The organism is Phenylobacterium sp. (assembly GCF_025934275.1).
Lineage (GTDB): Bacteria > Pseudomonadota > Alphaproteobacteria > Caulobacterales > Caulobacteraceae > Phenylobacterium.
This window is the reverse complement of sequence record NZ_JAICYI010000026.1, coordinates 1-43,954: the sequence shown is the minus strand read 5'-3', so window position 1 is coordinate 43,954 and position 43,954 is coordinate 1. Positions and strand designations below refer to the sequence as shown.

The 43,954-nt window shown below is 69.9% G+C and carries 40 protein-coding genes and 1 tRNA gene; 16 read left to right on the top strand and 25 right to left on the bottom strand.

The window, feature by feature from the left end:
* The coding region (locus Q0W60_RS08735) for a glutathione S-transferase N-terminal domain-containing protein (protein ID WP_297694606.1) at positions 1 to 293 on the bottom strand (293 nt) is incomplete at its 3' end.
* Positions 294 to 483: 190 nt separating this feature from the next.
* On the opposite strand from Q0W60_RS08735, the gene Q0W60_RS08730 reads away from it, so the two are divergent.
* A complete protein-coding gene (locus Q0W60_RS08730) occupies positions 484 to 957 on the top strand; it encodes a 3D domain-containing protein (protein ID WP_297694604.1) in 474 nt (157 codons plus the stop codon).
* A 147-nt stretch (positions 958 to 1,104) separates the two neighbouring features.
* Positions 1,105 to 1,683 (top strand): AAA family ATPase, encoded by a 579-nt coding sequence (locus Q0W60_RS08725; protein ID WP_297694602.1) that lies wholly within the window; start codon positions 1,105 to 1,107, stop codon positions 1,681 to 1,683.
* On the opposite strand, the gene Q0W60_RS08720 is transcribed toward Q0W60_RS08725, so the two are convergent.
* Genes Q0W60_RS08720 through cobA form a run of 6 tightly spaced genes read right to left on the bottom strand, consistent with a single transcriptional unit; the run spans position 1,617 to position 6,543 of the window.
* Entirely contained in the window at positions 1,617 to 2,432 is an 816-nt protein-coding gene (locus Q0W60_RS08720) for a ferredoxin--NADP reductase (RefSeq protein WP_297694600.1), read from the bottom strand. The two genes, Q0W60_RS08725 and Q0W60_RS08720, sit on opposite strands and share 67 nt — an antisense overlap.
* Positions 2,433 to 2,464: 32 nt before the next feature.
* Positions 2,465 to 3,208 carry a phosphoadenylyl-sulfate reductase gene (locus Q0W60_RS08715; RefSeq protein WP_297694609.1) on the bottom strand — a complete coding sequence of 248 codons (744 nt, stop codon included), beginning with the start codon at positions 3,206 to 3,208 and terminating at the stop codon, positions 2,465 to 2,467.
* A 2-nt stretch (positions 3,209 to 3,210) separates the two neighbouring features.
* Positions 3,211 to 3,711 carry a DUF934 domain-containing protein gene (locus tag Q0W60_RS08710; protein ID WP_297694598.1) on the bottom strand — a complete coding sequence of 167 codons (501 nt, stop codon included), beginning with the start codon at positions 3,709 to 3,711 and terminating at the stop codon, positions 3,211 to 3,213.
* On the bottom strand, positions 3,695 to 5,350 hold the full coding sequence (locus Q0W60_RS08705; protein ID WP_297694596.1) for a nitrite/sulfite reductase: 1,656 nt from the start codon (positions 5,348 to 5,350) through the stop codon (positions 3,695 to 3,697). The genes Q0W60_RS08710 and Q0W60_RS08705 overlap by 17 nt, the downstream gene beginning before the upstream one ends.
* Positions 5,351 to 5,356: 6 nt before the next feature.
* Positions 5,357 to 5,716 (bottom strand): DUF2849 domain-containing protein, encoded by a 360-nt coding sequence (locus Q0W60_RS08700; RefSeq protein WP_297694594.1) that lies wholly within the window; start codon positions 5,714 to 5,716, stop codon positions 5,357 to 5,359.
* The gene (gene cobA, locus Q0W60_RS08695; protein ID WP_366075366.1) at positions 5,713 to 6,543 is read right to left on the bottom strand and encodes a uroporphyrinogen-III C-methyltransferase; all 831 of its coding nucleotides are present in this window, start codon (positions 6,541 to 6,543) and stop codon (positions 5,713 to 5,715) included. The genes Q0W60_RS08700 and cobA overlap by 4 nt, the downstream gene beginning before the upstream one ends.
* 193 nt (positions 6,544 to 6,736) lie before the next feature.
* On the opposite strand from cobA, the gene gcvA reads away from it, so the two are divergent.
* A complete protein-coding gene (gcvA, locus tag Q0W60_RS08690) occupies positions 6,737 to 7,693 on the top strand; it encodes a transcriptional regulator GcvA (RefSeq protein ID WP_297694592.1) in 957 nt (318 codons plus the stop codon).
* A gap of 10 nt (positions 7,694 to 7,703) precedes the next feature.
* Here gcvA and Q0W60_RS08685 read toward each other — a convergent pair whose 3' ends face one another.
* On the bottom strand, positions 7,704 to 8,018 hold the full coding sequence (locus Q0W60_RS08685; RefSeq protein WP_297694590.1) for an Hpt domain-containing protein: 315 nt from the start codon (positions 8,016 to 8,018) through the stop codon (positions 7,704 to 7,706).
* A gap of 100 nt (positions 8,019 to 8,118) precedes the next feature.
* Here Q0W60_RS08685 and Q0W60_RS08680 point away from each other — a divergent pair.
* Positions 8,119 to 8,194, top strand: a tRNA-Lys gene (locus Q0W60_RS08680).
* A gap of 39 nt (positions 8,195 to 8,233) precedes the next feature.
* Here Q0W60_RS08680 and Q0W60_RS08675 read toward each other — a convergent pair.
* Positions 8,234 to 9,682, bottom strand: a complete 1,449-nt coding sequence (locus Q0W60_RS08675; RefSeq protein WP_297694588.1) for a family 16 glycosylhydrolase — start codon at positions 9,680 to 9,682, stop codon at positions 8,234 to 8,236.
* Positions 9,683 to 9,932: 250 nt separating this feature from the next.
* On the opposite strand from Q0W60_RS08675, the gene Q0W60_RS08670 reads away from it, so the two are divergent.
* Genes Q0W60_RS08670 through Q0W60_RS08650 form a run of 5 tightly spaced genes read left to right on the top strand, consistent with a single transcriptional unit; the run spans position 9,933 to position 15,132 of the window.
* A complete protein-coding gene (locus Q0W60_RS08670) occupies positions 9,933 to 10,241 on the top strand; it encodes a hypothetical protein (RefSeq protein WP_297694586.1) in 309 nt (102 codons plus the stop codon).
* A 6-nt stretch (positions 10,242 to 10,247) separates the two neighbouring features.
* Positions 10,248 to 11,756, top strand: a complete 1,509-nt coding sequence (locus Q0W60_RS08665) for a class I adenylate-forming enzyme family protein (RefSeq protein ID WP_297694584.1) — start codon at positions 10,248 to 10,250, stop codon at positions 11,754 to 11,756.
* Between the two features lie 6 nt (positions 11,757 to 11,762).
* Positions 11,763 to 12,752 carry an enoyl-CoA hydratase/isomerase family protein gene (locus Q0W60_RS08660; RefSeq protein WP_297694582.1) on the top strand — a complete coding sequence of 330 codons (990 nt, stop codon included), beginning with the start codon at positions 11,763 to 11,765 and terminating at the stop codon, positions 12,750 to 12,752.
* On the top strand, positions 12,749 to 13,768 hold the full coding sequence (locus Q0W60_RS08655; RefSeq protein ID WP_297694581.1) for a CoA transferase: 1,020 nt from the start codon (positions 12,749 to 12,751) through the stop codon (positions 13,766 to 13,768). The genes Q0W60_RS08660 and Q0W60_RS08655 overlap by 4 nt, the downstream gene beginning before the upstream one ends.
* Positions 13,765 to 15,132 carry an amidohydrolase family protein gene (locus Q0W60_RS08650; protein WP_297694580.1) on the top strand — a complete coding sequence of 456 codons (1,368 nt, stop codon included), beginning with the start codon at positions 13,765 to 13,767 and terminating at the stop codon, positions 15,130 to 15,132. The genes Q0W60_RS08655 and Q0W60_RS08650 overlap by 4 nt, the downstream gene beginning before the upstream one ends.
* On the opposite strand, the gene Q0W60_RS08645 is transcribed toward Q0W60_RS08650, so the two are convergent.
* The 6 genes from Q0W60_RS08645 to Q0W60_RS08620 all read right to left on the bottom strand — a co-directional run bounded on the left by Q0W60_RS08645 (position 15,129) and on the right by Q0W60_RS08620 (position 21,185).
* The gene (locus Q0W60_RS08645; protein WP_297694578.1) at positions 15,129 to 15,869 is read right to left on the bottom strand and encodes an SDR family oxidoreductase; all 741 of its coding nucleotides are present in this window, start codon (positions 15,867 to 15,869) and stop codon (positions 15,129 to 15,131) included. The genes Q0W60_RS08650 and Q0W60_RS08645 overlap by 4 nt on opposite strands.
* 267 nt (positions 15,870 to 16,136) lie before the next feature.
* Entirely contained in the window at positions 16,137 to 17,828 is a 1,692-nt protein-coding gene (locus tag Q0W60_RS08640; protein ID WP_297694576.1) for an AMP-binding protein, read from the bottom strand.
* Positions 17,829 to 17,884: 56 nt separating this feature from the next.
* Positions 17,885 to 19,246: a hypothetical protein gene (locus Q0W60_RS08635; protein ID WP_297694574.1), complete on the bottom strand. Its 1,362-nt coding sequence runs from the start codon at positions 19,244 to 19,246 to the stop codon at positions 17,885 to 17,887.
* 94 nt (positions 19,247 to 19,340) lie between these two features.
* Entirely contained in the window at positions 19,341 to 20,201 is an 861-nt protein-coding gene (locus tag Q0W60_RS08630) for a fumarylacetoacetate hydrolase family protein (protein WP_297694572.1), read from the bottom strand.
* Positions 20,202 to 20,322: 121 nt separating this feature from the next.
* On the bottom strand, positions 20,323 to 20,583 hold the full coding sequence (locus Q0W60_RS08625; RefSeq protein ID WP_297694571.1) for an SWIB/MDM2 domain-containing protein: 261 nt from the start codon (positions 20,581 to 20,583) through the stop codon (positions 20,323 to 20,325).
* 143 nt (positions 20,584 to 20,726) lie between these two features.
* A complete protein-coding gene (locus Q0W60_RS08620) occupies positions 20,727 to 21,185 on the bottom strand; it encodes a hypothetical protein (protein ID WP_297694569.1) in 459 nt (152 codons plus the stop codon).
* Between the two features lie 156 nt (positions 21,186 to 21,341).
* On the opposite strand from Q0W60_RS08620, the gene Q0W60_RS08615 reads away from it, so the two are divergent.
* Positions 21,342 to 22,976: an acyl-CoA synthetase gene (locus Q0W60_RS08615; RefSeq protein WP_297694567.1), complete on the top strand. Its 1,635-nt coding sequence runs from the start codon at positions 21,342 to 21,344 to the stop codon at positions 22,974 to 22,976.
* Here Q0W60_RS08615 and Q0W60_RS08610 read toward each other — a convergent pair.
* From Q0W60_RS08610 to galE, 3 genes are all read right to left on the bottom strand, one after another.
* Positions 22,951 to 23,427, bottom strand: coding sequence for a helix-turn-helix domain-containing protein (locus Q0W60_RS08610; RefSeq protein ID WP_297694565.1), 477 nt, complete (start codon positions 23,425 to 23,427; stop codon positions 22,951 to 22,953). The two genes, Q0W60_RS08615 and Q0W60_RS08610, sit on opposite strands and share 26 nt — an antisense overlap.
* A gap of 70 nt (positions 23,428 to 23,497) precedes the next feature.
* Positions 23,498 to 25,756: a UDP-galactopyranose mutase gene (glf, locus tag Q0W60_RS08605; RefSeq protein WP_297694563.1), complete on the bottom strand. Its 2,259-nt coding sequence runs from the start codon at positions 25,754 to 25,756 to the stop codon at positions 23,498 to 23,500.
* 298 nt (positions 25,757 to 26,054) lie between these two features.
* Positions 26,055 to 27,113: a UDP-glucose 4-epimerase GalE gene (galE, locus tag Q0W60_RS08600; RefSeq protein ID WP_366075359.1), complete on the bottom strand. Its 1,059-nt coding sequence runs from the start codon at positions 27,111 to 27,113 to the stop codon at positions 26,055 to 26,057.
* A 107-nt stretch (positions 27,114 to 27,220) separates the two neighbouring features.
* On the opposite strand from galE, the gene Q0W60_RS08595 reads away from it, so the two are divergent.
* Entirely contained in the window at positions 27,221 to 29,473 is a 2,253-nt protein-coding gene (locus tag Q0W60_RS08595) for a family 1 glycosylhydrolase (protein ID WP_297694561.1), read from the top strand.
* A gap of 13 nt (positions 29,474 to 29,486) precedes the next feature.
* Here Q0W60_RS08595 and Q0W60_RS08590 read toward each other — a convergent pair whose 3' ends face one another.
* From Q0W60_RS08590 to Q0W60_RS08575, 4 genes are read right to left on the bottom strand one after another with little or no spacing between them, the layout of a single operon-like run.
* Positions 29,487 to 30,110 (bottom strand): 2-dehydro-3-deoxy-6-phosphogalactonate aldolase, encoded by a 624-nt coding sequence (locus Q0W60_RS08590; RefSeq protein WP_297694559.1) that lies wholly within the window; start codon positions 30,108 to 30,110, stop codon positions 29,487 to 29,489.
* The gene (locus Q0W60_RS08585; protein ID WP_297694557.1) at positions 30,107 to 31,024 is read right to left on the bottom strand and encodes a 2-dehydro-3-deoxygalactonokinase; all 918 of its coding nucleotides are present in this window, start codon (positions 31,022 to 31,024) and stop codon (positions 30,107 to 30,109) included. The genes Q0W60_RS08590 and Q0W60_RS08585 overlap by 4 nt, the downstream gene beginning before the upstream one ends.
* Complete coding sequence (locus tag Q0W60_RS08580) at positions 31,025 to 31,780, bottom strand: SDR family oxidoreductase (RefSeq protein ID WP_297694555.1); 756 nt, start codon at positions 31,778 to 31,780, stop codon at positions 31,025 to 31,027.
* On the bottom strand, positions 31,780 to 33,504 hold the full coding sequence (locus tag Q0W60_RS08575; RefSeq protein ID WP_297694554.1) for an IlvD/Edd family dehydratase: 1,725 nt from the start codon (positions 33,502 to 33,504) through the stop codon (positions 31,780 to 31,782). The genes Q0W60_RS08580 and Q0W60_RS08575 overlap by 1 nt, the downstream gene beginning before the upstream one ends.
* 198 nt (positions 33,505 to 33,702) lie before the next feature.
* Between Q0W60_RS08575 and Q0W60_RS08570 the strand changes: the two genes are divergently transcribed.
* Both Q0W60_RS08570 and Q0W60_RS08565 read left to right on the top strand, forming a co-directional pair.
* The gene (locus tag Q0W60_RS08570; protein ID WP_297694552.1) at positions 33,703 to 34,410 is read left to right on the top strand and encodes a ParA family protein; all 708 of its coding nucleotides are present in this window, start codon (positions 33,703 to 33,705) and stop codon (positions 34,408 to 34,410) included.
* A gap of 9 nt (positions 34,411 to 34,419) precedes the next feature.
* Positions 34,420 to 34,857 carry a lysozyme inhibitor LprI family protein gene (locus tag Q0W60_RS08565; RefSeq protein WP_297694549.1) on the top strand — a complete coding sequence of 146 codons (438 nt, stop codon included), beginning with the start codon at positions 34,420 to 34,422 and terminating at the stop codon, positions 34,855 to 34,857.
* 27 nt (positions 34,858 to 34,884) lie between these two features.
* Here the strand turns inward: Q0W60_RS08565 and Q0W60_RS08560 are convergent, their stop codons facing one another.
* Positions 34,885 to 35,742 (bottom strand): SMP-30/gluconolactonase/LRE family protein, encoded by an 858-nt coding sequence (locus Q0W60_RS08560; protein ID WP_297694547.1) that lies wholly within the window; start codon positions 35,740 to 35,742, stop codon positions 34,885 to 34,887.
* A gap of 152 nt (positions 35,743 to 35,894) precedes the next feature.
* Between Q0W60_RS08560 and Q0W60_RS08555 the strand changes: the two genes are divergently transcribed.
* From Q0W60_RS08555 to Q0W60_RS08545, 3 genes are all read left to right on the top strand, one after another.
* Positions 35,895 to 36,125, top strand: a complete 231-nt coding sequence (locus tag Q0W60_RS08555; RefSeq protein WP_297694545.1) for a hypothetical protein — start codon at positions 35,895 to 35,897, stop codon at positions 36,123 to 36,125.
* A 118-nt stretch (positions 36,126 to 36,243) separates the two neighbouring features.
* Positions 36,244 to 37,548 carry a family 1 glycosylhydrolase gene (locus tag Q0W60_RS08550; protein ID WP_297694543.1) on the top strand — a complete coding sequence of 435 codons (1,305 nt, stop codon included), beginning with the start codon at positions 36,244 to 36,246 and terminating at the stop codon, positions 37,546 to 37,548.
* A complete protein-coding gene (locus Q0W60_RS08545; RefSeq protein ID WP_297694541.1) occupies positions 37,545 to 38,624 on the top strand; it encodes an aldose 1-epimerase in 1,080 nt (359 codons plus the stop codon). The genes Q0W60_RS08550 and Q0W60_RS08545 overlap by 4 nt, the downstream gene beginning before the upstream one ends.
* A 20-nt stretch (positions 38,625 to 38,644) precedes the next feature.
* Here the strand turns inward: Q0W60_RS08545 and Q0W60_RS08540 are convergent, their stop codons facing one another.
* Together Q0W60_RS08540 and Q0W60_RS08535 are read right to left on the bottom strand one after the other, a co-directional pair.
* Positions 38,645 to 40,756: a response regulator gene (locus tag Q0W60_RS08540; protein WP_297694539.1), complete on the bottom strand. Its 2,112-nt coding sequence runs from the start codon at positions 40,754 to 40,756 to the stop codon at positions 38,645 to 38,647.
* A gap of 1 nt (position 40,757) precedes the next feature.
* A partial coding sequence (locus tag Q0W60_RS08535) for a response regulator (RefSeq protein ID WP_297694537.1) occupies positions 40,758 to 43,954 on the bottom strand: 3,197 nt, incomplete at its 5' end.

Below are 43,954 nucleotides of genomic sequence, written 5' to 3'. Positions count from 1 at the left end.
TGCTCCCAGAACAGCCACTCGAGCATCCTGGCCCGTTCATAGGCGTCCTGCGGGATCAGCTCGGAGCCTTCGGCGAGGTGCAGGATGATGGCGTTGGACTGGGCCAATGGCCGCCCGTCGTCGAGGATGACCGTGGGAACCTGACCGGCCGGATTCATCGCCAGGAACGCCGGAGTCCGCGTCTCGGCCTTCTGGACGTCGGTCTCGATCCACTCGTACGGCAGCCTCAAATGATCGGCCGTCCACTTCACCTTCAGGCAGTTTCCGGAGATGGAGTCCCCATAAATTCTCAAAGCCCGACTCCTCTACGGCCGAGCTAGGAATTCTGCTCAACCGCTCGGAAACGCAAGCGATCCTGTCTAACCGGATCTGTTAGGAAAACTGACAGACCAGCCTGCCGCATCGGGACGGGGTTGCCCTTAACCATTTTTGCGGGGTACGAGTTTCGGGCACACCAGCTCAACGACGAAGGAGACGCCGTCAATGCGACGCCGCCTCGCCGCCCTGGCCGCTCTTCCCCTTCTCGCCTTGGGTTCGAACGCGCATGCCGCGTCCTCCGATCCCGTCGGCGACCTGATTATGTCCGTGGTCACCGGCACGTTGCCGACCGGCCCGGTGTTCAATCTCAAGGCGACGCTCTATCACGCGGGCGCCAAGGGCGTGGGGGCGCTGGATTCCCTGGGCTGCAAGGTCGTCGCCATGCGCACCGTGGCCGTCGACAAGAACCTGATCCCGAAGCGGTCGATCCTGTTCATCAAGGAGACCGTCGGCATGAAGCTGCCCGACGGCTCGATCCACGACGGCTACTGGTACGCCTCCGACACCGGCGGCGCGATCAAGGGCAAGCGGATCGACCTCTACACCGGCTCGCGCGCCTCGCGCGCCGCCCAGGCGCTCAACCTGGCGCGGCTGACGGCGATCAAGGTCGGGGACTTCAAGGGCTGCCCGCCGGGCTGACCGCCTTCCGCTGGTCCCCCCGAGGCGGGAAGCGAAGCGGAACTTCAACGTCCCGGACTCGCAAGATCGAGCCGCCGGCGAACGGGCGCGGCTCGACGTCTGATTCAGCTGGGTATCCCGGCTTTCGCGGGGATGAGCGGAGTGTGAATGGCCATCACTGAAAAGCCGAACTTCTTCGTTCTCAGCGGCGGGCCCGGCGCAGGCAAGACCACGCTCCTGCGCCGCCTGGAGTCCATGGGGGAGCTGGTGGTCGAAGAGAGCGCCCGCGCGGTGATCCGCGAAGCCCCGGCGGCGCGCGGCGGAGAGGCCTTCTTCCGCCGGATCGCGCAACGCGACATCGCCGACTTCGATCGTCTGGCCGCGGAAACCCGCCGCGTCTTCTTCGACCGCGGGCTGATGGACTGTTATGGCGCCGACGGCGTGCCGCCGTGGCCGGAGCTGGAAGCCGCCATCCGCACCCGTCGGTACGGCGAGACGGTCTTCGTGTTCCCGCCCTGGCGGGAGATCTACAGCACCGACGCCGAGCGCATCCAGGACTTCGCTCACGCCGAGCGCGTGTTCGGGATCGTCATGGGCCTGCTGCCAAGGCTCGGGTACCGACCGCTGGTGGTCCCGATCGGCACGGTCGAGGAACGCGCCCGTTTCGTGCTCTCGAGGGCTCAGGTCTCGACGAAGGCGCGCTCCAGCACGAAATCGCCGGGCTCCGCGATCGAGCCCTCGACGTAGCCGCGATCGAGCAGCTGGCGCTTCAGGCCGGCGAGAACCGAGGGGCCGCCGCAGAGCATCACCCGATCCACCGCCGGATCGAACGGCGGATTGCCGAGGTCGCGGAACAGCTGGCCGCTCTCGATCAGGTCGGTGATCCGGCCCTGTGTCTTGAACGGCTCGCGGGTGACGGTCGGATAGTATTTGAGCTTCGGGACGATCAGGTCGCCAAGGTATTCGTCGTTGGGCAGGTCATGCTCGAAGAGCTGGCGGTAGTTGAGGTCTGCGACGTTGCGCACCGTATGGGTGACGATCACCTCCTCGAAGCGCTCGTAGACCTCCGGATCGCGGGCGAGCGACAGCCAGGGCGCAAGCCCGGTGCCGGTCCCCAGCATGTAGAGCCGCTTGCCGGGCTTCAGCCCGTCGAGCACCAGCGTGCCGGTGGGCTTGCGGCCGACCAGCACCTCATCGCCCACCTGGATGTTCTGCAGCCGGGAGGTGAGCGGACCGTCCGCCACCTTGATCGAATAGAACTCGAGGTGGTCCTCCCAGGCGGGCGAGGCCACCGAGTAGGCGCGCACCAGCGGCTTGCCGTTGGGCAAGGTGAGGCCGACCATCACGAACTGGCCGCTCGTGAAGCGGAAACCTGGATCGCGCGTCGTGCGGAAGGAGAACAGGCTCTCCGTCCAATGCTGGACCCAGGTCACGGTCTCGACGAGGAAGGCGCTGGAGACCTTCGGGGCCGGCTGGGCCACGATCACATCCGTCATTGAACTCTCTGGTTTGTTTAAGCCCGGCGGTCCTAGATGTCGCCGCCCACGTTTGGCGCAGTCCCCGGCGCACGCGCCAGATGGATGCCGCACTCGGTCTTGTCGGACCCTTTCCAGCGTCCGGCGCGGAGACTCTCGCCGTCCTCGACGGGTGCGGTGCAGGGCCAGCAGCCGATCGACGGGAAACCCTGCTCGACCAGCGGGTGGGCGGGCAGGTCGTGCTCGGCCATGTAGGCGTCGAGCTCGGCCTTCGCCCAGTTGGCCAGCGGATTGAACTTCACCTTGCCGTCCGTCTGCTCGACCACCGGCAGAGACAGCCGCGCGCCGCCGTGGAAGCGCTTGCGCCCGGTGATCCAGGCGTCGAACTCAGCCAGTCCGCGATCCAGCGGCAGCACCTTGCGGATGTGGCAGCAGGTGTCGGTGTCGGTCTCCCACAGCTTCGCCTGCGGATCCGTGGTCGCCAGGTCGTGGTAATGCGGGCGCAGGTCGCGGACGTCCTTCAGGCCGAGGCGCGCCGCCAGCATCCGGCGGTAGTCCAGCGTCTGGCCGAACAGCATGCCGGTGTCGAGGAACAGCACCGGAATGTCGCGGCTCACCTGGGCCGCCAGATGCAGCAGCACCGCCGATTCCGCGCCGAACGACGAGACCAGAGCCAGCTTCTCGCCGAAGGTCTCGTGGGCCGCCTCCAGCACCGTCAGCGGATGGGCATGGCGCAGCTCCGCATCCAGGCGTTGGACGCGCGGCGGCTGCGGGCGGCGGATGTCGTCGAGGGCCAAACTCACGAACTGCGCTCCACGAAAGCGGGGACGCGCGCGTCGACCCCGCGTTGGTACACATGGCGGTAGCGGCGGGTGGCCCTTTCCCACTGCTCCGGGGTGGATCCGTCGGCGGGCTCGAAGGCGTCGAAGCCGCAACGGAGCATGAAGCCCGCCTGCTCGCGCAGCACGTCGCCGCAGGCGCGCAGCTCGCGAGGGAACTTGAACCGGTCCCTGAGGATGCGGGCGTTGGAGTAGTGCCGCCCGTCGAGGAACTTCGGGAACTTGAGCGCGACGACCGCGATCCTCGGCAGGTCGTAGGCCAGCGCCTCCACTTCCTCGTCGGTGGTCAGGCGCACGCCAACCGAGCGGCCGTCGGAGAGCAGCCCCTCGCCTTCGGTCTGGAAGCGGGCGAGCGACAGGATCACATCGCCCGGCGGCAGCGCCTCCTCGTCATCCACATGGGTGAACGGGTCGTTGGCCAGCACCATGCAGCCGCCCTGCGACTTAATGAGCGTCGGCATAGACGGCCTCCTTGAAGGGGGCGACGCCGGTGCGCCGGAAGGTGTCCAGGAAGCGCTCGCCCGCCGTCCGCTCGCGCAAATAGACCTCGACCATCTGCTCGACGGCCTCGGCGACCTTGTTGGCCGGCAGCGCGGGCCCCAGGATCGAGCCCAGCGCCGCATCTTCGGCGCCGGACCCGCCAAGGGTGACCTGGTAGAACTCCTCGCCCTTCTTATCGACGCCCAGGATGCCGATGTGGCCCACGTGGTGGTGGCCGCAGGCGTTGATACAGCCGGAGATGCGGATCTTCAGCTCGCCGATCAGTTCGGCGCGCTCAGCGTCGTCGAAGCGGCGGGCGATGTCCTGGGCGATCGGGATCGCTCGGGCGTTGGCGAGCGAGCAGTAGTCCAGGCCCGGGCAGGCCACGATGTCCGTGACCAGGTCCATGTTGGGCGTCGCCAGCCCCGCCGCCTTGAGCGCCGCGTGCACCGCCGGCAGATCGTCCAGCCTCACGTGGGGCAGCAGCAGGTTCTGCTGATAGTTCACGCGGATGTCGTCGAGCGAGTAGCGCTCGCCGAGCTCGGCCACGACCTCCATCTGCTCGGACGTGATATCGCCGGGCGTCTGGCCCGGCGTCTTCAGCGAGACGTCGGCGATCGCGTAGCCCGGCTGCTTGTGCGGATGGACGTTGTGGCGCGTCCAGCGGGCGAACTCGGGATCGGCCGCCTTGGCCTGTTCGAAGGCCTCGGAGGCGGGCGCCAGCGTTGCGAATTTCGGCGTGAACCAGCCGCGGATGCGGGCAAGCTCGGTGTCGGGCAGGTCGACCGGCTCTTGCTCGGACTTCTCCCACTCGGCCTCGACTTGCTTGGCGAACTCCTCGGCGCCGAGCGAGGCGACCAGCACCTTGATGCGCGCCTTCCAGATGTTGTCGCGCCGGCCGTAGCGGTTGTAGACGCGCAGGATCGCCTGCAGATACGACAGCAGGTGACGGGTCGGCAGGAACTCGCGGATCGTCGGGCCCAGATAGGGCGTCCGGCCGAGGCCGCCGCCCACCATCACCTCGAACCCCAGCTCGCCGCTCCGCCCGCGCCGCAGCGCCAGGCCGATGTCGTAGACCCGGAGCGCCGCCCGGTCCTTGGCGGCCGCCGTGACCGCGATCTTGAACTTCCGCGGCAGGAACGTGAACTCGGGGTGCAGCGTCGACCACTGGCGGATCGCCTCGGCCCAGACCCTCGGGTCGTCCAGCTCGTCGGCGGTCGCGCCGGCGTAGGGGTCCGCGGTGATGTTGCGGATCACGTTGCCGGAGGTCTGCATGGCGTGCATCTCGACCTCGGCGAGATGCTCCAGGATCTCCGGCGCGTCCTTCAGCTTGATCCAGTGGAGCTGCAGGTTGGTCCGCGTCGTGAAGTGGCCGTAGCCCTTGTCGTACGTCTTGGCGATGTAGGCGAGCTTGCGCAGCTTCCTGGCGCTGAGCGTCCCATAGGGGATCGCGATCCGCAGCATGTAGGCGTGCAGCTGCAGATAGAGCCCGTTCATCAGGCGGATGCGCTTGAACTGGTCCTCGGTGAGCTCGCCGGCCAGCCGGCGGTTCACCTGTTCGCGGAACTCCGCGGCCCGATCGGCCACGAACTCCTTGTCGATGCCGTCATAGCGGTACATGCCGGCTCACTTCCGCTTGATCAGGTTGACCCGGCCGGTGGAGCGGGCCGCGCCGTGGGCGTGGCGGAGCGCCTCCACGTCCTCGCCGCCGACGGCCTGCTTGCCGTGCTGGGGATGATTGGTGGGGCCCAGGCACCGCACCCGTTCCCGGAAGCTCAGCGGCGCCCACAGGCCCTCGGAGTCGATCAGGTCGATCAGGTAGGGATCCACCACGACCGTGCCCTGCGCCTTGGCCTTGCCTTCGGCGTCCAGCGCCGCGGCCTCGTCGCCGAAGATCTGCGCCTCGGCGAACCGCTCGACCCAGCGGCCGTCCTTCCAGAACACCGCCTCGCCGTCAGCCAGCCGATTGCCGGTGAGCGCCTTCATGACCGCTCATTCCCGCGCAGGCGCGAATCCATGCTGAGATCGGGCCAAACGCCAGCGGGCATCAGGTCCTGCGCCATCGCCATGGCCTCGCCGACGATCAGCAGCGCTGGGCCGCTCAGCGCGGCGGCCGCTTCGGCGAGCCCGGCCAGCGTGGTGACCACGCGCCGCTCGTCGGCGCGCGAGGCGTTCTCGACGATCAGCGCCGGCGTCGAACTCGCCCCGCCGGCCGCCATCAGCCGCGCGGCGATCGGCGCCGCCATCGAGAGGCCCATGTAGATCACCACCGTCTGGTTCGGCCTGGCGAGCGCCGCCCAGTCGAGATCCGGCTCGCCGCCTTTCGCGGCATGGCCAGTCACGAAGGTCACCGCCTGCGCCGATCCGCGGTGGGTGAGCGGCGCGCCGGCGCTGGCGCCCGCCGCCAAGGCCGCGGTCACGCCGGGGATCACACGGCATTCAACGCCGGCCGCGCGGCAGGCTTCCAGCTCCTCGCCGCCGCGGCCGAAGATGAACGGGTCGCCGCCCTTCAGCCGCACCACCGTCAGCCCCTCGCGGGCGAAGGCTGTCAGCATGCGGTTGATCTCGTCCTGGCTGTAGGAGTGGCGCGACTTGCGCTTGGCGACCGAGATGCGGCGCGCGGCCGGCGGCGCGAGGTCGAGGATCGCGGCCGTGACCAGCCCGTCATGCACCACGACGTCGGCGCTCTGCAGCGCCTTCAGCGCCTTGAGGGTCAAGAGCTCGGGATCTCCGGGACCTGCGCCGACCAGCCACACCACGCCCGCGCGCGCGGGCGGACGTCCGCCCAGCACCACCAGGCGCTTGGGTCGCATTGCGCTGTCGCGTCGCTGCGGCATTAGCTTCTCTATAAGCTCCAAGCTCCAAATCGAGACGGGACGGAGTTTCCCCCGCCCCGCTCGCACCCGCCGGTGAAAAGGGCCGATACACCGGTGGACGCTTGCAATTAGGGCGGTCCGGCCCCACTTCGCAAGCCAAGGACTTCTGCCCGGGCTGTCAGGAATTCTCATGGAACGTACGCAGGAGCGCCGCCGTTTGCCGCCGCTCAACGCGCTCCGCGCCTTCGAGGCGGCCGCCCGCCACCTGAACTTCAGCCGGGCCGCCGACGAGCTCTCGGTCACCCCTGGCGCGGTCAGCCAGCAGATCCAGAACCTCGAGGACTATGTCGGCGCGGCGCTGTTCAAGCGTACGCCCAAGGGCCTCTTGCTCACCGACGCGGCGCAGACCGCGCTGCCGGCGCTGCGCGAAGCCTTCGACCGGCTGGCCGAGGCCGCCTCCCTGCTCACCGCCGCAGTCGATGGCCGGCGCCTGACGCTGACCGCCCCGCCCTCGCTCGCCGCCAAGTGGCTGGTGCCCAGGCTGGGCGCCTTCGAGCAGGCGCACCCCCAGGTCGATGTCTGGCTGCAGGCCGGCATGGAGATCGTCGACCTCACCGCGGGCGAGGTCGATCTGGCCATCCGCTACGGCTCGGGCCGCTATCCGGGCCTGGAGATCAAGCGACTGATGGGCGAGAGCGTCGTGCCGGTGATCAGCCCCGAACTGCACGACCAGAGCCCGCTCGCCTCGCCGAGCGACCTGGCCCGCCACGTGCTGCTGCACGACGGCTCGCCGGATCTCGACGACTCCTGCCCCGACTGGCCGATGTGGCTGGCGGCGCGCGGCGTGAAGGGGATCGACGGCGCCCGCGGCCCGCGCTTCAACCAGTCGAGCCTGGTGATCGAGGCGGCGGTCAACGGGCGCGGCGTGGCGCTCGCCAAGCGCACGCTCGCCCAGGCCGACCTGGAGGCCGGTCGGCTGATCGCTCCGCTGCAGATCGCGACCCAGGTCGACTTCGCCTACTACCTGGTGCACCCCAAGGCCAAAGGCCGGCTGCCGCAGGTCCGCGCCTTCGCCAGCTGGATCGAGGCCGAGGCGCGGGCGCACGAGGAGGCGCTGCGCACGATCGACAACGGCGCGGGCATCTAGCGAGCTGCCCTCAGGCGCGGGGATAGGCGGCGATCTCGGCGAGGGCCGCATCCAGCGCCCGCACCACCTCGGCCAGGCCGCCGGGGCCCTCCGCTTCGGCCTGGGCGCAGGCCTCGCCCAGCGCATGGGCGCCGATCCCGCGCGCCGAGCCTTTCACCGTGTGGGTCACGTCGCGCCAGCCCGGGTCCTGCGGATCCAGATGCGGCCGCCAGATGGCGGCCTGCTCGGCGAAGATGTCCAGGACCTCGCCGACGAGCCCCAAGTCGCCGGCCGCGAAGCGCTCCAGATAGGCGAAGTCCACCGCCTGCTGCGCCGCCTTCGGCATGCCTCGAACCTCCCCGCGCGCGCCTTGCCAACGTCGTGTTTTCGCGTATTTTCCGCGCCCTCGCCGCCGGCCCCCCTCTCGCACCGGGCCGGAGCGGGACGGGTGTATAGCTCAGTTGGTAGAGCAGCTGACTCTTAATCAGCGGGTCGTAGGTTCGAATCCTACTACACCCACCATTCTTTCAAAGACTTACCTGACGCCTAGCGCCGCGGGGCCTAAGCGGAGAGGATCCAGCCCGGCGGCAGGCTCGCCAGGTCGACACCCTGCAGGATCAGCTGCGCGCCGCCGGTGATGTCAATCACCACATCAGCCCCGGACTGGGCGACGGAGTAAGTCGCGCCCGCGGCGATCAGCACATGGTCGCCTTCGGCGGCGTGGAAGTCCGTGACCAGGTCGATCCCGGCGTCGCCGAAGCTGAAGAAGGTGTCGGCCCCCGTACCGCCGGTGATCGTGTCGTCGCCTCGGTCGCCGGACAGCCAGTCGTCGCCGGTTCCCCCGGTCAGCACGTCATCGCCCTGGCCGCCGCGAACCACGTCGTTGCCGTCGCCGCCATCGACGGTGTCGGCGCCGAGGTTGCCGTTCATCGTGTCGTCGCCGAGATCGCCGAAGAGCGTGTCGTCGTTCTTGCCGCCGAGCACGACGTCCGAGCCCGCGTCGCCATGCACCATGTCGTTGCCGACGTTGCCGTTCAGGCTATCGGGCCCGTCGCCGCCATGCATGGTGTCCTGGCCATCGCCGCCGCTGAGCACATCCGCCCCCGCGCCGCCCTGGACGAGGTCGTCGCCGCCGCCGCCGGTCAGGCTCGCGCCGGCATCGGGCGCACTCAGGGTTTCCGCCGCCGCCGGCGCCGCCACGCTGGCGTCCGAGCCGGAGACGTAGGGGTTGGAATCCCACGCCTTGATGTAGTCGATCTGCAGCGCATCGGACCCCCCCGTGGGGGACAGGTCGATGGGGCCGGCCCACGAGCCGCCCAGCGCCAGGTCGGCGAAGATCACATAGGCCTGGTGCATGTCCGCGGGCGTCGCTTCGGTGCGGGTCGCCACGCCGTCCACGTACCAGGTCAGCGTCGTGGCGGTCCAATCGAGCGCGAAGGTGTGGAACTGGCCGTCGTCCACGTTCACGCCGGATGCGTAGGACCCGCTCTCCGTCGCGCCGTGGGTGGCCTGCCACACCGCGCCGTGTTCCTTGCCGACGCTCTCCATGATGTCGACTTCGCCGGGGTTCCAGCCCGAGCTCGTCCCGCCGGCCGGCAGCATCCAGAACGCGTTCCAGGCGCCAGGATCGGTGGCGATCTTGGCCCGCATCTCGAAGAAGCCGTACTCCTGCGAGAACTGGGCCGTCGGGCCGCCGGTGAGCCAGGGCGCCAAGCCCCGCGTGGTGATCATGCCCGAAGTGAAGTCGTACCCCATCGCCAGCACTTCCGGGTTGGTCGTCTGGTGGGCGACCAGAGAGAGCACGCCGTTGCTGACCTGGTAGTTGCCGTCGTTGAAGTCGCCAGGGTGGCCGTTGAAGTAGGGGCCGGTGTAGAGTTCCTGCTCCCCCGGCAAAGTGTAGTCGTTTATCCCGCCGTAACCATAGTTGTCGCGCCAAACGCCGTTGGGGTTATACTGCGCATTCCAAACGCTTAGCGAATTGAAATCGTCACTGAACGTGAGGGTGGCCATACTATCCCCGACTGGTCCGCCGCTTGCCGCCGTTGGACCAGCAGTCTTAGTGACGGGGGGCTAATAAACCTTAAGCGCGTGAGGGCCCGGCCAGCGCCGAGGCCACCGGCCGGCGGCATTGGTCTGGCGGCGCGCAGGCCGCTATGTATAAGGAGCGGCGAATTGCAGCCGGAGACGCCGGGAGCCTGCGCGCGCCGATCGCGTTCGCACGCAGGGAAGCCGGCGCGGCCGGAGGGGAAGGAGTGAGCCCATGGAGTTGAAGCCCGGATCCCGCTGGAAGAGTGCTGTCTGCGACACCGAGGTCGTGGTCGTGCGGCCGCCCAAGACCGAGGCCGACCTGCGCTGCGGCGGCTACCCCATGGTCCCCAACGCCGAATCCAAGCCGGAGGGCAAGACCCTCTCGCCCGACTTCGCCGAGGGCAGCCAGATGGGCAAGCGCTACGCCGACGACGAGACCGGCCTCGAGGTGCTCTGTGTCAAAGCCGGGGCCGGGACGCTCTCCGTGGGCGGCCGCCCGATCGGCGCGAAGGAAGCCAAGAAGCTGCCCGCGTCGGACTGACCGCCGATGCACACGGCCCTCCTCCTCGACATGATGGCCGACGCGGCGCCGGATCGCCTGGCGCTCGGCCGCCGACGTGACGGCCTGACCTTCCACGAGGTCCGCCGCCGCGCGCACCACGCGGCCGAATGGCTGCAGGGCAAGGGCGCGGGCACAGTGGTGTTCCTGGGCCTCAACGGGACGGCGCTGCCGATCGCGCTGTTCGCCGCCGGCATGCTGGCCAAGCCGTTCGCGCCGCTGAACTACCGGCTGCCGGACGCCGACCTGCAGAAGCTGCTCGCCCGCACCGCACCTTCGGTCGCCATCGTCGACGACGACATGGCCGGCCGGATCGGCAAGCCCGCGGGCGTCGCCGTCGTGACCCGCTCCGAATTCGAGATCGCCTGCAACGCGTCGGGCCACTCGGACGCCCAGTTCGACGAGGACCACGACATCGGCGTGCTGCTGTTCACCAGCGGCACCACCGGCGAGCCGAAGGCCGCCATCCTCAGGCACCGCAATCTCACCTCCTATGTCATCTCGACGGTGGAGTTCCTGGCGTCGGAAGAGGATGAGGCCGCGCTGGTCAGCGTGCCGCCCTATCACATCGCCGGAGTGTCCGCGATCCTGACCGGGGTCTACTCGGGTCGCCGCATCGTCCACCTCGACACCTTCACCCCCGAGACCTGGGTCGCCACCGCGGCCGAGGAGGCGATCACCCATGCAATGGTGGTTCCCACCATGCTGGGCCGGATCCTCGACGTGCTCGAGAAGACGGGCGAAAGCCTGCCCAAGCTGAAAGCGATCTCCTACGGCGGCGGGCGCATGCCGCTGCCGGTCATCGAGCGCGCCATGAGGCTGCTGCCGCACGTTGGCTTCGCCAACGCCTACGGGCTGACCGAGACCTCCTCGACGATTTCGATCCTGGGCCCCGAAGATCATTGGGAAGCGGTCCGCTCCTCCGATCCGGAGGTCCGCCGCCGGCTGGGCTCGGTCGGCAAGCCCCTGCCCTTCCTGGACGTCGAGATCCGGGGGCCTCACGGCGAGGTGCTGCCGCCCGGCCAGTCCGGCGAGGTGTATGTGCGAGGCGACCAGGTCTCCGGCGAATACGCCGGCAAGACCCTCGTCGACGGCGAAGGCTGGTTCGCCACCAACGATGGCGGCTGGATGGACGCCGACGGCTATCTCTTCCTGGAAGGCCGGCTGGACGACGTGATCGTGCGCGGCGGGGAGAACATCTCCCCGGGCGAGATCGAGGACGTTCTGCGCGCCCACCCGGCGGTCGCCGACGTCGCGGTGTTCGGGACGCCGGACAAGGAGTGGGGCGAGACGGTCGCCGCGGTGGTCGTGCCGAAGGACGCCAGGCCGTCCACGGACGATCTCGCCGGGTGGGTCCGGGCCCGCCTGCGTTCCACCAAGACACCGGAGGTCTGGGCCTTCCGCGACGCCCTTCCCTACAACGACACGGGCAAGCTGCTCCGCCGGCAGCTGAAGGCGGAGTTCTCCGGGCCGGCCAAGCAGCCCGCGTCGGCCTGACCGCCCGTGGCCGCCGCCGGCGCGCTCTCCGATCTCATCGCGCTGGGCGGCGCCGGAATGAGCGTCAGCGATCTCTCCGACGGCCCGGTCGCGCCGCACCCGCCAGGACCTGGCGTCGTGCGGATCGGCGTGCATCGCCACGGCGTGCGCCCGACCGGCGGGCTCGAGCCGTTCGATATCCTGCTCTCAGCGGAAGCGTCGGCCCCGATGCCGTGGGTGGGTTGCGGGCCGGAGGCGCTCGAGACGGCGCTCGAGAGCCTATCCGCGGTCGTCGAGCGGCAGCCGCTCGCCACAGCCGTGGCCGCGCAGGTGTTCCGCGCCACCCTGGCGCTCGCGTTCGACCACGCGCTCGCCCTGGAATCCTTCGCCTACTCCATGCTGCTGGCCTCGCGCGAGTTCCGCGCCTGGCGGGCCGCCAACCCGCCGCGGCGGCGCGACGAACCGGCCGCCCCTCGCGTCCGCATCGAACCGGACGGCCAGGCGATCCTGATCCGGCTCGCCCGCCCGGCGGCGCGCAACGCCTTCGACGCGGCCATGCGCGACGAGCTCTGTGAGGCGCTGACCTTCGCCCGCGACCATCCCGACGCGCCGCCGGTCATCCTGCGCGGCGACGGGCCAGCGTTCAGCGCGGGGGGTGATCTCGCTGAGTTCGGCTCGGCCGAGGACCCCGGCCAAGCCCACCTGATCCGCTCCCTGCGCTCGCCCGCCCGTCTGGTCCATGATCTCGGAAGCCGAATGACCTCGCGCCTGCACGGCGCCTGCATCGGCGCCGGCATCGAGGTGCCGGCGGCCGCGGCGCGCGTCATCGCGGCCGAGGACGCCGTCTTCCGGCTGCCCGAGGTCTCGATGGGCTTGATTCCCGGCGCCGGCGGCACGGCGACCATCCCGCGTCGCATCGGCCGTCACCGCGCCTGCTACCTGGCGATCTCCGGCGCGGAGTTGCGCCTCGAAACAGCGTTGGCCTGGAAGCTGGTCGACGATCGGATCGCGCCGTGAACCCGATCGGCCCGGCGCTGGCGCAGCTGGGCGCCGAGATCGGCCGCCTGACGGCCGCCTTCGGCCGAAGGGTCGATGTCGGCGCGATGCGGATCAGCGATCGGGCCGGCGTGTTGCCGCTCGCTGAGCCCGGACGCGTCTCGCCGAACGGGGCGGCCCGGCTGATCGAGGCCGCCGACGGCTGGATCGCGGCGAACCTGGCGCGCGAGGAGGACCAGGAGCTGGTTCCCGCCTGGCTCGGGGGCGACGTGGGCGCGGAGCCCTGGCCGGCGATCGCCGAGGCCGCCCGCACCCGCCCCTGGCGCGGGATGATCGCCGATGCGGCGCTTCTCGGCATTCCCGCGGCTGGCGTGGGCGAGGTGGTCTGTGAGAGGCTTCACGCGCCGCTGATCCGCCTCGGGCCCGCCGCCGCCCGACCCGCAACGCCGAGGGTGGTCGATCTCTCCGCCCTGTGGGCCGGGCCGATGTGCGGCGCGATCCTGGCGGCGGCCGGCTGCGCGGTGACCAAGATCGAGAGTCCGCGACGTCCCGACCCGACCCGCCAGTCGACGCCGGAGTTCTTCCAGCGGCTGAACGGACGCAAGGCCGAGCTCGCCTTCGACTTCACGACGCGGGAAGGCCGGGGGCGGTTGCGCGAGACGATCCTCGCCGCCGACGTGGTGATCACGGGCGCCCGTCCGCGCGGCCTCGCCTCGCTCGGCCTCGCCGTCGAAACGCTGATGGCGGAGAAGCCGGGCCTCGTCTGGGTCGCCATCACCGGCTACGGCTGGACGGGGCCGGGCGCCAATCGCGTGGCCTTCGGCGACGACGCCGCGGCGGCCGGCGGCCTGGTCGGCTGGGAGGGCGGCGCGCCTCGGTTCCTGGGCGACGCCCTGGCCGATCCGGTCACCGGCCTCGCCGCGGCCGCGGGCGCCTTGCAGGCGCTCGAAGCCGGCGGCGGCCTCCTGGTCGACGCAGCCCTCGCCCGCTCGGCCGCCGCGGCGGGCGCGCTCTGCGGGCTCAGGGCGAGCGCATGATCCTGCGCAACGTGGAGGTGGACGCCCAGACCGGCCTCGACGTGCGTCTGGAAGGAGGCCGGATCGCCGCGATCGGGCCAGGGTTCCCGCGCGACAGCGAGGAGATCGACGGGGGCGGCGGGGCGCTGATTCCTGGCCTTGCCGACCACCACATCCACCTGTACGGCCTCGCCGCCCAGGCGGGCTCCGTCGACCTGAACGACGCCCGCAAGGCCAGCGACGTGGCCGCCCGAATTGCGGCCGCGGCCGCGCAGCGGCCGCCCGGCGCCTGGATCCGCGCCGTCGGCTACCACGAGCGGATGGCGGGCGATCTGACCCGCGAGCAGCTCGATGCGCTCGCGCCGGATCACCGGCTGCGCGTGCAGCACCAGACCGGCGCGCTGTGGGTGCTGAACAGCGCTGCGCTCGCCGCTGTGCGGGAGGGCGCCCCCCTCCCCGCGTTCGTCGAACCGAGCGGCCGCGTCTGGCGCGGCGACGCCTGGCTGCGCGAACGGATCGGGGCCGAGCCGCCGCCGCTCGGGGCTGTGGGGCGCCGCCTCGCCGGCTACGGGATCACCCACCTGACCGACGCGACCGTCAGCACCGACGCTGCCGCCGCTGCGCGCCTGGCTGACGCCCATCGCGCGGCCGAACTGCCCCAGCACCTGACCCTGATGAGCGCCGGTCCCCTGACGGCGCCGGAGGACCGCGCCTTCGCCGTCGGACCGAAGAAGGTGCTGCTGGACGAGCATGACCTGCCGCCGGTCGAAGCGTTCGCCGGCTGGATCGCCGAGGCTCGCCAGATTGGCCGCGCCACCGCCGTCCATTGCGTCACCGCCGCGGAGCTCGCCCTGACGCTGGCGGCCTTCGAGGCGGCAGGCGCCCGCCACGGCGACCGCATCGAGCACGGCGGGATGATCCCGGCCGCCGCCATCGGCGAGATCCAAAGGCTCCGCCTGGCCGTCGTCACCCAGTCGATCTTCATCCGCGACCGCGGCGATCGCTACGCCGCCGAGGTCTCGTCGGACGAGCAGCCGGACCTCTACCGCTGCGCCACGCTGCTGGCCGCCGGCGTGCCGGTGGCCGGCAGCTCCGACGCCCCCTATGGCGCGTCCGATCCCTGGGCCGCCATGGCGACCGCTGTCTCGCGCCGCACGAGAGGCGGGCGCGTGATCGGCCCCGCCGAGCAGGTCGGACCGGTGTCGGCGCTCGGCCTCTATCTCGGCGAGCCCGCCGATCCCGGCGGCCCGGCCCGCCGCATCGCGGTGGGCGCCGCCGCCGACCTCTGCCTGCTGAAGGTTCCGCTCGCCCAGGCGCTCGCCAGCCCCTCGGCCGAGCTGGTCGCGGCCACGATCGTGGACGGCCGTCGCGTCTGGCCGGCTTAGGCTCCGCCGTCGACGCGGATCACCGCTCCGGTGGTGAAGGACGACGCCGGGCTCGCCAGATAGAGCGCGGTCGTCACCACCTCCTCGGGCTTCCCGGGCCGCCCCAGGGCGTTGCTCGACCGCTCGCGCGCCTCGGGCGGCCAGGCCTTGGCGATGTCGGTGAGGAAGGGTCCGGCGCAGATCGCGTTCACCCGCACCTTGGGCGCGTACTCGCGGGCCAGCGAAACGGTCATGGCGTTCAGCGCCGCCTTCGCCCCCGAATAGGGCACGACGCCCGGGCTCGGCGTCAGCGCCGCGATCGAGGAGACGTTGATGATCACGCCGCCGTCGCCTTGCGCCATCCGCCGGCCGACCTGGGCGGCGAGCCGGAACGGGCCCTTGAAGTTCAGGCCGACGACACTGTCGAACAGCTGCTCGGTCACCTCGTGCGAGGCCATGGCCGGCGACATGCCGGCGTTGTTGACCAGGATGTCAATGCGCCCGAACTCCGCGTAGGCGGCCGCCATCAGGAGGTCGATCTCGCCCCACTTGGCGGCATGCGCGGCATGCGCCAGCGCGCGCCGCCCCATCGCCCGCACCTCTTCGGCCGCCGCCTCGCAGGCCTCGATCTTGCGGCTGGTGACGACGACGTCGGCGCCCCGCTGCGCAAAGGCGCGGACCATCTGCAGCCCCAGGCCGCGGCTGCCGCCCGTGACCAGGGCGATCTTGCCGGAAAGGTCGAACAGGGGATCGCTCATCGCCCGCCTCCGCGTCTCGTGCGGCCCAGTGGTGGCGCCTCACCGCCGCGTCAGTCGAGCGATTCCGTCAGGCCTGACAGACGACGGAGAGGGGTCGCGGAATGATCCAGGCGCGCAGCGGCCGCTGGGGGGCCTTCCGCCACGAAGGCGAATTCGTTGACCGGGCCGCGTCGAGGACGACCGCGGCGAGCCCGCCCGCCCTGCGCCGCGCCCTGGCGAGCGCGCGGGCCTGCTCGAGCGCGAGCGCCTTGAGCGAGGTCAAGGCTTTCAGGCCGTCGCCATCTCCTTGAGCCCGAGCTCCGCAATCATCGCCTGGCGGATCTCGAACTTCTGAATCTTCCCGGTGACCGTCATCGGGAACGCCTCGACGAAGCGGACGTAGCGCGGGACCTTGTAATGGGCGATCTGGCGCTTGCAGAAGCCGACGATCTCCTCCGCCTCGCAAGCCTCGCCGGCGCGCAGCTTCACCCAGGCGCAGATCTCTTCCCCGTACTTCTCGTCCGGCACCCCCACGACCTGCACGTCCTCAACCTTCGGATGGCGGAACAGGAACTCCTCGATCTCGCGCGGATAGACGTTCTCGCCGCCGCGGATGATCATGTCCTTGATGCGCCCGACGATGTTGCCGTAGCCCTGGGCGTCGAGCGTGGCGAGGTCGCCGGTGTGCATCCAGCCCTCCGCGTCGACCGCCTCGGCGGTCTTCTCCGGATCGTCCCAGTAGCCCAGCATCACCGAGTAGCCACGCGTGCAGAACTCGCCCGGCGTCCCCGCCGGCGCGATCTCGCCGTCGGCGTCGACGACCTTCACCTCCAGGTGCGGCTGCACCCGTCCGATCGTGGAGACGCGCCGCTCGATGCGATCGTCGATCGACGTCTGCATGCTCACCGGAGACGTCTCGGTCATGCCGTAGGCGATGCCCACGTCCTTCATGTGCATGCGCTCGATGACCTTCTTCATCACCTCGATGGGACAGGGCGAGCCGGCCATGGTGCCGGTGCGCAGCGACCTCAGGTCGAAGTGCTCGAACTCCGGATGCTCCAGTTCGGCGATGAACATCGTGGGCACGCCGTAGAGGGCGGTGCAGCGCTCGGCCTCGACCGTCGCCAGCGTCGCCAGCGGATCGAAGCCGGCTTCCGGATAGACCATGGTCGCGCCATGGACACAGCACGCCAGGTTGCCCATCACCATGCCGAAGCAGTGGTAGAGCGGCACCGGGATGCACAGCCGGTCGCCCTCATGCAGACCCATCGCCAATCCGGTGAAATAGCCGTTGTTCAGGATGTTCCGGTGGGACAGCGTCGCGCCCTTCGGCAGGCCCGTGGTGCCGCTCGTGAACTGGATGTTGATCGGCTGATTGCGGTCGAGGCCGCGTGCGATCTCCGCCGCCCGGACCCGTTCCGCCGCGCCGCCCCGCTGCGCAACTTCCTCGAAGCCGAACCAGCCGGGGCGAGGCGCCTCGCCGATCACGATGGCGCTGCGCAACTGCGGCGCGCGCGCGGCCTCGAGCGAGCCGGGGGCGGCGCGGGCGATCTCCGGCGCCAGCGCCTCGACCATGGCCACGTAGTCGCTGGTCTTGAACCGTTCGGCGCAGACCAGCGCCTTCACGCCCACCTTGTTCAGCGTGTATTCGAGCTCGGAGGCTCGGTAGGCGGGATTGATGTTGACCTGGATCAGGCCGACCCGGGCGGTGGCGAACTGGGTGAGCGTCCACTCGGCGCAGTTGGGCGCCCAGACCCCGACACGGTCGCCGGGCTCCAGGCCGAGGGCGAGCAGTCCCGCGGCGAGGTCATCGGCCTTCTGCAGCAGCTCCGCCCAGGTCCAGCGCACGTCCTGATGCCGCGAAACCAGCGCCTCGGCCTGCGGCCAGCGCGCCGCAGCCATGGCGAGCGCCTCGCCGATGGTGTGCTCCAGGATCGGGGGCTGATCCGCGCCCTTGGCGTAGCTGAGCTGGCGCGACATGGCGGAACCTCCTCTGGCCAGGCCCGGCGAACCTAGCACGAAGTGATCCCGCGCCTTTAGCCCGCCTCCTGCCGCGCGATGCTCACGTGGGTGGCGCCCAGGAGCGCGAGCTCGCCGGCCCGCCGCTCGGAGGGCGCCTGGTAGACCATCACCGAGCGGGCGACGCGCTTGGCCGCATGGATGGCCGGACCGGCCCAGGGTGCGAACTCCGCCTCGCTCAGGTCCGGCGGACAGTCGAACGAGAGCCCGCGCAGCCCGGTGCCCTTCAGGGGCGCCAGCACCGCCGGGGTCGGCGCCAGCAAGCGCCCCACCACGAGCAGCGTGAATGGCTGGATCAGTGAAACCGCCGACAGCAGCGCGCTCGAGGGCACGCCTTCGATGTCGCAGATCTCGCAGATCACCCCGCAGCTCACCAGGCGGCCCGCCTCGCGCAGGGGCTGGACGAGTTCGGCGCGGCCGCGCTGGCTGGCGAGGCTCGCATAGGACAGTGGAATGATGAGGCTGAGCTGGGCCTCGCCGGCGCCGTCGTGCTGCAGGCGGTCGATGCCGCGGGCGATGGTCGCGAGGTCCACCCGCAGCAGGTCTGCAGCCGAGAGGTTGGAGACCGCGACCCGGCTCAGCTCCTCCTGGCTGCGCGTGACCACCACGCGGCGGTTCATGCGGAAACCGATGCGGGTGAAGCCCTTCAGCTCGAACACCGGCTCCAGGCTGGCCGAGACGCGCAGCTGACGGCCGTCATTGGCGATGAACGGCGACCAGCGGTCCACGACCTGGCCCTCGCTCCTTGGCGCGGGTCCGCCCGCTCCGCGCGCCGAGGCGGGCCCCGGCCAGGCGGCCGCAGCGGCCGGGGGCGTCGCGGCGCCGGACGGGCCGGGCTCGGGCGTCGCGCCGTTCAGGACCCCCTCCTCGCGGTCGGCCATCTCGCTGGCCCGAACGTCCATCGGCCGCGCTTCGAGGTTGGCGCCGGCGATGCGGGTCACCTGCAGCACGCCGTCTCCCGCCAGGTGCGCATCGCCCAGGAAGTGGTGCAGGATCTCGCGCAGATAGCGCAGGCACGCCGCCTGGGCGGCCAGGCGGCTGAGCTCGGGCTGCACCACCAGGAAGTCGCTCCCCGAGACGCGGACGCTCAGGCCGCGTGCGCCCAGGCCGCGCTCGATGACCCGCGAGGCGAAGTCGTAGACCTGATCCTGGCGAAGCGACCATCGCGGCCCGAGCCGAGTCTGCACGGCCTCGAGCGAGATGAGGTTGACCTTGCCGGCGGCCAGCAGCGTGCGGTCGCTGAAGCGCTCCAGAGAGGCCTCGAGTCCGGCCGAAACGACGCGCGGGATCGCCTCGCGCCCCGTCGCCGGCCCCGCGGGCGAGTCCGCGCGTCCGGCCTCGGCGGATGGTGCGCTTTGGACCTGCTGGGCGGACGGCATGCGATGGCCTTCACTGACGTCATGGTGGCGGATCTCTGGATGGTCGCGGATAAGTTTTAACGCTCCATTCACGCCGATCGGCGCGGACCGCCGGTCACGCGGCGGCGATCGGGTTGCGCAGGATGCCGATGCGCTCGATCTCCACCTCGCAGACGTCGCCGGGCTTCATCCAGACCGGCGGGCGGCGGACGAATCCCACGCCGGCCGGAGTGCCCATCACCAGCACGTCGCCGGGAACCAGCGTCGTCACCTGGCTGACATAGGCGATGGTCTCGGCCACGCCGAAGATCATCTCGGCGGTGTCCGCCGACTGCATTACCTGGCCGTTCAGCCGCGTCTCGAGCCGCAGCCCCGCCGCGCCCGCCGGCAGCTCGTCGGCCGTGACCAGCTCCGGCCCGAAGCCGCCGGTGGCGTCGAAGTTCTTGCCCAGCGTCCATTGGGAGGCGCGCATCTGGAAGTCGCGCAGCGAGCCGTCGTTGAACACCGAGTAACCGGCTACGGCCTCCAGCGCCTCGTCCTGGGTCGCGGCCCGGCAGGTGCGGCCGATCACCGCGGCGAGCTCGCCCTCAAAGTCGAGCGCGCTCGAGGCCCTAGGCTTGATGATCGGCGCGCCGTGCGCGGTAAGCGACTGGGCGGTGCGCAGGAAGACATTGGGGGCCGAGGGCTTCTCCATGGCGCTTTCGGCGGCGTGGTCCGGGTAGTTCAGCCCCAGGCAGATGATCTTGCCGGGATTTGGGATCGGCGGCTGCAGGGTCACATCCGCCAGCCGCAGCCGAGCCTCGGGTCCAGCGCGGGCGGCCGCGGCCTCCGCGCGCGCCAAGCCGTCGGCCAGGACGAGGAGACCGGCCAGGCTCGTCGGAAGCTCGGGCGCGGCGACAGCCAAGTCGACCAGCGTATCGCCGATACGCACGCCGACGTGCGCGGCCTCGCCGGATCGGAATGTCGCCAGCCGCATGGATCGCCTCCCGGATCCTGCGGCTAAAGGCACGAAGAAACCTCGCTCGGCAAGCGGCCGGCGAGGTCCTTCGCTCTCCATGGGCGCGTCCGCGGCGTCCCCACGCCGCGGCGGCCGGACGCTACTTCAGGTGCTGCGCCAGGTGCTTGTTCATCTCGAACATGCTCACCCGGTCCTTGCCGCCGAACACCGGCTTCAGCTTGGCGTCCGCCACGATCTCGCGCTTGTTCTGCGGATTCTGCAGGTTGTTGCGCTTGATGTAGTCCCAGATCTTCGAGACGCACTCGCCACGGGACAGTTGGCCAGAGCCCACCACGGCCGCGAGCTGCGGCGACGGGGTCATGGGCTTCTGCAGCGCGTTGTTCTTCTTGGTGTCGGCCATTGGGCTCCCCCAGCTAAGAGTCAGGCGCCCCGCACGCGAAGCGCGTGACTGAGTCGCTTCGCGGTATGCTACGTGGCGCGCGCCCTGAGCGCCACTCGAATGCAACGCTTGGGCTGCCGGGCGCCGATATAGCTCGGCGGCGGTCAGGCCGGGCGGTGGGCGTCGCCCTCGTCGCGCCTGCGGCCGCCCGGCGCGCCATGGGGCGGGATGCCGCGCTCGAGCTCGTCGTAAATCTGCGCCGTCGCGGCCTCGGTCGTCGGATCCAGCCGCTTGTCGCGGGTCGCCCAGCGGGCTGCGCCATAGGCGATGGCGACGCCCAGCACGAAGAAGCCGAAGACGCCGATCAGGAAGTACAGGGAGCCGCTGGAATCCAGCCCGCCCGCCAGGGTGTTGTGACCGCCCTGCGCCAGCGCCCGCACGATCCCTGCGTCGATCGTCATCGAGAACACCCAGAAGGCGAAGGCGACCGCCCAGGCGAGCCAGAGGAAGATCTGCGCGCCGACGTCGCGGTAGCTGCTGCGGCCCTCCGAATAGGTCTCGTCACGATACGTCCCGCCGTACGCGCTGGGGGTGCTTGCATCGGAATAGGTGTCGATCGGCATTGTCGGACTCTTCGGTGCTCGGGTTCGCCGGCCGCGCCGGCCTCAGGGTCCAAACCCCAAGCGCGGCTCGGCCGTTCCCTCCGCAGGGGCGTTGACTTCCCCTCCGTCCGGCCCGCCAATCGGAGCTGAAAACCACAACAGTTCGGGAGGATGGCGATGACGTCTTGGACCTTCGCCGACGTTTGGGAAGCCATCGCCGCGGCGCAGCCGGACCGCCCCGCCCATATCCAAGGCGAGCGGGTGGTCACCTGGCGGCAGTTCGACGCGCGCGCCGACGCGCTCGCCGCCCACCTCGTCGCCGCCGGTCTTGGCCATCAGGCGAAGGTCGCCGCCTACCTCTACAACGGACCCGAGTACCTCGAGACCTATTACGCCGCCTTCAAGGGCGGATTCGCGCCGGTCAACACCAACTACCGCTACGGTCCCGAGGAGCTGATCTACCTGTTCGACAACGCCGATGCCGAGGCGATCGTCTTCCACGCCGGCTTCGAGGAGACCATCGAGATCATCCGCGCGCGGTTGCCGAAGGTGAAGGCCTGGATCGCCGTCGCCGAGCCGGGCCATGACGCGCCGACCTGGGCTGGCGACTATGAGACCATCGTCGCCGACACCAACGCCAGACGGCCGGTGAAGGCGCCCTGGGGCCGCTCGCCGGACGATCTCCTGCTGCTTTACACGGGCGGCACCACCGGCATGCCGAAGGGCGTCATGTGGCGGCAGGATGACCTGTTCAACGTGATCGGCGCGGGCGGCAACGTCGTCGCCGGGATCCCGCCGGCGACCGATATCCCGGAGCTCCTCGGCCGCATCGGCACCGAGCTGCTGCCGCAGCCCACCAGCCTGGTCGCCTGTCCCCTGATGCACGGCACCGGCCAGTTCTCCTCGTTCATCTCGCTCAATGTCGGCGGAACCGTCGCCACCCTCCCCTCGCGCAAGTTCAATCCCATCGAGCTGTGGAACGAGGCCGAGCGGCTGAAGGCCACCAACATCGTCATCGTCGGCCTCGCCTTCTCCACGCCGATGCTCGAGGCGCTGGAGGCCAATCCCGGCCGCTGGGACCTCTCCAACGTTCGGGTGATGAGCTCTTCCGGCTCGATGTGGAGCCAGGAGAACAAGCGCGGCCTGCTCAGCCACTGCAAGAACGCCATCATCATGGATTCGTTTGGATCCTCCGAAGCCGTCGGCATGGGGATCTCGGCCTCGGCGCCCGGCCAGGAAGTCCAGACCGCGGCCTTCGCGCTGGGGCCCAACTGCGGGGTGTTCGCCGAGGACGGGCGGCGCATCGAGCCGGGCTCCGGCGAGCGCGGCATGGTGGCGGTGTCCGGCTTCCTGCCGCTCGGCTACTACAAGGATGCCGAAAAGACCGATAAGACGTTCAAGACCCTGGAGGGCAAGCGCTGGAGCGTGCCCGGCGACTGGGCCGAGGTGAACGCCGACGGCACCCTGAAGCTGCTCGGCCGCGGCTCGGTGTGCATCAACACCGGCGGTGAGAAGGTCTTCCCGGAAGAGGTGGAGGAGGCGCTGAAGACCCATCACGCGGTGCGCGACGCGGTCGTCGTGGGCGTCCCCGACGCCCGCTTCGGCGAGCGGATCTGCGCCGTCGTCGAGCCGGAGGGCGGCGCCGAGCCGACGCTCGCCGAGCTGTCGGACCACGTGCGCAACCATCTCGCCGGCTACAAGGCGCCGCGCGAGCTGGTGGTGGTGGAGACGATCGGCCGGGCGCCGAACGGCAAGGTCGACTACAAGGCCGTCAAGGAGCGCGCACTCAAGGCGTTGAACGAGCCCGCGTGAGCTCCGGATCGCCGCTCGTCGCCGCGGCCCAGTCGCGGCGCTCCGCGGCGAGGCTGCGGATAAAGTCCACCAGCGCCGCCCGCGACTGACCGCGCGGCAGCTCGGCGAAGGCGTGCAGCAACTCGAGCGCGCCGGGTTGCGCGAGCAGCACGGCCACCTGGTCGATCGCGCCGCTGGCCGGCGAGACTTCTCCGAACAGCTCCGAGACCGGCGTGTTCAAGGTCGCCGCGATGCGCGCCAGCATGGACGCCGACACGCGGTTCGCGCCGCGCTCGTATTTCTGGATCTGCTGGAAGGTGACGCCGGCCGCGTCGGCCAGCGCCTGCTGCGAGAGTCCGCGCAGCTTGCGCAGCAGCCGGATGCGGGCGCCCACCGCCACGTCCACGGGATCGGCGAAGCTCTCCGGCTCTCGCCCCGCGGGGCGGCTCGTCTCACGATCAATCCGGCTCATCTTCCCTCACCGCGCGCAACCTTCAGCATTGCGCCCCGGATTGCAAGACCGGCGGCCAAATCCCGCCCGTTCAGTTCGCGGCCACCGCGCGCGCCGCCGCCTGGGCGGCGATCACCGCCCGGCCCTCGCGCTCGGCGATCCGCCGGAAGGTCGCCAACGCCTGCCCCACGACCTGGTCCATGTTGTAGTAGCGGTAGGTGGCCAACCGCCCGACGAACTGCACATTCGGCGTATCGAGCGCCAGCGCTTCGTAGCGCTTGTAGAGCGCCTGGTTCTCCGGCCGCGGCACCGGATAGTAGGGCTCGCCCTCGGCCCGCGGGAACTCGTAGGTGATCGTGGTCTTCCGGCAGGTCTGGCCGGTCATATGCTTGTATTCGCTGATCCGAGTGAAGGGCACCGATTCAGCCGGATAGTTCACCGTGCCGACCGGCTGGAACCACTCCTGATCCAGGATCTCGTGGCGGAACTCGAGGCTCCGGTACGGCAGGGCGCCGTAGCGATAGTCGAAGTACTCGTCGATCGGGCCGGTGAAGATCAGCCGGTCGTAGTCGGCCTCCTCGCGGACATCCTCGAACTCGGCGCCGAGCTCGAGCGTGACGCCGGCCTGGTCCAGCATGTTCTCGAACATTCGGGTGTAGCCCTCGGCGGGCATGTTCTGGAACTTGTCGGTGAAGTAGCGGTCGTCGGTGTTGGTCCGGGTCGGCACCCGAGCGGTGACGCTCTTGTCGAGCTCGGACGGATCCATGCCCCATTGCTTGCGCGTATAGCCGCGGAAGAAGGTCTCGTAGAGCTCGCGGCCGACCTTGGAGATCACGACGTCCTCCGAGGTGCGGATCCGCTCGACCGGCTCGGCGCGGCTCTCCAGATAGGCTTCGGCCTCCTGATCCGTCTGCAGGTCTAGGCCGTAGAGGAGGTTGAGCGTCGTGCGATTGATCGGGATCGGGACGTGCAGCCCGCCCTTCACGCAGGCCAGCACCCGGTGCTCGTAAGGCCGCCATTTCGTGAACTGCGACAGGTAATTGGCCACCTCTTCTGAATTCGTATGGAAGAGGTGCGGGCCATATCTGTGCATCAGGACGCCGGCTGCGTTCTTCTCGTCGTAGGCGTTGCCGCCGATGTGCGGCCGCCGGTCGATCAGCAGCACGCGCTTGCCGAGCTGGCTGGTCAGCCGCTCCGCGAGCACCGAGCCAGCGTAGCCCGCGCCCACGATCAGATAGTCGAAGGGCTTCTTGCGCGAGGCTGGCCGGATCGCCGGCGAGGCGGGTTCTTCGACCAGCATCGCCGGGCTGCGCAGCGCCGCCGCCCGGGTGATCTCCAGGTTCATCCGCGTGAACGTCTCGTCCCAGGAGTTGGCCGCAAGCGCCGCGTCCACGGCCTTCAGCCACGGCCCCTTGATCCGCGAGAGCGCGAGCGCCTGGTCGCAGGCGGCGATGAACGCCGCGGCGTCGCCGGCGATCTTCACGGCCTCCAGCTCGCCATAGTGCCGCGCGACGTCGACAATCGGCGTCGAGACCACCGGGCGGCCGCCGGCCAGATATTCCGGCGTCTTGGTGGGCGAGATGAAGCGGGTGGACTCATTGATGGCGAACGGCATCAGCGCGACGTCCCAGCCAGCCAGGTACTTCGGCAAGTCGTCGTAGGCCTTGCCGCCGAGGTAGTGCAGGTTCGGCCGCCGCGGCAGGTCGTCCGGGCTGATCTTCACCACCGGGCCCACGATCACCAGGCTCCACTCGGGCCGCGCGTCGGCCAGGGCGGCGAGCAGGCCGAGATCCATGCGCTCGTCCACGACGCCGTAGAAGCCGAGCCGCGGCCAGGGGAGCTTGGCCTGGTCGGCCGGCTCCGCGCGAAGGCTCCGGGCCTTGGCGAAGTGCGCCCGATCCACGCTGGAGGGGAACGGGTGGATGTTGCGATGCCGGTCCCGCTTGGCCTCCCACAGCGAGTAGCCGCCGGTGAAGACGACGTCGGCCGTGGCCATCAACTCGCGTTCGAGCAGGGTGAGTTCGGGCGGGGCGAACTTGAAGTTGGCCAACTCGTCCATGCAGTCATAGGCGGTGCACACCGCCTCCAGATGCCGGGAGAACGGCAGCATCATCGGCGTGTAGTACCAGCGGATGAGGTCGCCTTCGATCGCGGCCAGGGCCCCGTCGAGCAGCCCCTTCAGCACCTGGTCGCGGCCGCCCGCATCCAGGCCCGGCGGCAGGATCGGCGTCAGCACGATGACCCCGCTTTCCGGGCAGACCTCGCTCTTGAGCGTAGGGGTCGACGCCGCCGCGTCCTCGAGCGGCTCCTCCCAGAAGATCACCCTGCGGGTCCTGGCGAACCGGGTCATCAGGTGTTGCGGACGCTGGACGACGAAATTCCAGCGGAGGTGGGAAAAGCAAATGACTGTCTGACGCCCTCGCGAACGCGGCCCGATCGGAATTGAATAAGCGCCATCGGCGCTCGGGAACTGCTGCGAGTTCAAGGGCGCATTCCTTTTGAAATGTGACACACGAAGCCCATCGGAATAATACCCGGGACCCACGATGGTTCCTGGGGCCGTCGCCGCGGTTGCTGAAATAGTCAAGTAATCGGCAGACGAGGGTTGGGAAACCAGCCGCAGCGGCCAAGTTTTGTCGGGCAGCCGACTATTGGGGCTGGGTGCGGGCGGTCGGGCCCGCCGCCCGCCCCCCGGTCGAATAGGCCGGCTGCGCCTCCCACCTGAGCGCGTCTGCGACGATCCGGTCAAGGTCCGAGCACTGGGCGCTCCAGCCCAGCAGCTCGCGGACGTAGCCGGGATCGGCCACCAGGCTCGCCGGATCGCCGGCACGGCGGGCGCCGATGGCGTGCGGTACGGGTCGCCCCACGGCGCGGGCCACAGCCTCCACCACCTGGAGCACCGAGCGGCCCTGGCCGACGCCCACGTTGGCCGCTTCGAAGCGGCCGGCCGGAAGCTCGACATTCAGCGCCGCCACATGGGCGGCAGCCAGATCGTTCACGTGGATATAGTCGCGCAGGCAGGTCCCGTCGGGCGTATCGTAGTCCGTGCCGAACACCGTGAGCGCCGGGCCGCGCCCGATGGCGGCCGCGATGGCCAGCGGGATCAGGTGCGTCTCCGGCTCGTGGGCCTCGCCGATCTGGCCCGACGGATCAGCGCCCGCGGCGTTGAAATAGCGCAGCGCCACCGCCGAGAGGCCGTAAGCCCGGCACTCCGCGGCGATCATCCATTCGCAGGCGAGCTTGGTGTCGCCGTAAGGGCTGGCCGGAGCCTTGGGGGCGGCTTCGGGAATGGTCTCCAGCGGCCCTCGCCCGCCCTGGCCGTAGACCGCCGCGCTGGAGGAGAAGACCAGCCGATCGACGCCCCGCTCGCGTATCGCCGAGAGCAGCGACATCGTCCCGCCGACGTTGATGTCCCAGAAAAGGTCCGGCCGCACCACCGAGCGGCCCACCTCGATCAGGCCGGCGAAGTGGATGACCGCCTTGATCGCGTGCGCCTCGATCGTTTCGCCGAGCGCGCGCGCGTCACGGATGTCGCCGTGGACGAATTCGCCCCAGCGCACCGCCTCGCGAAAGCCCGACGAGAGATCGTCATAGACGACCGGAAAAAAGCCCTGCTCGTGCAGGGCCTTGGCCGTGTGTGCGCCGATGTAGCCGGCTCCGCCCGTGACCAGCACGGCGGGCTTCGATCCCCGATCCATGTCGCCCATAATTCCCTCGCACGGATTGAAGTTCCAGCTCAAAGGCCCGGATTTCTGGAACAATCTTCAGTTGTAAGGGCTTAACATTCGGGATGCGACGGGAGAGGCAGGGTCAGATGCAACCGCTTGAGCTGTGGGGCGGTCACGAGTGCAGCGTGAACCGCGTGGGCGGCGTCTTCCACGACCAGACCATCCGCTCGGGCCACCAGCACAGGATCGAGGATCTGGAGCGCTTCGCCGCGCTCGGCATCCAGGCGCTGCGTTATCCGCTGCTCTGGGAACGTGTCGCGCCGCAGCGTCCGGACAAGCAGGACTGGGCCTGGACCGACCGCCGGCTCGGCCGCATCCGCGAGCTCGGCCTGCGGCCGATCGCGGGCCTCCTGCATCACGGCAGCGGGCCCAAGCACACCAACCTGCTGGACGAAGGCTTCGCCGAAGGCCTCGGCCGGTTCGCTCGCGCGGCCGCGGAACGCTACCCCTGGATCTCCGAATGGACACCGATCAACGAGCCGCTCACCACCGCCCGGTTCTCCGCGCTCTACGGCCACTGGTATCCGCATCTGACGGACGAGCCGATGTTCTGGGCGGCGCTGCTCAACCAGATCGACGCCACCCGCTTCGCGATGCGCGAGATCCGCGAGGTGCGCCCCGACGCGCGGCTGATCCAGACCGAGGATCTCGGCCGCACCTACGCGACACGGCCGGTCGCCGACCAAGCGAACTTCGACAACACCCGGCGCTGGATGACCTGGGACCTGCTGGCGGGGCTCGTCACGCCGGAGCATCCGTTCTGGGCGAGGCTGGAGGGCTTCGGCCTCGGCGATCGGCTGCGGGCCATCGCCGACGACCCCTGCCCGCCGGACGTAATCGGCGTGAACCACTACCTGACCAGCGATCGCTTCCTCGACGATCGCTGCGACGCCTACCCGCCCGAGCGGATCGGCGGCAACGGCGCCATGGCCTTCGCCGACGTGGAGGCCGTGCGGGTCGCCCTGCCCGGCCCCGGCGGCGTCGAAGGCGCGCTGGAGGAGGCCTGGGCTCGCTACCGGACTCCGCTGGCGGTCACCGAGTCTCATAACGGCTGCACCCGCGAGGAGCAGGTGCGCTGGCTGCGCGAGGCCTGGGAGACCGCGCTCGCGCTGCGCGGCCGCGGCGTCGAGGTGCAGGCGGTCACCGCCTGGGCGCTCCTGGGGACGTTCGACTGGAACAGCCTGCTCACCCGCCATTCCGGCCACTACGAGGTGGGCGCCTTCGACGTGCGCAGCGAGCCCCCCCGGCCGACCGCGCTCGCCGCCGAGATCGCGCGACTGGCGAGCGGCGGGGAGCCGCATCCCGCCTCGCAGGGGCCGGGCTGGTGGCGGCGCGACCTGCGCCTGCAATTCCGTCCGGTGTTCCGCACCGTGGAGACTCCCGAACCGAGACGCGCCTGGAGCCTGCCGGCTCCGGCCGCCCGTCCGCTGCTGATCACCGGCGCCACCGGCACGCTCGGCAAGGCCCTGGCGCGGGCCTGCGAATGGCGCGGCATCGCCTACCGCCTGACGAGCCGCGCCGAGCTCGCGCTCGACGATGCGGCCTCGATCGCCCGCGTGCTGGACGAGACGCAGCCTTGGGGCGTGATCAACGCCGCCGGGTGGGTGCGCGTCGACGACGCCGAGGCCGAGCCGGACGGCTGCCTCGCGGCCAACACCGCCGGGGCGGTGCGCCTCGCTGAGGCCTGCGCCGAGCGCGCCCTGGCCTTCGCGGGCTTCTCCTCGGACCTGGTGTTCGACGGCAGGAGCCCCCGGCCTTACCTCGAGAGCGATGCGCTCGCCCCGCTCAACGTCTACGGCCTCAGCAAGGCGCGCGCCGAGGCGCAGGTCCTGGCGCTCGGCGGCCGGACCCTGATGATCCGCACGGCGGCGTTCTTCTCCCCGTTCGATCCCCACAATTTCGCAGCCCACGTCGTGCGCACGCTGGGGCAGGAGCAGACGCTCGAGGCCGCCTCCGACCTGGTGGTCTCGCCGACCTACGTCCCGGACCTCGTGGACACGACGCTCGATCTGATGATCGACGGCGAGACCGGCCTGCGCCACCTGGCCAACCAGGGCGCGGTCTCCTGGGCCGAGTTCGCCCGGCTGATCGCCGGCGCGCTCGGACTGAACGACGGTCTCATCCGCCCCATGCCCGCCGCGAGCTTCGGCTGGCCCGCCGCGCGGCCGGCGTTCGCGGCGCTAGGCACCGAGCGCGGCGAGATCATGCCCGCCCTGGACAACGCGATCGCCCGCTATGCGGCCATGGTGGCGGAGGTGGAGTTCACCGGAGAGGCCGAGGCGGTCGTCCAAGGCGCGCTCGCCAATCAGCCGGTCCGGCCGAGCGCCCAGGTCAGCTGAGCCCGGGATCGGTTCAGCGCAAGTCCCGCACCGCGGCCATCACGCGGCGGGCCTTCTCCGCGGTCTCGGCGACCGACTGGCCGGCGCGGTAGAGCTCGCCGCCCAGGCCGAAGGCGCGCGCACCGGCCGCCCACCACGCCGCGAGGTCCTCGGCCCCGACGCCGCCCACCGCCCAGAGGGTGACCTGCGCGGGCAGCACCGCCTTCAACTGCTTGACGTGTCCCGGGCCGTAGGTCGCGGCCGGAAACAGCTTCAAGTGCTTCGCGCCGGCCTCCATCGCGGCGAAGGCCTCGCTGGCGGTGGCGAAGCCAGGGGTGGGATCGAGCCCCAGCGCCAGCGCCCGCCGGATCACCTCTGCCGCCGTGTTCGGCGCGACGATGATCCGCCCGCCGGCCGCGGCGACCCGCTCGACGTCGGACGCCCGCAGCACCGTGCCCCCGCCGGTCGCCATCCGATCGCCGAACGCTTCGGCGAGCCGTCGAATGCTCTCGATCGGCTCCGGCGAGTTCAGCGGAACCTCCACGCCGCGCAGGCCGGCGTCGTAGAGCGCCTGGGCGTGGTCGAGGATCTCGCGGGGGCGGATTCCACGCACGATCGCCACCACCGGAGCTTCCTGCAGAGCCTCGTCGAGCGTCATCGCCGCGCTCCCGATCGATAGAGCGAATACAGGCCAGCGAGCGCCGCGACTTCGCCGTCGAAGGTCTCGCTCGCCACGCCGCGGGCGTCCAGCGCCCGGCGATAGCGCGCGCAAAGGCCAGGCTCGCCCAGCAGCGTGACGGACTCGCGGCCGGAAAGGCCGATCAGCTTCGGGACCGCCGCCACCTCCGCCCCAATCAGCAGGCCCGAGAGGTAGCTGGGCGTGGTCTCGGCCGCCTTCCCCGCGCCCACGACCCTAGCCCGCGCGGTGAACAGACGCGCCGCCAGCGCCTCGCCCTCCCCCGCGGCGGCGAGGCCCTCGTCGAAGGCGGCCACATCGTCGGCCGGCGCCTCGCTCTTCAACACGCTGTGGTGCGTCAGCACGGCGAACAGCTCGCCGGTCATGGCGGTGACGAAGCGGACGATGCGGCCGTCCTCGACAAGCACCCATTTCGCATGCGTCCCCGGATGGCAGACGACGTGGCGGCCCCGCGCGCGGTCCGGATGCTGGCTGATCCACCCGAGAATCTGCGTCTCCTCCCCGCGCATCACGTCGGGCGCGCCGGCGAGGCCCTCGCACCTCACGCCGGGCACGATCCGCACCCAGGCGGCGTGCGCCTCCACCGCCGCCAGGCAGGCCGCGAGCTCCGGCAGGCCGGCGGGGCAGTCGGCGTAGGGCGCGACCGTCCAGCCCAGGTTGGAGCCCACCATGCCGCAGAGGATAGCCGGCAGGCCGACAGCCTGCAGGGCCGGCTGCACCTCGGCCTGGAACCGCTCGCCCGCCTCGCCCGGCTCGAGCCTGGAGACGCCCAGGTCGAATGCTTTGTGGGCCACGACCTCGCCGCGCTTATCCAGCGTCCAGGCGCGCAGGTTCGTGGTGCCCCAGTCGCACGCGAGCAGGGCGGCCTCGCCCATTCAGGTGCGTCCGCCGTCGATGATCAGGTTCTGGCCGGTGATCATCCGGCTGTCGTCCGAGGCCAGGAACAGCGCCAGCCTGGCGATGTCTTCCGGCATGATCCGCTCCTTCAGCGCCACCAGCTTCATCCACTCGGCCTCGGCCTCCGGCGTGAGCCACAGCTCGAGCTGCCGAGGCGTGACCACCCAGCCGGGCGACAGCGCATTGACCCGGATCTTGTCGACCCCCCACTCGCGGGCCAGCGTCTTGGAGAGCGAGTTGATGGCGCCCTTGGCCGCCACGTAGCCCGCCAGCCGCTCGGGCCCGAGGATGGCGTTGATCGACGAGAGGTTGATGATCACCCCGCCGCCGGCCTGCTTCATCATCGGATAGACGGCGTCGGAGCCGATGAACACCGGGTCGAGGTTGACGGCCAGGTCCTTGCGCCAGGCCTCCGGCGTCATCTCGGCAGTCGTCTGGCGGGTGTCGTTGGCGACGTTGTTGATCAGCACGGTGATTGGCCCGAGCGCCTGCGCCGCCGCGCCGATCGCGCCCTGCAGCGCTTTGGCGTCGGTGACGTCGCACTGTTTGAACCAGGCGTTGCCGCCCAGCTTCCGCATCAGCGCATCGCCGTCGGACTGCTTGAGGTCGACGAAGGCCACCTTCGAGCCCTGGTCGTGGAAGCTGGTGACGAAGGTCGCCCCGATGCCCGAGGCGCCGCCGGTGATGAACACCACCTTGTCCTTCAGGCTGGGATAGCTCGCGTACCGGCTCATCAATGCGACTCCCGGGTCACCACGCTGGAGGACTTGCCGACCAGGAAATCGAGGTCCACCCCGCGATCGGCCTGCAGCACGGTGTCGATGTAGAGCCGGTACCAGCCGCGTTCGTAGGCGGGCGCGGCGCGGACCGCCTCCCAGGCGGTGCGGCGGCGGGCGAGCTCGGCCGCGTCCACTCTGAGCTCGAGCCGGCGGTTCGGCCCGTCGAACTCGATCTCGTCGCCGTTCCGGACCAGGGCCAGCGGGCCGCCTGCGGCGGCTTCCGGCGCGACGTGCAGGATCACCGTGCCATAGGCCGTGCCGCTCATCCGCGCGTCGGAGATCCGCACCATGTCGCGCACGCCACGGCCCAGGAGCTTCTGCGGCAGGGCCATGTTGCCCACCTCGGGCATGCCAGGGTAACCCTTCGGCCCGCAGCCCTTCAGCACCAGGATCGAGGTCGCGTCCACCTCGAGCGCCGGATCGTCGATGCGCGCGTGGTAGTCCTCGATGTCCTCGAACACGACGGCTCGGCCGCGGTGGGTGAGCAGCTCGGGCGTGGCCGCGCTGGGCTTCAGGATCGCGCCCTGCGGGCAGAGGTTGCCCTGCAGCACCCAGACGCCCGATGACGGCCCAAACGGCGCCTCGCGCGTGGCGATGACCTCGCGGTTCCAGACCTCGCCCGTTTCGGCGATCTCGCCCACCGTCCGACCGGCGACGGTCATGACCTCTCGATTCAGGAGATCGCCCAACTCCTTCATCACCGCCGGCACCCCGCCGGCGTAGCAGAAGTCCTCCATCAGGTACTTGCCCGAGGGCATCAGGTTCACCAGCAGCGGGACCTCGCGGGCCAGATGGTCGAAGTCCTCCAGGCTCAGAGCGACGCCCAGCCGGCCGGCCAGCGCCAGCAGGTGGACGACCACATTCGTCGATCCGCCGCAGGCTGCGTGCATCAGGATGGCGTTCTCGAACGCCTTGCGGGTCAGGATGTCCGACGGCTTCACGTCGTGTTTCACCAGCTGGACGATGCGGTTGCCGGAGAGGTGCGCCAGCACGCGCCGTCGCGCGTCAACCGCCGGCAGGGCGGCGTTGTTGGGCAACGAGATGCCCAGCGCCTCCACGACGCTCGCCATCGAGGAGGCGGTGCCCATGGTGTTGCAGACCCCGGCCGAGCGGCTCATGCCGCTCTCGGCGGCCATGAAATCGGCCAGGCTCATCTCGCCCGCTCGCACCGCCTCGGAGAACCGCCAGACGTCGGTGCCCGAACCGAGGTCCTGGCCGCGGAACTTGCCGTTCAGCATCGCCCCGGAGGAGACGAAGATGCACGGCAGGTCGACGCTCGCCGCCCCCATCAGGAGGCCTGGCGTGGTCTTGTCGCAGCCGCCCATCAGCACCACCCCGTCGATCGGATTGGCGCGGATCGATTCCTCCACCTCCATCGCCAGGAGATTGCGGAACAACATCGCCGTGGGCCGCATCTGCGTCTCCGGCAGGCTCATGGCCGGGAACTCGATCGGCACCCCGCCCGCCTCCCAGATCCCGCGCTTCACGAAGCCGGCGAGCTCCCGCAGGTGCACCTGGCAGGTGACCAGCTCGCTCCAGGTGTTGGCGATGCCGATGATCGGGCGGCCGTCGAAGACGTGGTCAGGAAGGCCCGTGGCCTTGATCCAGCTGCGGTGGATGAAGCCGTCACGGTCGATCTTGCCGTAGCTTCTCTGGCTGCGCAGCGATTTGTCGGCCATCCGGCAGGTCCCTCTCGACGCCTAGAGCGAGAACCCATAAGCCCGCGGCTCGGTTCAGGCGACCTCCTAGCCGTCTGCAGGACACTGAACGGCGGGCCGAAGAGGACGTCATGTCGCGCAGGCGCGCGGCCTGCGCCAGGTGACCGCGGCGCCAACGCATCCTAAAGATTCGATCATTCCTGGATGAGGACGGGCCAGGTGCCGAATATCGCGTTCATCAGTCCGAAGGGCGGAGCCGGCAAGACGACAGCGGCCCTGCTGCTGGCGCTGGGCCTTGCGGAAAGCGGCGCGCGCGTCGCGCTGATCGATTCCGATCCCAACAAGCCGCTGGTGCATTGGGCCTCCCTGCCCGATCGGCCCGCCTCGATCAGCGTCCACCCAGCGCCCACCGTTCAGGACATCCGCGACGCCGTGCGCGAGGCGAGCCGCCGCGAGCCGGAGTGGTTCATCGTCGACACCGAGGGCTCAGAGCGCGGGGCCATGGTGTTCGCCGCGCTGCGGTTCGACCTGGCGCTAACGCCCGTGGCGGGCTCGCAGCTCGACCTGCGCGAGGCCATCAAGGCGGCGCGCATGACCGAGGCGTTCGGCAAGCGGGCCGGCTCCGCCCTCGCGCACCGCGCCTTCCTCACCCGCGTTCCGCCGGCGCTGAAGCCCCGTACGCTGGCCACCGTCGTGGCGGGGCTGCGGGCGGCCGAGGTCAAGATGCTGCCCACAGGACTCGTCGAGAAGGAGGCGTTCCGCGCCCTGTTCGCGATCGGCGGCGGCTTCGAGGCGCTCGAGGCGGCCGGCGTCTGGGGCGTGCCGGCCGCGCGCCACAACACCGAGAGCTTCGTGCGCGACATCGTCGATCTGGTCCGCCGCCCGGACGCCGCTCCGAGCCGCCTCGCCGCCGAAGCCCACGGCTGAACCGCCGAAATGCCCATGCTCGCCCTCGTGTTGGCCGCCAGCGTCGCCGGTGGGCGCTCCGCAGAGCCGCCGCCATGCTCCGGGGCCACGACCCCCGCCGTCGAGCAGTGCCTGGCCGAACGGCTCACCCGCGCCGAGGCCGATCTCGCCCGCTATGTGGCCGCGGCCGAAAGGCGGCTGCGCGACGAGACCGGCGAGGATCCGGCAGCCGAGCGGGCCCGTCGCGGCTTTGCGGCCGCCGAGCGCGCCTGGGCGGCCTATCGCGACGCGGAGTGCGCGGCGGTGTTCGAGCGATGGTCCGGCGGCACCATCCGCGGCTCGCAGGAGCTGACGTGCCGCATCCGGCTCACGCTACGCCATACCCACACCGTCTGGGCGGAGTGGCTGACCTACATGGATTCCACGTCGCCGATCCTTCCCGAGCCGGCCGTCCCGCCCGATGCCTGACGATTCCGATCGTGGGCGCCTGGCGCCTTACGCCGCGAACAGCGGCGTTTCGAGCCCTCTGACGCCCGGATCGAGCGCGAACAGGCTGCCGGAGTGGGGCTGCCCGGCGCGGGCGGCGTCCGTGAGTCCCTCCCAGGCGCTGGTGACGAAGAGGATGCTGCGGTCCGGGCCGCCAAAACAGCAGCAGGAAGGCTGCTCGACGGGCATCTTGATCACCCGGTCGACCGAGCCGTCGGGCGCGTAGCGGACCACCTTCCACTCGCCCCAATGGGCGTTCCAGAGGAAGCCGGCAACGTCGACCGCCGAGCCGTCCGGGCCGCCGTTCTGCCCCTTGGTCGTGGCGAACACCCTCCGCTTCGAAAGGTCCTGCGGATCATAGGCCCAGATCGTCGAGAGCTTGGTGTCGGCCAGGTAGAGCCGTGCGCCGTCTGGGCTCATGCCCAGGCTGTTGGAGATGTGGATCCCCTCGATCACCGGCTCGGTGAAGCCGCCGGGGCGGGTGCGGAAGATGACGCCGGGCCGCTTGCCGCCGTCGTCGTCCATGCTCGACCACCAGAAGCAGCCGTCGACGCACATCGCCGCGTCGTTCGACCGGAACCCCGCTCCGAGGTCCATCGGCTGCCGCAGATCCGTCTTCCCGGAACCGGGGTCGAAGAACGCGAGTCCGCGCTCGGTGGCCAGCAACAGCCCGCCGGCCGTCCTGGGCGCTGCGGCGCTTGCGCGCATCGGCAGGTCGTAGCGCCCAAAGCGGCCGCTCTCCGGCTCGTGCCAATTGAGCTTCCGGCCCTTGATGTCGAACCAGTAGAGCCGTCCTTCGCGCGGCGACCAGCAGGGGCCCTCGCCCAATTTGTCTTGCGAATCCACGACGCAACGGACGCCATCCATGAGCTCACTCCCGACGCCTCCACAGCCGCCCGGTACGATCGGGGCCGAGGAAGCGTCACCATGCTGCGACAACCTGACTAGGCGTGTTTGGATACCGTTCAGAGTCACCGGGCTACTATCTAATTCGACGAATCGGGAAGGGTGCCCCGGAGATGACTCTGTCGAGCTATTCGGACGTGTTCGCGATCAGCCACGAACGCGGGTACGACGAGATCATCAGCGTGGGCGATCTCGTGCGCACCGGCGCGAACCTCTATCCGCATTTCGAGGTCATCGCCGTGCACGGCGACAAAGCCTGGGTGCGCAACGTCCAGAGCGGCGTGGATCACCTGGCCCTGGTCTCGCGCTGTCGTAAGATCAACGGGCAGCCGGCGGAGGACTAGGGCCGGCCAGGGGCGGCGCCGCCAAGACCATTGAACCCACGGCCCGCACTTGGTGTTCTAGGCTTGGGGTGCGGCTCATAAAGCGCGCAAATCCGGAGGATGCGCCATCTCCGCTTTCATGTTCGCCACGGGGATCGAGAATTCCATCCCCAAGATCAAGGGCGGCCGGATCCGCGTGGACCAGATGGAGTCCTGCGGCCACTACCGCTACTGGCGCAAGGACTTCGAGCTCGTCGAGGAGCTGGGCCTGCGCTTCCTGCGCTACGGCCCGCCCCTGTACACGACGCTGACCGGGCCGGACCGCTACGACTGGGAATTCGCCGACATCACCTTCGCCGAGCTGAAGCGGCGCGACATCATCCCGATCGTCGACCTCTGCCACTTCGGCGTGCCCGACTGGCTGGGCGACTTCCAGAATCCGGATTTCCCAGAGTTGTTCGCCCGCTACGCGGCGGCGTTTGCGCGGCGGTTTCCGTGGGTTCAGCTCTACACGCCGGTCAACGAGATGTTCATCTGCGCCCTGTTCTCGGCCAAGTACGGCTGGTGGAACGAGGAAGGCACGAGCGATCAGACCTTCGTCACCGCCCTGAAGCACATCGTGAAGGCGAACGTGCGCGCCATGCAGGAGATCCTGAAGGTCCGCGCCGACGCCATCTTCATCCAGTCGGAATCCTCGGAGTATTTCCACGCGGAGAATCCCGCGGCGATCAAGCCGGCGGAGATCGAGAACTCACGCCGGTTCCTGTCGCTGGACCTCAACTACGGCCACCGCGTCGACTCGGAGATGTACGAGTACCTGGTGGACAACGGCATGACGCGTGACGAGTACCACTTCTTCCTCGGCAACTCCCTGCATCATCACTGCATCCTCGGCAACGACTACTACTGGACCAACGAGCACCGCATTTCCGAGACCGGCGAGACCCGGGCCTCCGGCGAGATCTTCGGCTATTCGGAGATCACCCGGCAGTACTACAGCCGCTACCGACTGCCCGTGATGCACACCGAGACCAACATCGCCGAGGGCCCGAACGGCGACGAGGCGGTCAACTGGCTGTGGAAGGAGTGGGCCAACGTTCTGCGGGTCCGCAACGACGGGGTGCCGACCGTCGGCTTCACCTGGTACTCGCTGACCGACCAGATCGACTGGGACAATGCCCTCCGCGAGAAACGCGACCGGGTCCACCCGGTGGGACTCTACGACCTCAACCGCGATATCCGCCCGGTGGGCATCAGCTACAGGCAGCTGATCGCCGACTGGGGCGAGGTGCTCCCCACCCAGAGCGTCTGCCTCACCGTTCCCGTGGTGCCGCCGTCCGAGCACGAGCAGGGCTCGGCCCAGCGGCAGCGCGCCGACGCCCGCCACCTACGCGCCGTCGAGCTGGACGCGAACGAGCGAGGCGAAGCCAGCGCCAGTCGATGAACGCGCCGCTGACGATCGGCGGCGCGCCGGTGATGGTGCTCGAGGCCCGGGACGCGCCGGCCGAAGGGCCGGCGTTGCTGGCGGCCGAGGTGCTCCCCGGGCGCGGCATGATGCTGTTGCAGGCGAGGCTGCGCCTGCCGTCGGGCGAGGTGGTGGACGCCATCCACGCGCCCGCGCCAGCCGTGGCCGCGCAGGCGCTCTCGGGCGGGCCGGACGACTTCAACGGCGACAAATCGTTCAGCTTCGGCGGCGCCATCCTGGTCCCCTACGCCAACCGCATCACCGGCGCGCGCGTCGCCGGCGCGCGGGAGATCGCCACCACCGTCGCCGGCCAACCGGTCCGGCTGCCGGCGAACTGGGGAGGCGGCCCCGCGCGCGACGAGTACGCCATGCACGGGCTGATTCTCGACAAGGCGTTCGAGCACGAGCAGCCGTCACCCGATCGGCTCACGGGCCGCCTGTCCGCCGGCGACTTCGGCTGCGGCTGGCCAGGGTCGGCCGAGATCGAAGTCGTCTGGCGCCTCGCCGGCGGCGGCCTCTCGGTCCAGGTCTCGGTCGCCAACCGCGGCCCTGGACACCTGCCCCTCGGCGTCGGCTGGCACCCCTACTTCGCCCTGCCGAGCGGCCGCCGCGAACAGGCGCGATTGCATCTGGCGGCGGCCGCGCGCGTGGAGGTCGACAATTACCAGCAGGTGCTGCCCACCGGGCGCGTGCTGCCGACCGGCGGGTCGGACTACGACTTCTCGGCCAAGGACGGCGCGGCGCTCGGCGACCGCTATCTCGACGACTGCTTCACCGAGCTCGCCAGGCGAGACGGCCTGCTCGAAGCCCGGATCCTCGATCCCGCCGCCGGCGTCGGACTTCGGATTGTCTCCCCGTCGTCGGCGGTCAGGGCCGTGCAGGTCTATGCGCCGCCCGATCAGGCCTTCGTCGTGGTCGAGCCGCAGTTCAACCTCGCCGATCCCTACGGCCGCGAGTGGCCGCGCGATGTGGCGACCGGAATGGTCGATCTCGAACCCGGCGGCCGCACGATCTACGAGGCGCGCATCATCCCCTTCGCCATCCCGATGGCTTGAGGCGATCCGGCCCGGCCGGGCTACTCCGCCGCCACCGAGGAATCCGCATCCACCGAATGGCGCCGGCCGCCCGAGCCTCGCCCCGCCTTGCGCTTCGTGGGGTTCAGGATGCGGCGAAGCTTGGTTGCGAGCGCCGAGGTCTCATAGGGCTTGTCGAGCAGCGGGAACTCGGCGGTCTCCAACACCGCGCCCTCGCCCATGAACCCGGAGGTCAGCAGCACGGGAAGTCCGGGCCGGGTTTCGCGCGCGGCCCGCGCCAGCTCCAATCCGCTCACGCCGCCCGGCATGACCACGTCGGTGAACAGCAGGTCGATGCGCGCGTCGGAGCGGACGATGTCCAGCGCCTCGGCGCCGTGGGTGGCGGTGGTGACCTGGTAGCCGAGACTGGACAGCATATCGAGCGTCAGGGCCAGGACCGTAGGATCGTCCTCGACCAGCAGGATGCGCTCATCGCCGCCTTCGGCTGCGGGTGGCGGCTCCGCCGGCGGCGCCGTTTCGGCGGGCGCCTCGCTGGCCGGCAGGCGGAGCTGGAAGGTGGTGCCCTCGCCGGGCGCGCTCTTGACCCGCACGTCACCGTCCGACTGGCGGACGAAACCGTAGACCTGCGACAGGCCGAGCCCCGAGCCCTTGCCGACCTCCTTGGTGGTGAAGAACGGCTCGAACACCCGCTCGCGGACCTCCGGGCTCATGCCGACGCCGGTGTCGCGCACCTCGATCACCACCTGCTCGGGGCCGCCGGCCGGGCCTTCCAGACGGCTGTCGATCGCCAGCAAACCGCCGCTCGGCATGGCGTCGCGGGCGTTGACCGCCAGGTTGAGGAGCGCGGTCTCGAGCTGCGTCGGGTCGATGTGTGCATACAGCGGTTGATCGGAAAGCTTCACCTCCAGGGTCACCGCCTCGCCGACCGCCTGGTGGATGAGCGGGGTGAAATCCCGGATCAAGGTGTTCACATCCAGGCTGACCGGCGAGAGGTGCTGCCGGCGCGAGAAGGCGAGCAACTGGCGCGTGAGGTCGCGGCCGCGCTCGGTGGCCTGGCGGATGGCGTCGATGCGGCGCGCGCGGCGGGCTTCGTCCTCGGCCTTGCGCGCCAGCATGTCGATATTGCCGAGCACCACGGTGAGCAGGTTGTTGAAGTCGTGCGCGACCCCGCCGGTGAGCTGGCCCACCGCCTCCATCTTGCGCGCCTGGGTCAGTTGTTCCTCGAGATGCTTGCGGTCGGTGGCGTCGAGAATGACACCGAAGATCTCGCGGGCCTCCCCGTCGAGACTCGGCGCGGCGACGCCGGTGTCCTGCAGGATGCGGTACTGGCCGTCGGCGCACTGCCAGCGGAATTCCACGCTGTAGAAGCCGGTCTTCGCCGCCTCCGAAACGCGCTCGACAACCATCGCCAGGTCGTCCGGGTGGACGCGGCTGGAGCCGAAGTTCGGCTGCTCCACGAAACGGGAGGCGGGAAAGCCGGTGATGTCCTTCACTGCCTCGGAGACGAAGAGCGGCGCGAACGGCGGCTCGATGCTGCGCGAATGGATCACGATCGGCAGATGCTTGAGGATCGCCTCCTGCCGCGCCTCGGTCTCCCGCAGCGCCCGCTCGGCCAGCGCCTTCTCGGCCTTCACCCGGTCGTGCTCGTCGATCAGCCACTGCTGGTAGGCCGCTTGGCGCTTCACCTCCTCTGTCTTCAGGTAGAGGTCGACCAGGACCTGCACCTTGGACTTCAGGATGAACGGGTCCACCGGCTTGAAGACCACATCCACCGCGCCGGCCGAATAGGCCTGGAACACGTGCGCCTCGTCGCGGAAGATCGCGGTCAGGAAGACGATCGGCGTTCGTGCCGTGCGCCGCCGCGAGCGGATGAACTGCGCCGTCTCGTAGCCGTCCATGCCCGGCATGTGCAGGTCGAGCAGGATGACCGCGAACTCTTCGGTCAGCAGGCGCTTGAGCGCCTCCTCGCCGGAGCGTGCGACCACCAGTTCGTGGCCCAGCTCCTCCAGGGCCTGCACGGCGGCGAAGGCGTTCCGCTCGTCGTCGTCGACGACCAGGATTCGCGCCTCGAGCGGCCCCTCCAGGTCAGGCGGAGCAACCGGCTCGGGCCGCCACCTGGAAGCCGCAGTACTGGTCCGTACGGCTCGGCTCACATCAACTCGCTTGCGGCATCATGACCACGGTGTCGCTCGCCAGCTTCATCGCGTCGGCGCGCTGGATCGAGACCCTGAGCACCGAGACCAGATGGTCGATGTCCACCGGCTTCGAGACATAATCCGAGGCGCCCGCCTGGATGCACTTCTGACGGTCCCCTTTCATGGCCTTGGCGGTCACCGCCACGATCGGCAGGTCGGTCATGCCCGCCCGCGAACGGATCTCGCGGATGGTCTCATAGCCGTCCATGTCGGGCATCATGATGTCCACCAGCACGACATCCACGTCCGGCTGGCTCTCGAGCACCTCAAGTCCCGCCCGGCCGCTCTCGGCGTAGCTCAGCTCGATCCCGTACTCCTCCAGGGCCGAAGCCAGCGAGAAGATATTCCGGATGTCGTCGTCGATCACCACGATCTTGCGGCCAGCGAGCACTGGATCGTCCAGCTTGCTCTGGTTGAGCTTCGCCTTGGCGGGCGGCGACAGCCGCTCGAGCGGCTCGTGCAGCAGCAGGCTCGCCTGGTCGACAAGCTGATCGGCCGTGCGGGCCAGCCGGATCAGGCCGCCGAACACCGCCAATCTGAGCCGGCGATCGTCGTCTGGATCGAGCTCATCGGGCGCGAACACCACCGCCGGGACGCAGCGGCCCTCGGCCTGTTTCATGAGCTCGACCAGTTGGGTCGCGGGCAACGTCGAGGCTTCGATCACCAACCCATCCGGTCGCTCTGCGGCGGGCCGTGCGAGCACCGGAGCCAGGCTCTCGACCAGCTCCACCTGCGTGAAGCACTGCCGCAGGGTCTCGGCGGCCTCGCCCTCGGAGCCCACCAGCACGATGCGCCGGTCCGCGCGGTCGACGAAGCTCTTGACGCCCTGCAGGGTCGAGACCACGACCTCCCGCTCCACCGGCTTGTGGGTGAAGCCGAAGGCGCCCATCGACAGGCCGAGCCCCTTCTGATCGTCCGCCGAGATCACGTGCACCGGGATGTGGCGCGTCTCCGGCGTCCGCTTCAGGAGATCCAGCAGCGCCAGGCCGTCCATGTCCGGCAGACCGATGTCCAGCATCACCGCGTCAGGTCCGAAGCGGCGCGCCAGCGACGGCGCGGCGGAGCCTTCCCCGGTGACCACGCCCTTGAAGCCGCTTTCGCGGACCAGCGACAGCAGGATCGAGGCGAAGCGCGGATCGTCCTCGACGACCAGCACCACCGAGTCCGACGAGGCGATCGAGTCGCGGTCGTCGGCCACCGCTTCCACCGGCTCCTCGGAGAAGGCCGAGGGCAGCAGTATCGGCCGCGGCAGCGCCGCCGCCGCGGCCGCGCGGGCGGCCGGGCTCGGCGCCTGGGCCGGGCTGAAGTTCAGCGGCAGGTAGAGGGTGAAGGTCGAGCCGCGGCCCGGCGTGCTCGTCACCCTCAGCTCGCCGCCCAGCAGGCGGGTGATCTCGCGACTGATCGAAAGGCCGAGGCCCGTGCCGCCGTACTTGCGGCTGGTCGTGCCGTCGGCCTGCTGGAAGGCCTCGAAGATGATCCGCTGCTTGTCCTCTGGGATGCCAATGCCGGTATCCTCCACCGACAGGGCCAGCACCTGCCCCGCGGTGTTGAGGTGGTCGTTGGTGGTGTTCCAGCCGCCGTGCGCGCGGGAGACCTTCAGCTTGACCGAGCCCTTCTCGGTGAACTTGAAGGCGTTGGACAGCAGGTTCTTGATGATCTGCTGCAGGCGCTTGTCGTCGGTGTACATCGACCGCGGCAGGGCCGGATCCAGGTCGATGATGAAGTCCAGCTTCTTGTCGGCCGCGACCTGCGCGAAGGTGCGGTCGACATGGTCGCTGAGGCTCGCGAAGGACATCTCGCCGATGTCCAGCGTGACCGTGCCGGACTCGATCTTCGACAGGTCGAGGATGTCGTTGATCAGGCCCAGGAGGTCGGTGCCCGCGTCGTGGATGTTGCGGGCGAACTCCACCTGCTTGTCGGACAGGTTGCCCTGGCCGTTGTCGGCCAGCAGCTTGGAGAGGATCAGCAGCGAGTTGAGCGGCGTCCGCAGCTCGTGGCTCATGTTCGCCAGGAACTCGGACTTGTACTTCGAGGTCAGCGCCAGCTGCTCGGCCTTGTCCTCCAGCGCGATCTTGGCCTGTTCGACCTCGCGGTTCTTGGCCTCGACTTGCTGGTTCTGCACGGACAGCAGATGCGCCTTCTCCTGCAGCTCGGCGTTGGTTTGCTGCAGCTCCTCCTGCTTGGCGCGGAGCAGCTCCTCCGACTGCCGCAGAGACGCGGCCTGCTGCTCCAGCCGGTCGTTGGTCTTCTTCAGCTCCTCCTGCTGCGCCTGCAGCTCGGAGGTGAGCAGCTGCGACTGCTTCAGCAGGCCCTCGGTGCGCATGTTGGCGGCGATCGTGTTGAGCACGATGCCGATGGATTCCATCAGCTGGTCCAGGAACTGCTGCTGGGTTTCGTTGAACTCGCCGAAGGTGGCGAGCTCGATCACCGCCTTCACCTCGCCTTCGAACAGGGCGGGGAGGACGATGATGTTGCTCGGCGGCGCCTCGCCCAGGCCCGAGGAGACCTGCACGTAGTCCTGCGGCACGTTGGTCAGCAGGATGCGGCTCTTCTCGTAGGCGCACTGGCCGATCAGCCCTTCGCGCAGCTTGAACGAATTCGCCAGGTGCTTGCGTGAGTTGAAGGCGTAGGACGCAGCCAGGTTCAGGACCGTGCCGCCCTCCTCGTCGCGGTCGGTGACGTAGAACACCGCGTGCTGCGCATTGATCAGCGGCGCGAGCTCGGAGAGCACCAGGTTCGACACCGTCGAGAGGTCCCGCTCGCCCTGCAGCATCCGCGTGAACCGGGCGAGGTTGGTCTTCAGCCAGTCCTGCTCCGTGTTCTTGAGCGTCTGCTCGCGCAGGTTGCGGATCATCTCGTTGATGTTGTTCTTCAGCTCCTCCACCTCGCCGGAGGCTTCGACGGTGATCGACCGCGTCAGGTCGCCCTTGGTCACCGCGGTGGAGACCTCTGCGATGGCGCGCACCTGGGTGGTCAGGTTGGCGGCCAGCTCGTTGACGTTGTCGGTCAGGTCCCGCCACAGGCCGGCGGCGCCGGGCACGCGCGCCTGGCCGCCGAGCTTGCCCTCGATGCCCACCTCGCGGGCCACATTGGTCACCTGGTCGGCGAAGGTGGCGAGGGTCTCGATCATCCCGTTGATGGTGTCGGCGAGCGCGG

Excerpts from the sequence above, each read along its gene's own strand:
- Q0W60_RS08675 (WP_297694588.1), bottom strand. The coding sequence starts at position 9,682 with ATGGCCACCCTCACGTTCAGTGACGATTTCAATTCGCTAAGCGTTTGG.
- Q0W60_RS08625 (WP_297694571.1), bottom strand. The coding sequence starts at position 20,583 with ATGGCCGACACCAAGAAGAACAACGCGCTGCAGAAGCCCATGACCCCG.
- Q0W60_RS08635 (WP_297694574.1), bottom strand. The coding sequence starts at position 19,246 with ATGCCGTCCGCCCAGCAGGTCCAAAGCGCACCATCCGCCGAGGCCGGA.
- Q0W60_RS08550 (WP_297694543.1), top strand. The coding sequence starts at position 36,244 with ATGTTCGCCACGGGGATCGAGAATTCCATCCCCAAGATCAAGGGCGGC.
- Q0W60_RS08615 (WP_297694567.1), top strand. The coding sequence starts at position 21,342 with ATGACGTCTTGGACCTTCGCCGACGTTTGGGAAGCCATCGCCGCGGCG.
- Q0W60_RS08565 (WP_297694549.1), top strand. The coding sequence starts at position 34,420 with ATGCCCATGCTCGCCCTCGTGTTGGCCGCCAGCGTCGCCGGTGGGCGC.
- Q0W60_RS08580 (WP_297694555.1), bottom strand. The coding sequence starts at position 31,780 with ATGAGCCGGTACGCGAGCTATCCCAGCCTGAAGGACAAGGTGGTGTTC.
- Q0W60_RS08560 (WP_297694547.1), bottom strand. The coding sequence starts at position 35,742 with ATGGATGGCGTCCGTTGCGTCGTGGATTCGCAAGACAAATTGGGCGAG.
- Q0W60_RS08650 (WP_297694580.1), top strand. The coding sequence starts at position 13,765 with ATGATCCTGCGCAACGTGGAGGTGGACGCCCAGACCGGCCTCGACGTG.
- Q0W60_RS08610 (WP_297694565.1), bottom strand. The coding sequence starts at position 23,427 with ATGAGCCGGATTGATCGTGAGACGAGCCGCCCCGCGGGGCGAGAGCCG.
- Q0W60_RS08700 (WP_297694594.1), bottom strand. The coding sequence starts at position 5,716 with ATGAAGGCGCTCACCGGCAATCGGCTGGCTGACGGCGAGGCGGTGTTC.
- Q0W60_RS08595 (WP_297694561.1), top strand. The coding sequence starts at position 27,221 with ATGCAACCGCTTGAGCTGTGGGGCGGTCACGAGTGCAGCGTGAACCGC.
- Q0W60_RS08670 (WP_297694586.1), top strand. The coding sequence starts at position 9,933 with ATGGAGTTGAAGCCCGGATCCCGCTGGAAGAGTGCTGTCTGCGACACC.
- Q0W60_RS08545 (WP_297694541.1), top strand. The coding sequence starts at position 37,545 with ATGAACGCGCCGCTGACGATCGGCGGCGCGCCGGTGATGGTGCTCGAG.
- Q0W60_RS08725 (WP_297694602.1), top strand. The coding sequence starts at position 1,105 with ATGGCCATCACTGAAAAGCCGAACTTCTTCGTTCTCAGCGGCGGGCCC.
- Q0W60_RS08555 (WP_297694545.1), top strand. The coding sequence starts at position 35,895 with ATGACTCTGTCGAGCTATTCGGACGTGTTCGCGATCAGCCACGAACGC.
- Q0W60_RS08585 (WP_297694557.1), bottom strand. The coding sequence starts at position 31,024 with ATGGGCGAGGCCGCCCTGCTCGCGTGCGACTGGGGCACCACGAACCTG.
- Q0W60_RS08730 (WP_297694604.1), top strand. The coding sequence starts at position 484 with ATGCGACGCCGCCTCGCCGCCCTGGCCGCTCTTCCCCTTCTCGCCTTG.
- Q0W60_RS08720 (WP_297694600.1), bottom strand. The coding sequence starts at position 2,432 with ATGACGGATGTGATCGTGGCCCAGCCGGCCCCGAAGGTCTCCAGCGCC.
- Q0W60_RS08685 (WP_297694590.1), bottom strand. The coding sequence starts at position 8,018 with ATGCCGAAGGCGGCGCAGCAGGCGGTGGACTTCGCCTATCTGGAGCGC.
- Q0W60_RS08705 (WP_297694596.1), bottom strand. The coding sequence starts at position 5,350 with ATGTACCGCTATGACGGCATCGACAAGGAGTTCGTGGCCGATCGGGCC.
- cobA (WP_366075366.1), bottom strand. The coding sequence starts at position 6,543 with ATGCGACCCAAGCGCCTGGTGGTGCTGGGCGGACGTCCGCCCGCGCGC.
- Q0W60_RS08710 (WP_297694598.1), bottom strand. The coding sequence starts at position 3,711 with ATGCCGACGCTCATTAAGTCGCAGGGCGGCTGCATGGTGCTGGCCAAC.
- glf (WP_297694563.1), bottom strand. The coding sequence starts at position 25,756 with ATGACCCGGTTCGCCAGGACCCGCAGGGTGATCTTCTGGGAGGAGCCG.
- Q0W60_RS08590 (WP_297694559.1), bottom strand. The coding sequence starts at position 30,110 with ATGACGCTCGACGAGGCTCTGCAGGAAGCTCCGGTGGTGGCGATCGTG.
- Q0W60_RS08645 (WP_297694578.1), bottom strand. The coding sequence starts at position 15,869 with ATGAGCGATCCCCTGTTCGACCTTTCCGGCAAGATCGCCCTGGTCACG.
- Q0W60_RS08620 (WP_297694569.1), bottom strand. The coding sequence starts at position 21,185 with ATGCCGATCGACACCTATTCCGATGCAAGCACCCCCAGCGCGTACGGC.
- Q0W60_RS08640 (WP_297694576.1), bottom strand. The coding sequence starts at position 17,828 with ATGTCGCGCCAGCTCAGCTACGCCAAGGGCGCGGATCAGCCCCCGATC.
- gcvA (WP_297694592.1), top strand. The coding sequence starts at position 6,737 with ATGGAACGTACGCAGGAGCGCCGCCGTTTGCCGCCGCTCAACGCGCTC.
- galE (WP_366075359.1), bottom strand. The coding sequence starts at position 27,113 with ATGGGCGACATGGATCGGGGATCGAAGCCCGCCGTGCTGGTCACGGGC.
- Q0W60_RS08665 (WP_297694584.1), top strand. The coding sequence starts at position 10,248 with ATGCACACGGCCCTCCTCCTCGACATGATGGCCGACGCGGCGCCGGAT.
- Q0W60_RS08630 (WP_297694572.1), bottom strand. The coding sequence starts at position 20,201 with ATGCGGCTGGCGACATTCCGATCCGGCGAGGCCGCGCACGTCGGCGTG.
- Q0W60_RS08575 (WP_297694554.1), bottom strand. The coding sequence starts at position 33,504 with ATGGCCGACAAATCGCTGCGCAGCCAGAGAAGCTACGGCAAGATCGAC.